This is a genomic window from Haladaptatus ordinarius (genome assembly GCF_054177595.1).
This window is the reverse complement of the sequence record NZ_JBPEHH010000032.1, coordinates 1-52,537: the sequence shown is the minus strand read 5'-3', so window position 1 is coordinate 52,537 and position 52,537 is coordinate 1. Positions and strand designations below refer to the sequence as shown.

Here is a 52,537-nt window from a genome sequence, read left to right as displayed (position 1 = left end):
TCGAGCTGTCTTTTCCCACCACCGACCGATCGGTCGAGAGAACGGCCCCGACTACTCCTCAAATCACGTTTGATTCCGTCGATATTCATTTGTAGAACCTCTATATCCCGAAAACGTGGGAGGTAGGAAAGTGCAGCGAGTTTCCGTGGGAAAACAACACCCACGGGACCAGAGGTCGTCGTAAGTTCCGTTACCGAATCGGACACAACGATTACGGCGGGAGAATCACCGTTAGGTATTAATTAGAAGATTGAAAGTTCACACCGATTTAACAGTGTCCTGAGCGAACGTGAAAATCGATGTCCGAGAACAACGACTACGACACGGAGTCAGAAGAGCGACGCTCGTTCATGAAGAAAGGCGCAATTGGGGCGGGTGCGCTCGCGCTGGGTCTGGGCAGTGCCGGTAGCGCATCGGCACAGGAGGCTCGTGAAATCTTGGTGTACACGTACGACTACCACCCGGGCGTGCAGTTCCGCGTCGTCAGCACCCTGGAGCAATCAACGACAGTTCGACTGCTCCAGCGCCCCGGCGGCGGGAACGTCCCCGAGATTTCCCAGCCCGACGACTACAACGCCTACCTCATCCGCTATCAGCTAGGTGGCGGGGACGGTGCCCAGGGTCAGATAACCACGGTCATCTTCGGACGAAACCTGTCGCTGAGTCAGGGTAACACTCGTCGGTTCACCAGTGACGCGACCATCTTCAGCAGCCAACTCAACCTGCTCAGTTCTCGTTTCCAGGGAGGCGGGGGCGACGGTGGCGGAGGCACGACCACGACTACGACGCAGGGAGGACAGGGGAACTCGTCAGCCTAACCGGTTCGCGCTCGAAGCTGTGAACGCTCAGTACGGCTGGCCCGTCTCGTCGATGCCACCGACCGCGGGGCGGTCGATAACTTAGAACGCTAGCAGTGACGGGGTCGTCCGGCGAATCACGCGGCGATGAACGGATGGAAAAATTGGTCAGCAGTCTCCGCGACGTGTCGGAGGTCGTCTTCGTCTCGAACCGAAGTTCGGTTCGAAGCGATTACATCTCTACTGGTTCTCCGTACTCGACTTTCGTCCCCAGTACGTCCAGGAACTGTGACAACCACTCGACGTGGTCGCCCCAGTCTCGCCCGCTCACTAGATTACCGTCCGTGGTCACGCCGTCGTAGTATTCCCCGCCAGCGTCCTCGACGTCGGTCTGGAGCGCGGGATAGGCCGAACAGGTTCGACCGTCGATGACGTCGGCCGCCGCGAGAATCTGTGCGGCGTGACAGATGGCGGCGATGGGTTTGTCCTCGTCTGCGAAGTGGCGGACAGTCTCGATGACCTCGTCGTAGGTTCGAAGATACTCCGGTGCGCGCCCGCCGGGGAGAACGAGGCCGTCGTAGTCTGCGGGGTCGACGTCGTCGAACGACGCCGTGAGCGCGAAGTCGTGTCCACGGCTTTCCATGTACGTCTGGTCTCCGCGGAAGTCGTGTACCGCCGTCTTCACGGTGTCGTCGCTCCCCTTCCCGGGACACACCGCGTCGACTTCGTGGCCGACGGCTTGCAGCGCCTGGAACGGTACCATTATCTCGTAATCCTCGCCGAAGTCACCGACTATCATCAGCAGTTTCTTTCCCGTCATAGCGTAAGGAGTACGACAGAGAGAAGCAAATAGCTGCTGGTGCCACCGGTTTTTGGCAAACCTAAAACTCAAGTAGTGTCCCCGACAACCGCAAACGAGATGCAACGCGAAGCGCGGGACGAGTTCACGTTCGAGGACGTGAGCGTCGTCATGGGGACGTACGACGAGGCGGACGCGGTCGGGTCGGTGCTTTCCGACATCGAACGAGTGACCGACGGCAAGGCGGAGGTCGTCTGCGTCGATGGGTCGTCGGACAGAACTCCCGAAATCGCCGAAGAACACGGCGCTCGCGTCATTCGCCAGCGACCGCAGGGCTACGGTGTCGCAGTGCGGGAAGCCTTGCTCGCCCCGGACCGACCGGTCGTCGTGACCACCGACTGTGACGACACCTATCCGATGGAACAGCTTCCGGAGTTCCTCGACGTGCTGAATCGGGGGTACGACGTGGTGAGTGGCGACCGACTCTACTACGGCGCGGCTGCTATGCCGGAGATGAACCGCTGGGGCAACCGCGCGTTCGCCGCGCTCGCATCCGTGCTCGTGGGCGAGCGGGTCCACGACACGACGACGGGTATGCGAGCGTACCGCCGGGAGGTAGTCAAAGACATCGAGTGGACACAGAACACCGGGCTCTCGGCGGAACTGCTGATACGCCCACTGATGCGGGGCTATCGCGTGCGCGAGATTCCGATTGCGTACGACGAGCGGACCGGCGAGACGAAACTCGACCCCATTACCGGCGGGCGAGAGATAGCGGGGTCGATAGTGAAAGTGGCGACACAGGAGCGCCTGCGTCGACTCGACCCGCGGTACTGACCGTCGAGTTGAGCGATACCCCATCCAGCGTGGTCTTCTCGGGTAGATAGGTTCCCTCTCGCCCGCAGTCCAGCGTCAGCCGACAGAGTCGCGTCTGAGGCGGCCAGAGGACGCGCACCGACCCGTCTTCTGCGAGCACCGATACGTCCTGTCGGTAGGTGAACGTCGACCCGCCGGACTGGAAGACGACGACGGCGAGCGATACGTTCTCCGCACGGTCGATGGCGAAGCTCCGGGTGCGATTCGGCGTCGTGATTCGAACCCCTTCGGACGAGAGTTCCCACGATACGGCGACCGAGTCGTTCGGACGGGGGATATCGAACGTCGCCACCTCACCATCGACTTCCAGTCTGACCGTGGCGCGTGTGGCGTCGTCGGGGATGCCGACGCGGGTTCCGATTTCGACTCGCTTTCCCTCGTGGACGCGAAGCCGCTCCAGTTTCGGCGTCACTCCGGCGTCGGGTGCGGGGGACCAACGCCCGCGATAGGTGTAGCGGTAGAGTCGGCGGTCTTCGTAGGCGTCGACGAGTGCGAAATCCCCCGTCGGGCCGCGATTCTGGGCGTACACCACGTCGCCATCGAATGAGGGCTCGTTCCGGAGGGGTTGGAAGGGATGATTCAACCACCCGCCGTAGGGCGTCGGCAGGAAGACGAGGGCGTTCTCGAAGTCGCGTTCCTCGAAGGGTCGGTATGCCCGCTCGTGTTTCTCCGCCAGCGATGCGTGCTCGTCGAGTGTCGGTCGGAGGGCAGCCTGTTCTGCGACCGCCACGACGGGTGTAGTGACGAGCAACAGCGCGACCACCACCGCACGAACGCGCGTGGATTCGACGCCTGGCGTGTCGAACCGGTCGCGCACGACCGACAGGACACCACTGGCGAGGAGGATAACGCCGCTTGCCGCGAACGCCGAGAGCGGGAGCAGGAGGTCGAAGTGGTAGAACGGGCCGAACTGCGAGATGAAACCGTCGTTCGGGTCGCCGAGTTCCGCGAGGATGTTCAGATTGCCCCAGAAGAAGACGTTGCCCACGACGACCGAGACGAAGAGTCCTGCGAGGATGCCACGGAGTTCGGCGTCGGAGAGCCCCGGCGTCGTCCACTCGGGACGGTCGCGCCACAGGAACCGGGCGAGTCCGAGCCCCGCGAGGAGCGTTCCGAGCGGTGGCGCGACCGTCCACCGCGTCGCGAACGCCCAGAGGAGGTGGGCGTTCGCCCGGAGCGCGAGTGCGGGGGTGTACTGGCGAACGTAGCCCAACAGTTCCCGGTGGCCGAATCCGAGGCCGTCGTGAGGAGCGAACGCCTGGTAGGGGAACAAAAGGGGCGACCCCGTGACGAACCAGTTGTAACCGAGCGTGACGCCGACCCACACGAGTCCGAACGTGGAGACGACAGCGTACCGCGGCGCGACTCGCCGGAACTCGTCGCGCCACAGTTCGAGCACTCCGTGGACGGCGAACGGCACTGCGAACAGGATGGCGGTGTAGGGACGCGAAAAGAACGCGAGCCCGATGGCGTTTCCTGCCAGTACACCCCACGCGAGATTCGACGTTCGGACCGCTCTGACGTACGCGACCGCGAACAGCAGGTTTAGCGTCGTCGTCGGGGCGTAGGAGAGGAAGGTGGCGGACGTGAGGAGAAAGAGCGGTGAGCCGAGGAGGGCGACGCTCGCGAGCAGGCCCGTTCGGTGGTCGAAGGCGTCGCGGGTGAGCGTGTAAACGAGCGCAGCGGTGGCCGTGGCGACGCCGAACAGGGCGAGACGGAACCCGCCCGCGAGTTTCCCGAGCGCGAAGACGGCGGCGGGGACCGGCGCGTATTTCGGATACATCCGGTTCCCGTCGACGACGAAAAACCATGGTCGGAAGGCGTCCGGAAATGCGGTATGTATCGTCACCTGCCTGTCGAGCAACATCGCGGCCTGCTGGAGGTACACGCCTTCGTCGTGGTTCACCGAGAGATACGGAAAGTACTGCGTCGAGAGCCAGAAGACGACACCGCCCGCGAAGAGCGAGAACGCGGCGGGGACGAGCCACCGTCGCAGACCGGACGGTCTGAGACGTCGCCAGTCGAACTGGGGCCGCCGCGGGTTCATCAGTCGGCTTCGGGCGCGCGGGCGTGGGTTTCGCGCTGTTCACGGGGGAACCACGCTAGGTCGTGGTCTGCGGCGAGTTCCACGTCGACGGGGGATTCGAGGGAAATCTGTCGCGAGTGGTTGTGCATACACTGGAGGACGTCGGCACCCCCGTGTTCGTCGGCGTCGTTCAGTTCGACGCGGTAGAGGACGGTCGGACCGAGGTAGCGCCGGTAGGTCACGTGACCGTCGGCGGTGCCGTTTTTCGCCGGCACGGCGTCCAGGTCGTCCGGGCGGACGAGCACGTCGATTCGGGTCTTGTCGTACTGGGGGGCCAGTCCGTGAATCTGGTCGCGGGGGATGGAGCCGATTCCCGTGACTACCTCGTCGCCGTTGACGTACCCCGAGAGGAATCCGGCGTGTCCGAGGAACGAGGCGACGAAGCGCGATTCAGGGTGCTGGAACACCTGTTCCGGGCGTCCGACCTGTTCGAGTTGCCCGCCGTTCATCACGGCGACGCGGTCGCTGATGGACATCGCTTCTTCCTGGTCGTGCGTGACGGAGATGGCGGTGACTCCCGCCGCTTTCAGTATCCGCCTGACTTCCTCGCGCATCTCGACGCGCAGGTCGACGTCGAGGTTCGAGAACGGTTCGTCCAGCAGGAGTATCTCCGGTTCGGGTGCGAGCGAACGCGCGAGTGCGACGCGCTGTTGCTGGCCACCCGAAAGCTCGTCCGGATAGCTGTCGCGTTGTCGCTCCAGGTCCACGAGTTCGAACATCGCATCGACCCGGCGTTCGCGTTCCTCGTCGGACAGGTCGTTCAGGCCGAACGCGACGTTCTCCTCCGCGGTCATGTGCGGGAACAGCGCGAACTCCTGGAAGACGACGCCGATACCGCGCTGTTCGGGCGAGACGAACGAGCCGTCTCCGGCGACCGTCTCGTCGTTCAAGCGAACCTCACCACCGTCCGGGCGTTCTAGCCCCGCGATGAGACGCAAGGTGGTGGTCTTCCCGCACCCGGACGGGCCGAGCATGGTCAGGATTTCGCCCTCCCGCACCGACAGCGAGAGGTCGTCGATGACCCGCGGCCCATCGCCGTAGCGCTTGACGACCGAATCCAGTTCGAGCACCGTTTCGTTCGACCGTCGGGTTTCGTTCTGTACATCCGCACGACCGTGGAATGTTTGGCTATTTGACATCGTATCCCTCCCGTGAAAGTATGAGGAGCATCGAGAATCCGGAGACGACCAGCAGGATGAGTGCGGGCACGGCGGCGGCCCCGAAGTGACCCTGCGCCTGCGCGCTCCAGATGAACGTCGAGAGCGTGTCGAACCCGATTGGACGCAAGAGAAGCGTCGCTGGCAGTTCCTTCATCGTCGTCAGAAACACTAGCGCCGCCCCGCCGAGCAGTCCCGGCGCGATGAGCGGGAGCGTGACGGCCCGAAACGCGCCGATGGAGGTTCGGCCCAGCGTCCGGGCCGCCTCCGGCAGTTGTGGGTTCACCGTCAGGAACGACGCCCGCGTCGACCCCACCGACTGTGGCAAAAAGCGGACGACGTAGGCGAAGATGAGCGGCGGCAGGTGCTGGTACAGCGGTGACGCGTAGTTCGCACTGAAGTAGACGATGGCGAGACCCATCACGACGCCCGGCACCGCGTAGCCGATGTACGACGCTCGCTCGAACAGCGACGAGAGCCGTGACCGGTGGCGGGCCGAGAGGTACGCGACCGGGAGCCCCGAAAGCGTCGTCACCAGCGCAGCCAGTGCCGCGACGTAGACGGAGTTGGCTGCGAACTCCCACTCGAACGAGAGCGTGGTGGCGTACTGCGTGCTCTCGCCGACCAGCCAGAGTCCGAGGATGCCGATTGGAACGGCCAGCGCGAGGCCGACGACGAGGAGACAGAACGCCGTTGCGGGCCACTTCCAGCGTCCGAGTCGTACCACGTCGTCGGTTCTGCCACCCTGTCGACCAGCACTCCGTTCCTCGCCGCGAACTCGCGATTCGACGGCGAGAATGAACACCGTCCCGGTCACGAGGACCAGCGAGAGCAACGACGCGTAATCACGGCCCACGCTCTGTTCGACGTAGATGATGCGGGTGAACACGTCCACCCCCATGATGGCCGGCGTCCCGAAATCCGACAGGGCGTACAGCGCGACGAGCAGACTGCCGGCGGCGGCGGCCGGCTTGATCTGGGGTATCGTCACGCGCTTGAACGCCTCCCACCGGGAGTGGTCGAGCGTTCGCGCGGCGTCGATGAGCGTGGTATCCAGTGACTTGAACGAGGCGCGAGTGGTGATGAACACGTACGGGTAGGTGTAGAGCGTGAGCACCAGGACGGCACCTTTCATACCGTAGATTTCGGGCAGCGATTCGACGCCGAGGGGTGCGAGCAGCTGCTGGAGTTCCCCCCGTGGTCCGAACGCCGAGACGAAGGCGAACGCGCCGATGTAACTCGGAATGACGAGTGGAAGCGACACTGCGACGGTCCAGAACCGCCGGAACGGGAGATTCGTCCGAACCGTGAGATACGCGAGCGGAACCGCGAGGAGAATCGACGCCACCGTGACCCCGACGACGAGGACGGCGCTGTTCGCATAGATTTCGATGGTTCGAGGACTCGTCAGGAGAGAAATCGCACGGTCGAACTCGACTTCGAGCGCCATGCCGACCAGCCAGAGCAGGGGGAACAACACGGCGGTGGCCACCGCACCGCCCAGAAGCGTCAGGCCGAGGGGTAGCTCGTTTCCCCGCTGACTCGCCTGTTCTGACCGGGTTTCCGTTTCCATAGTGTGTTACAGCAGGTTGACCTCGCGCAAGAGATTCAACGTGGGTTCGATGTCCGACAGTTGGCCGAGGTCTAAGTTCTCCGGCGGATTGAGTTCGTCGATGGTCGGGAGCCGACCGAGTGGTTCGACCTCGGGGATGAGTGGATATTCGAACGTTTTCACCGCGAAATACTCCTGTGCTTCTGCAGACAGCAAGTGATGGACGAAGTTCTGTGCGAGTTTCTGGTCGCTCGTCGTGTCGACGACTGTGGCACCGGCCACGTTGAACATCGACCCTGCGTCGCCGTTCGTGAAGGCGGTGTCGATAGACGCGTTCTTATTGCCGGCGATGACGCGCTGGATATAGTAGTGGTTCGTGAAGCCGGCTTTAATCTCGCCACGGGCGACCGCGTCGGCGACGAGAAATTCGTCCGAGTAGGTCTTCTTTATCTGGCTGTTCTTCATCCGCGTGAGCCACTGTTTCGTCTTCTGTCGGCCGTTCAGAATCCGCATCGCGGTTACGAACGCCTGGAACGAACCGTAGGAGGGCGCCCACCCCATCGCGTTGTTGAACTTCGACTGGTCCGGGAACGCGAAGATGTCGTTCGGGACGTCCTTCTTGCCCAAACTGTTCGTGTTGAACGGGATCGTGCGCGCCCGCCCGGAGGTGCCGACCCACTCCCCTTGCGGGTCGCGGAACTGCTTTTTGACCTCGTTCAGCACGTCTTTCGGGAGTTTCGTGGTTCTGCCCGCGTCCGCGAGCAGGCCGAGCGACCCGGCGTTGACGGAGTAAAATACGTCGGCGGGGCTGTTTTTGCCCTCCGTTTTTATCTTCTGGACGAGGTCGGTGGAGTTGCCGTACAGGGGTTTCACATCGAAATCGTCGTAGAGGTTCTCGATGAACGTCACGAGTTCGCCGACGAGCGCCTGTCCGCGTCCCGAGTAGAGCGTCAGCTCGCCCTTCAGGTCGGGAAGCTCTTTCATCGAGGTGCCACCGGGAATCTTCCGGTCGCCGAACGGTGAGCGCCCGGAACCGATCTGTCCCGCCACGTTCGAACCGTCGTCTTTCTTCCCGTCGTTTCCGATGATTCCGAGACACCCTGAAAGCGTCGCGCTACCGACCGCGCTCGCGCCGACGGCGAGGAATCGCCGTCGGTTGTACCCCTCGTCGCCAGCAGAGCCGCGTCGCTGCATACATGGAATTAGGCTAGCCTAAAACGTTTATACCTACCGGTTTTCGGACGGTCAGTCGTCCGCAAAGGCAGGGGTGGCGGTGGGAATCGCTTCGAGCGAGTCGAGACAATCCAGCCAGTCGTGCATGTATTCGCCGACGTAGGTGAAAAACTCGCCGTTTTGGTACGCCGACCAGTCGCCCGCGACGAGTTCGTCGGCCATCGCGGCGAAGACCTCGGCGTAGGAATCGCCAGTCCCGCCGACGTCGTCGACCACCTTCCAGAGGTGTTCGTTCAACTCCAACCCCGCGACTTCGTTCTGGAGGTCGCCGAACGTAGAGCGGGGCGCTTTGTTGTGTTCACAGAGCGGGCCACCCGTGTAGATTTTCGTTCCGAGCACGTCACAGGCGCGTTTCAAGAACACGCCACTCCAGATGTCGTCGAACCGGCCCACGTCCCACGGGTTGTCGTCCATCGGGAGCTGGTAGAACGCCGGAACGACTTCCCGGCGGAACGCGAGATTCATCGAGCAGACCGTGAGGTAGTTGCCGGGTGCGACCACGAAATCGTCGTCGAAGTCCTCCCGCGAGGTGCGCGTCTGGGCCTGTCCCTGCAAGTCACCGTCCATCAGGATTCGAACGGCGTCGAGGTCGGGGACGTTCGTCCAGAGGCCCTGCGACGCCACCACGTTCGAGACGTAGGCCGTCTCGGTCTCGGTCCCTTCGTCCATCGCCGAGTAGGGGTAGCCACGAGGGTACAGGCCGTGTTCGTCGTCGTTCTGGTAGAGGACGTTCACCCACTGCTCGTCGGAGGACACTCGCTCGATTTCGCCCTCGAACTGGAGGTTGCGCAGGTGGCGGCCGAAGAAGTCGAAGTCGGGGTGAGGAAGGGTGTCGTCGTCGATGAAAACGCCGTACTCGAACTCGCCCGCCCAGAGGTAGAGCAGGCCGAAACTCGTCTGGGCGTGGCTGGCTTCGGGAATCAAGTGGCTGTACTCCGGTATCCCGTGCGTATCGAACCACTGCTCTCGGCGCGTTCCGTCGAACACCGCACCCGAGACGCCCTCCGATTCGAGCACCGCTTCCATCTCGTCGGTGTCACAGAAATCCTCCGTGACCAGCACGACGTGCAGTCGGTCCAGGTCGAATCCGTGCTCGCGAGCGTTGTCGAAGTACTCCCGCATGCACTCGTACTCACGAATCGTCGGGACGACGACGCAGATGTCCTCCTCGCTCATCTTCTCTGGTTCCCTGTGGTTTAGGCTGTCCTAAAAGGTTGTCTATCCGTGCCCGTCGTGGGTGACTCCGGAAGCGTCGAACGGGAAATTCCGGCGTATCGAACGCTGCAAGAACGAGCGGGCGAAGTCCGGCGAAGCGACTACGCTATCTCGTAGCCCTTCTCTCGTAGAACATTCGCCACGCGCTCGCGGTGGTCGCCCTGTAGTTCGATCGTCCCCTTGTGTACCGTCCCGCCGGTCGCCATCTTTCGTTTGAGTTCCGACGCGAGTTCTTTCACGTCTATCTCGTGGGGGTCGAACCCCTCGACGATGGTGACGGGCTTGTCGTACCGCCGTTTTTCGGTTCGGATGGTGAGACGCTGTTCGGTTCTCCCCAGGTCTTCGTCAATGCCGAGTTCCTCTGGCAGTCCCGTGATGGAACTAAAGTCGTCTTTTGCCACGGCAGCGGGAACTACACCGTCGAACGACTTGTCCTTTGTCCCATGTCAACACGCCGGTAATCGTCGACGTTCTCTGAGTGCTCACGCGGCGCGACGACGCAAGCGACCGAACGAGACGACGATGACGACGAGACCGACGACGACGGCGAGTGGAGCGGTGAACATGGTCGCCGGCCAGATGTGCGGGTCGAGCAGTTCGGTCGTGGCGACGAACACGATACCGGTGACGAGGATGCCCACGAGGAGCGCGCCGAGCGCGGAGATGACAGTCTGCCATCGCTCGCGCGCGGAGGGCGCATGGGCGACCCGGGTCACGAACCCGTAGACGACGAACGCTCCGATACCACCACCGACGAGGCCGGTACCGACGGCCCACGATTCCGCACCGGGGCCGTCGAGGTCGAGTCCGACGAGGCCGCCCACGACGAGGTACCCGATAGCGCCACCGAACAGCGCGATAGTGGAGGCGGGGAGTGGGCGGCGGGGAGCGTGGGGGCCATTGCGGCCGCCGAGGACGTGTGCGGCCAGTAGCCCGGTTGCGACACCGACCGTGGTGGCGACTGGAACGCCGACGAACGTGACGAGCGCTCTTTCGTCGGGGAAGCGAACCGAGAACGCCCAGCGTGCGCCGAGGTAGACGATGGCGAATCCCAGGACCGCCGCGAGGAGGCCGCCAATAGTCTCTTTTCGTTCCATAACAGGATGAACGAACTCCGGACGGATAAGCGGAATCGCTGGTCACCACCCCGTGAGAACGAACAGTGTCGCTTCGGAGAATCTCAAGTTTCTAAACCCACCACCCCGTTGTCTGTAGTATGAACCGAGTCGCAGTCATCGGGGCGTCGATGACGCAGTTCGGCACGCGCGACGCCTGGATACGCGAACTACTCGCGGAGGCGGGGGAGGCTTGTCTCGACAACGCCGGCGTCTCGCCTCTCGACGTCCAACACCTCTACGTCTCGAACATGGCGAGCGGCGAGTTCGAGGGGCAGACCGGCGTTCCGAACGCACTGGCACACGACCTGGGTACGCTTCCGGCGTACACCCAGCGCGTCGACCAGACGAGCGCCAGCGGCGGTGCCGGAATCTTCGCCGCGTGGCAGTCGGTCGCCTCTGGCGCGAGCGACCTGACCCTGCTCGTCGGCGGCGAGAAGATGACCCACAGGACGACCGCCGAATCGACGGACGTCATCGCCTCGCTCACCCATCCGGAGGAGTACAAACACGGCGTCACGCTTCCGAGTTTCGCGGGGCTGACCGCCCGGCGGTATCTCCACGAGTACGACGCACCGCGCGAGAGTCTGGCGAAGGTGGCCGTGAAGAACCATCAGAACGGCGTGGACAACCCCCACGCCCAGTTCCGAAAGGAGGTCGACCTGGAGACGGTGATGGACTCGCCCATCGTCGCCGACCCACTGCGCCTCTACGATTTCTGTCCCATCACGGACGGGAGCGCGGCGCTCCTGTTCTGCCCGGAATCGGTGGCGAGTGAGTACACCGACGACTACACCGTCGTCTCGGGCATCGCGGGCGCGACGGACACCCACGTCGTCCACCAGCGCGCCGACCCCACGGTGATGGGCGCGGCCTACGAGAGCAGCGAACTCGCCTACCAGATGGCAGAACGCGACCCGGAGGACGTGGACGTGGCCGAACTCCACGACATGTTCACCATCCTCGAGTTCCTCCAGAGCGAGGCGGTCGGCTTCTTCGAGCAGGGTGAGGGCTGGCGAGCGGTCGAGATGGGCGTCACCGACCGCGACGGTGAGTTGCCCATCAACACCTCCGGCGGTCTCAAGTCGAAAGGCCACCCTCTCGGCGCGAGCGGCGTCGCACAGGCGTACGAACTCCACCAGCAGTTGCTCGGCGAGGCCGGGAACCGACAGGTCGATGCGGAGGTCGCACTGGCCTGTAACGTCGGCGGGTTCGGCAACTGCGTCACCACCACCATCATGGAGGTCCCCTGACCATGACGCTCGAAGCACATCGCTGTCCGAACGGCCACGTCACCACGCCCGGACATCCGCGCTGTCCGGAGTGTGCGAAACCGCAAACCGAGACCATCGACCTGACCGACCGCACCGCCGAGGTCGTCACGTGGACGACCAGCACCGCGACACCGCCCGGCGTCCGCCAGCCGAACCATCTCGCCATCGTGGAGTTCTCGGTCGAGAAATCGGGCCGAGACTCGGACGAGTGGGTTCCCGACGATTCGGTCCGGACCATCGGCCAACTGACGACCGGCGACGTCGAAATCGGCGACGAGGTTCGACCGATTCACGTCGAAGAACTACGCGACCCCGAAGCCGGGATTCGGGAGGCGGCGAGCCAGGACTGGGACGGCTATCGGTTCGAACCGGTCTGAGACCGGGTGGGAAAGGGATCGGTGTCGTCCCGAAAGCCTCCAGTCGGTTGTTCCGACGGGTTGGACTTGTCGCGCCGCATTTGGACGGGTTTCGGCGTCCCAGATGTCTTCGAAAGTCCCACCTAAACCGACCGCAACCGCGACGACCGGCCAGCCGCCGAGTGCACACACGTGTCGAGCACGAAATCGCGCCGGCCCGTCCGTTCCTCTTCCCGGCGGATTGAAAGGGCGAGCGGGGTACCCGAAGCACGACCTACCAAGCACCGCAAGGAATGAGTGAAGCGAGCGACTGAGGAGCGCAGCTCGGGCGCGCGAGGGTAGCACGCGAGGGCTTTCGAGGATGCTATTTTCCAGTTCTCGATTTCTCTCGTAGGGAGCAATCGAGACGTTCTAGTAGCAAGTCATCCGGTTTTCCAAAATTATCGCACCACCGAGGGGGAATCTTCCTCACTCGTCGGAATCGTCCGAGCCCTCTTCGCCCTCGTCACCGACTGAACCGTCGCCGTTCGAATCGTCGTCCGAATTCTCGTCTTTCACGCCGAGTTCGTTCCGAATCGAGCGCAGTTCGGCGTCCACGTCCACCTCGGGTTTCTCGTCCTCGTCGACATCGGAACGTCCGTCCCCACTTTCGTCCTCGCCTTTCTCTTCGATGTCTATCCTCGTCGCCGCCTCGCGACCGGCGTCGGCCCGTTCACGACCCGTCGAGACTTCTTCCCGTATGTCCTCGCTGAGTGTGCGCGCGTCTTCGAGCAGTCGTCTGGCGGCCGGTTCTCGCGGCAGTCCACCTTCAGTGAGTGCGTCTTCGACCTCTTCTAACGTGGTTTCGAGACGGTCAAGCGTGGCTCGGCTGACGCGATTCGCGCGGGAACTCAGTTCAGAGCGCGCCTCTCGCGTCGAATCGTACTCCGGGTCGACGAGGCGGATGATTTGCTGGAGGGCTTTCAACGCGCGGACGTTCGCCTCGAGCATCGCGACCAGCGTCGGAATTGCGTGCTCGCCGGTAAACGAGAGCACCTCTCGGGGCGTCGGTGGACGCGGGAGACCGAACGCACCGCGAGGTGGTTCACGGAGTTCGCTCTGGAGGTCGCGCAGCGTCGTCTCCAACGCCTCGATGCGTTCTTCGAGGTCCTCGCGGTCGCCCCGGTCGTCTGACATACCCGAACGTTGGCACCGCAGAACAAAAGCGTTGGTTGCTCAAAAACCTTCCCGCAAGAACACGTCCCGCTTCGGAAACAGGGTTTCGAGACGGTCGCGGGGGTCCGAGGACCCGACGGTGAGGTTCCCGAATCGTTCGCACTCTTCGACCGAGTAGTAGCCCGCAACGAGTTGTGAGAGCGTGTTGACGTCGGTCGTCACGTCCGGGCCGGTGGCAGAGTCGGGAGCGGTGGCGGACTCGACGTCGGCGTCGATTCGGTCACAGCGAACGCTATCTCCGGTGACCAGTTCGAAGGTTCCTTCGTTCCACTCGGCCAGCGGGTCGGAAACCCGGAGGCTGATTCGACCGTCGGCGTCGGGATAGGAGAGTCGTTCGAGTGCGCGTGCGACGTCCACGAGGCGGAACATCGGCCCGGTTCGAACCTCGCAGTCGACCTCTCGTGGGTCGTCCACCACGTCGAGCAAGTCGGTGTTATCGGGTCCGTAGAGGCGCACCGAGTCGACTTGCGAATCGTGATACTGAACGAAGCGGAGGAGATGGCGATAGGCTTCGTCGTCGACGTGTGCGAGCTCCCGAACGCGGAGTTGCTTGTCGTCGCCGTCCTCCTCGATACTGTAGACAATGTATCCACGTAGGTCGCCGACCTGGGATTCGTCGCCTTCGGTCTTCGAGGACGACTGTTCCTCGCCGGCGAACCAACCGTACACGAACGGGTCTTTCTGCCAGCCCTCGAACACGCGGTGGCGCCACCACGCTTTGGTTCGGTCGAGCGTCAGCGCGTACTGTTCGCCGTGAGCGGCCAGAACCGGTTCCAGCAGTTCCCAGTCGTCGGCGTCGAGGCGTCGAAACTCCCCCTTCGGTTCGGTGTCGAGTGCCAGCGCGTCGGTCGTCGACTCGTACTGCGTGTACTTCGTGACCGTCGCCCACCCGTACTTTCTGTAGAACTCGTACGCGAAGGGCCAGAGTGCGGAGAAGACGACGTCGTTCTCGCGGTACTCCACGAGCGATTCCGCGAGCATCTGTTCGACCAGCCCTCGCCTGCGGCTTTCGGGTGGTGATGCGACGGCAGACAGTCCCGCCACGTCGTGCCAGTCGTCCCGAACGCGTGCCGTGAACCAGTGGTGCTTGCAGACACAGAGTAAGTCCTCACCGTCGAAGAGACCGCGCCGGTCACCGAGTTCCGGTTTGTCGTCGTCCTCGTCGTCGTCCGGTTTCGGACCGGCCTCCGGACGAAACGCGTAGCGAAGAAACTGCCGGTACTGCTGTTTTCGTTCCGCAGGAACTGGGCGGTATTCGGGCATACCGGAGCGTAGACTGAAGACCCAAAAATAGATTGTGGACTGGACAGACATATCACATGTCGTTATACGAAATGAACGCTCTATCGTTCGCGACGGCGACGGTCGTGTGACGGCGTCGGGGTGGGCGAGCGGTCGTGGGTGGGGCGTCGTTGCCTCGCGTCACACCGCCCGTCGATACTGCACCGGCCACTCAACGCGGTCTTCGGCACCGAGTGCTTCGGCGGCGTGGAGCGTGAAGTACGGATCCCGGAGATGTTCACGCCCGACGATGGCGAGGTCCGCGCGTCCGTTCCGGACGAGGGCGTCGGCCTGGGCAGGGTCGGTGATGCCACCGACTGCGCCGACCGGGAGGTCCGTCTCGTTTCCGATTCGCTCGGCGTAGGGAACCTGGTAATTGGGGCCGGGGTTCGGAATCCGCTGGTCGGGATGGAGGCCGCCCGCGCTCACGTCCACGAGGTCGACGCCGGTGTCGACGAGGTGTTCGCTCAAGCGGACGGAATCGTCGACGGTCCAGGACTCACGGTCGGGCAACCAGTCGGTCGCGGAAATCCGGACGAACACAGGTTTGTCGTCCGGCCAGACCGACCGAACCGCGTCGGTCACCTCGCGGACGATGCGAGTTCGGTTCTCGAAACTGCCTCCGTATTCGTCGTCACGGTGGTTAGTGACCGGCGAGAGAAACTCGTGGAGGAGATAGCCGTGGGCGGCGTGAACCTCTGCGATTTCGAACCCGGCGTCGAGCGCACGTCGGGACGCGCTGGCGAACGCGTCTACGACGGTCGCGATGTCGTCGCGGGTCATCTCTCGGATTTCCGGCGGGGTGGCGTCGTACGGCCACGAGTTTGCACTCGGGGCGACCGTCTCCCATCCACCCTCGTCCGGTCGTAACGGGTCGCTCCCGTCCCACGGTCGAGTTTTACTTGCCTTTCGACCCGCGTGAGCGAGTTGAATCGCCGGGAGTGCTCCCTGCTCGTCGATGAACTCCGCGACGAGAGCGAGGGCACTCGCATGGTCGTCGCTCCAGATTCCGAGGTCGTTCGGCGAGATTCGACCGCGGGGTTCGACCGCAGTGGCTTCCGTCATCACGATTCCCGCCCCACCGACGGCACGACTGCCGAGATGGACGCGGTGCCAGGGGGTTGCGAGTCCGTCGTCGTCACAGGAGTACTGGCACATCGGAGACACCATAACGCGGTTTCGTGCTGTACTTTCGCCGAGTTCGAGCGAACTGAACAGGTCGTCGGTCATCGGTGGTGAATACACACCTCCCTGTGAAGACTCCTGGAAACACTGCCGTATTTGCCGACTTTTTGATCTGAAAACTCAAAAACTTATAACTAGTAGTGTATAACGATTAAATAATGGTCTGTAGGGGAGAAACCAGTGCTCACACGGCCGAACCGGCGGCGGTGTTCACGCGAACGCTGGCCGGACTCAAACGACGAGGGAGTGGACTGTTGCTGGTCGGAGCGGACCCTACGCTGACGCAAGCTTGCGACCGATTCCTCGGTGAGTCCGAAACTGACCCACGATATCGGCTGTTCGTCCGGACGGATGACAACTGCACGCACTCGGACGCCGCTGCTTCGGGACGGGTAAAGTGTATCGAGCGAGCGACACGGACTCGAAGCACTGCGGCCAGCACACAACCTACGGCCGCGAAGTCGACACCCCCGGTGGACACGACGGTGCTCACGAAGCCGAGTCTCTCCGCACTCGGCATCGCTATCTCCGATGCGATAGCGGAGTTCGAGGGAGAGAGCGGTGGCCTACAGCCGGGCGAACTCCGCGTCTGTTTCGATTCGCTTACGCCGCTGTTCGAAGAGCACACTCGCGAATCGGTGTTCCGGTTCCTACACATTCTGACCGCCCGCGTTCGGAACGTCAACGGGATGGCTCACTTCCACCTCCCCGCGGAGATGGAGTCGGCTCTCGTCACCGACCTCGCGCCCATTTTCGACGCCATCGTCGAAGTCCGCACCGCGGGCGGCCACGCCGAACAGCGGTGGAAACTCGTCCAGCAGGACGTGACGACCGATTGGTTGTCGCTCTGAAAGCAGTGTTCTCGGGTACGCTACTCGGCCAGTAGCCACTGGTGACGAGTACAATCGGGAGACGATTCGAAGGCCGTCCGTCGGCGCGAATCGGGGAAACGATGAGGACCGATTCTCGTACGCCATCTGCCCGTAAAAAGCCGGCCAGTATATCAATACGTCTTCGGTGAGAACCGTCGGCCAACACGGGGGAGAATCGAACCGGGAAAAGAGGACCGAACCGGGAACGTCCCGAGCGAGAACATCGTTGGCTGTGCGAACTACAGCGCACGCCGAAGAGTCGGGCAGGCGATGCCGAGCGCGGGATGGTTTCCCACGCGACGCGGAGTCGAACCTGAGAGACTACCACGCGAAGAAAATTACCACACGTGGATGGGTAGCGTTCCGCACCGAACAGATAAAAGCAAAGATGCGGCATTAATCCGAATGTGAGTAAATAATTTACCTGCCGAGAACCAAGGGACAAGTATGACACAGAAACGCCTCCACCGACGGGACCGATTCTACATCGACGGCGAATGGCTCGAGGCCGACGACGTGCTTGAAGTCAGCGACCTCGCGGAGGACGGTATCTTCGCGGAAATCGCCGCAACGGACGCAGAACACGCGGACCGAGCACTCGCCGCCGCACAGCGCGCACAGACGGAGATGCGCGAAACCACCATCCCACAGCGCGCCGAGTGGGTAAAGACCATCGCCGACGGCCTCATCGAACGAAAGGACGAACTGGCGGACGTCATCGTCCGCGAGGCTGGCAAGCCGATTTCCAGTGCGCGCGGCGAAGTCGAGAGCGCCGCCGAACGATTCCGCCGCGCGGCAGAGGAGGCCCACGACCTCCGCGGCGAGTACCGCGAGGGAACGACGAAGGGCCACGAAGGCTGGGAGGCCATCGTCAAACCGGAGCCGATCGGCACCGTACTCGCCATCACGCCGTACAACTACCCCCTCGCGACCACCGCACTGGAGGTCGCGCCCGCACTCGCAGCGGGCAACAGCGTCATCTTGAAGCCAGCCAGCAAGACCCCGGTGAGCGCGGCGATTCTCACCGAGATAATCGCCGAGACCGACGTTCCCGATGGCGCGTTCAACTTCACGCCGGGTCGGGGGAGCGAAATCGGTGACCTCCTCGTGGGAGACGACCGCGTGAACATGATAACCATGACAGGGTCCAGTGCCGCAGGCAAACACGTCGCGCGCAAGAGCGGGATGGTCAACCTCCACATGGAACTCGGTGGCAACGCACCCGCCGTCGTGTTCCCGGACGCCGACCTTTCGGACGTGGCCGGTGCCTGCGCGAAGGGGTCGCTCAAGTACGCGGGACAGCGCTGCTCCGCGGTGAGCCGAGTCGTCGCCCACGAGGACGTTCACGACGAAATCGTTGAGCGACTCGACGCGACGATGGACGCGTGGACCATCGGCGACCTGTTCGACGAGGAGACTCAGATGGGTCCACTCATCAGCGAGAGCCAGGCCGACTGGGTCGAAGAGCTCGTCGAAGACGCCGTCGAGAAGGGTGCCGACGTGGTGCGCGGCGGCGGGCGCGACGGCCAGTTCTTCGAGCCCACGCTCCTGGCGAACGTCCCCCACGACGCCCGAATCGTTCACGAAGAGCAGTTCGGCCCCATCGCGGCGGTGACCACCTTCCGGAACGAGGAGGAAGCCATCGAGATTTCGAACGGCGGCGACCTGGCGCTCGACGCAGCGGTGTTCACGAAAGACTACGACCGCGCACGCCGGATGGCCAACAAACTCGATGCCGGGGCAGTTCGCATCAACGGTGCGCCGAGCCACGGACTCGGAGATATCCCGTTCGGCGGGAACAAAGGCTCCGGAATCGGTCGGCAGGGACTCCACCTCACCATCGAGGAGATGGTCCGGCAGAAGACCATCATCCTCTGAAACAGTCCGTACCGCTGACCGAGTACGTACTCCGGGCCGTTCTCTCTACGCATTCCGGATCGTACTTTCTTCCGGGTAGTTTTTCTCGCGGGAACTCATTGCACTTCTGGAATCTGGCGGCTGCCACCCCTCCGTTCCGCTGTCTTTTCTCCGTTCCGCTGTCTTTCGACACGCCGAACCCCTACATTGCTGCTCGATTCACTTACGAGCAGGCCTGTTGGGCTCGTGCGTGGTAAACTGGAGTGGGAAAGGAAAACGAAGGAGCGTGAAAGGAAAACGTACCGGGTCGTCCATGGGATGGTCACTTCTACGGTACTGTTTCGCACGCCACATACACCGTCGTTCCTCTGTTTTTCACCCGGCCGGTCTCGCTAAGTTCCGGTGTCGTCCACTCGTACCGGTGTTCTCTTCGCTCCGTACCGGTCCATTGAGCTCTATAGTCGTTGGGTTCGAGTGTCGGGCGGCGTTTCTTCTGTTTCCGGTGTCGATGGTCGTTTATAATGACCCCCACCCCTCCGTTCCTCTGTCTGCGCGTTCACGGGAAGGGTAACGATTCGCGACCCGAATCGACGAGTCGCCAGCAGTGAATGAACCACTGTCTATCTGTAACCGAAAGTGAACGATTCGTCGTCAATCTAGGTTGAATAGACTATTTTACCTAGTTTGCGGATACTGTTTCGAAGAAGTCAACTTCAATCTTTCTCTTACACTATACGCTTCTACTCCACCCTTCCTTTCTCGCCGACACAGCGGAACGGAGGGGTGGGGGTGGTATTTAAATAACCGAGTCAGAAGAAACACTGGAATCAAAGGAACGGCTGGTGAAGGCGTCGAAACGGTCGAGTCGGGGCGACGGTGGCGTTCCCAAGGTAGGTGGTGTGGACGCTGAGCGTCTGACACAGACGATTCTCACGACTCTCACGAATCTCAGGAAACACAGGAACAGGTGGTTCGGAAACGTTATGTCCGTCCTCCGTTTGCGGTGGAGTAATGGCTTCGTTCGAATTCGTCCGCGAACATTCTCCGTACAAAAATCGTGAGGCACTCCTGGACGACTACACGCCCGATACGCTGGTCGGACGAGACTCCGAGTTAGAGGAGTATCACGGTGCACTGCAACCGGCGATCTACGGCGAACAACCGGACAACATCTTTCTCTACGGAAAAGCGGGAGTGGGAAAAACCGCCGCGACACGATTTCTACTCGACAAACTGGAGAACAACGCCGAGGAGTACGACGACCTCGATATCTTCACTGAACTCGTCAACTGCGACGGACTGAACTCCAGTTATCGCGTGGCCAGCCACCTCGTGAACGTCCTCCGTGACCCCGCCAACCGCATCAGCGAAACCGGGTACTCGCGGTCGCAGGTGTACGAACTGATGTGGGACGAACTCGACAGCCACGGCGGCATCATCCTGCTCGTACTGGACGAAATCGACCACCTCAAAGACGACAGTATCCTCTATCAACTTTCGCGTGCGCGCGAAAACGAAAATCTGACGGAGGCCAGAATCGGTCTCATCGGCATCAGCAACGACCTCACGTTCCGCGACGGCCTCTCGCCGAAAGTCCGCTCTTCGCTCTGTGAGCGCTCCATCTCCTTTTCGACCTACGACGCCAACGAACTCCGGGCCGTCCTCGAACAGCGCCGCGAAGTCGCGTTCAAAGTCGACGTGCTCACGGACGACGTCATCCCTCTCTGTGCAGCGTTCGGCGCACAGGAATCCGGCGACGCACGCAAAGCCCTCGACCTGCTCCTCAAGGCGGGCGACCTCGCACGGGAGGAGAACGCCGAGAAGGTCTCGGAGGAACACGTCCGGCGGGGCCGCGACCTCCTCGAACGAGAACAGGTCGCTCGTGGCATCGCCGACCTGAACGACCACGAACGTCTGGTCGTCTACGCGCTCGCCACCCTCGAAGCAGAGAACGAGACGCCCGCTCGGTCACGTGAAATCTACTCTCGGTACAAGGCGCTGTCGGAGGCTGCCCGGCGCGAGGCACTCACCGCTCGATGGCTCCGCGAACACTTAGACGACCTCGCCATGCTCGGTATCCTCTCGGTCTCAGAAATCAACGAAGGCTCGGCGGGCGGGAAGTATCGTGAGTACGCGCTTCAGCAAGACCTCGCGGTCGTCCTAGACGCCTTAGAGGAGACGCTCGAAGCGATGGGCGTCCACACGAGCGTCAAGGGGTACGTCTGATTCGTACCCATCGAGTGGTACGTCTGACTCGTACCCGTCGAGAAACGTCCTGTGCGTCCCGCTGACGGGACGCTGATGCTAGAACTGCGTCTGACTGCCGGTTCACCACGGAAACGTTTGGCTAGACGCCACGGTGAACGAGTTGTGCGGATTACCGCGACGAAACGAATCTCCATCTCCCGTCGTTTGCTCGGCTTCACCGCGAACGATGGTTTCCGTTTATTGGTATTCCCGGAGTGTCATCTGTGGTATGACCGACGACAGTTCGAACGACGGCCAGACACGGCCGCCTACCGAAAGTACGGCAAGCCAGACGCGCAGACGATTCCTCGCGGTCGCAGGTGGTTCGCTCGTCTCCCTCTCGGCGGTTTCGACCGCCCAGCAGACGACCACGACCACGGCGCAGCCGGTACAATCGTTTAGATTCGGCGGACGAGTACAAGCGTGGGAGGCGCGCGCACCGCAGTCTATCAGTGGACAGCAGAACCCGCCACTCGAGTTGCAGACGGGGCAGGTGTACGAGGTGACGTGGGAGAACCTCGACGGACAACCCCACAATTTCCAGTTGCAGGACGAAAACGGGCAAGGTCTCGCGGTGATTTTCCCCGACGTACAGACGAACACCGGAGGAGGAAACCAGACGACTACGACCACGACGACCACCGCCACACAGACAACCGATGGCGGTGAAACCGTGACGCCGCCAGACGATGCCATCCGCGTGACCGAAACCATCTCCCAGCAGGGTGCGACCCAGACGCTGCGATTCGTCGCCACGCAGGACGTGGCGCAGTATATCTGTACAATTCATCCGACGACGATGGTCGGTGACGTGAATCTACAGGGCGGCGGGGGCGGTAACTAAACGGCGGCGGTAGTTGCTGGCGTAAAAAATCCGCGACTGACCTCAACCGAGCAACCGAGGTCGTTTGAAGTACTGCTTGATGCCGTCGGCGGCCCGGTAGGCCAACGCACCAACCGTCCCGGTGGGGTTGTACCCACTGTTGTGGGCGAACGCCGACGCCCCGGGAATGAAGAGATTCTCCGCGTCCCAACACTGGAGATACGAGTTGACGACGGAATCGTTCGAATCCGCCCCCATGATAGCTCCACCGACGTTGTGTGTAGACTGGTACGGACGGATGTCGTAGTTACCGTTCTGACCGATGACCTCCGTACTCGTGCTCATCTTCGTCGGGTTCATCGCCTCGATGATTTCGGCACAGCGTTGTCCTTCGAATCGAGCGAGTTGTCGGTCCTGTTCCGTCCAGTTGAACGTCATCCGGAGCAAGGGGTCTCCCCACTCGTCGGTGTAGGTCGGGTCCAGGTCGAGGTAGTTCGTGCGGTGTGGCAAGACTGCGCCCTGTGCCGCGATGCCGATTGTACTGTTGTGATACTTCAAACTGGCGCGTTTGAACTCCGCCCCCCAGGATTTTTCCACGCCAGGTGGCCGACTGTTGTTCGCAATCGGTCGTTTTCCGGTCTGGGTCGAGTTGATGTTCCCCCCGTGCAGGAAATCCAGGTCGGTGTGGTCGAAGTTGTCTCCGTTCCAGTCGTCTACCGCCGCTCCGAGTGCTCCGGCACCCATGTAGAGGTTCCACTCCTCGTCGTCGAAGTAGCCCGTCGCCCCGCCACCGAAGTTCTGGTAGCAGTAGTTCTTCCCGACGACTCCATCGCCCGTCTCCGGGTCGTATGGTTCGCCGATGTCCGAGAGCAGGAGCATCCGAACGTTCCACAGGGCGTAGGCGGTGAGCGCAACGACCTCTGCGGGTTGTACGTAAACCGTGTTGTCGACGGTGTCGACGTACTTTACCCCGGTTACTCGACCTTCCTGTTCGTCGTAGACCAGTCGGCGCGCGTCACACTGCGTTCGCAGTTCGAAGCTTCCGGTATCCCGTGCGACCGGTAACACGGTCACCGTCGGGTCGGCTTTCGCACCCCACTCACAGCCGAAGCGTTCGCAGTAGCCACAGTACTGGCACGGCCCGCGCGAAACGCCGTCGGGGTTGGTGTACGCTTCGGAGAGATTTGCCGAGGGTGCCATGAAAGGATGGAGACCGACGCTCGCCGACGCTTCCATGAACCGCGCCAGCGAAGGCGAGGTAATCATCGGTTGGGTCGGATACTCCTCGTTTCTCGGTCCTTCGAAGGGGTTTCCTTCGTCCTGGATTTTACCGTTGATGTTGCCCGCTGCGCCGGAAATCCCCGCTGTCTTCTCGAACTCGAGGTAGTATGGTCTGAGTTCCTCGTAAGTGATTCCCCAGTCCTGGAGTTGCATGTCCTCGGGAATCTTCTCCGGCCCGTACCGGTCGAGCGTCTCCGAGCGAATCTGGAAGTCGTAAGGGAGAAATCGCCACGTCTGGCCGTTCCAGTGGACGCCCGCGCCGCCAACGCCCTTTCCGGGGAGAAACGACCCGAGCCTTCGCATCGGTAGCGCCTTCTGATTCGGTTCGTTTCGAAACGTGAGCGTCCCCTTCGAGAGGTCTTGCATCAACTCGTAGCGCAGGGCGTAGCGCAGTTCGTTGTGCATCGTGAGGTAGTCTTCGGGCCCCCGCTCGCCACCGCGCTCGATGCCGACGACCTGTTTTCCGTCCTCCGCGAGCTCCTTGGCGACGATACCGCCGGTCCACCCCACGCCGACACAGACCACGTCTACGGGGTCTAACACTTCAGGCATCCGTGTCTCCCTCCGCGTCTTCGGTTTTTCCGTCCAGTTCGTAGCGTGGGCCGTGATCGTGCTGGTGGACCGCTCCCTGCGACGAAGACGAATCCGACGACCGTACACCGGTTTCGACGCCGAGCGACTCGACGTCGTCTTCGACGCTCCGCGGCGGTATCCGGATGAACCCCTCCCTGCCGATGAGTTGTTTGTAACTTCCGAGTGCACCTGGCGACCCGGGGAATCGCTTCATTCGCCAACCCTGCATCCCGCGATTTCCCCCGTAGGTCGGGTCACAGTAGACGCCCTCCAAAACGTTCGTGTGAAAGAGCGTGAAGAACTCCGACGGTTTGACCGACTGAAACGTCTCGACCTCGTCGTTTTCGAGCGCCGTGAGCACCTTGTCCTGTTGTTCGGTCGAAAGGTCGAGGAAACCACTGCCGTACTGCTCGCCCGTGTACTCCTCTATCCACTCCAGCGCGAACTCGTAGACTTCCTTCGGGACGAGGTTCGACTGCCATCCCTGATTCGGAGTCGCACCTTCGAATCGGTTGACGAATGGTGGTTCCATGTACCAGTTCGCCCCTTCTCCCCAACCGTTGGACAACCCGGCGAGTTGGCGGTCGATGAAGTAAACGACGCCGAGTTCGACCGCGCCCGGACCGAACTCGTCGGACGGAAAGATGCGGGCGGCCATCGCCTGTACCAACCGTGCCTGGTCGATGTCGAACTGGACAAGTGCGTCCTCGTTCACTCCGGCGTCCCCGTCCGCCGTGTCCTGTCGTCGTGTCTCCCCACGAGCGACGTCCGCGGCCTGTCCGGCGAGTAGCATCGCACCCCCTGCGAAACCGGTCTGTTCGAGAAATCCCCGTCGTGAGAAATCGAATCGTGTCTCTGGTTGTTCACCTGACATCGTATCCCGGTGGTTCGACCAGCGGCACCGAATAGTAACTATCGACCGTTATAGATTGTTCACGAAGTATTCCGGCATTCTGCGCAAACCTCTATCGGGTAATGATTCATGTTGGTAGCGAACAACGCGAACGGTCTGGTCGGTTTAACGCACAGACCGAAGTACGCTCAGTAGGATGCAGAAATATCATATGTGTGTCGTGTTAGTAACGCTCGCGACCGTCACTGGCCTAACAGCCGGGGGTGCTCCTGTTCAGGATTCGGCCGCAGTAGAAAGCGACGTTCCAGTCCAGGAGACGAACGACCCAGCGGTCGGTTTCGTTCAGCAACAGAACGGCACACAGGGCGACCAGCAGAACGACACTACCTTCGAACCGGTGCAGATAGAAGGCGAGACGGTCTCGGTCGACGGCGTTTCCTTCCGGGTCGAGCAGGGGTTGTTGACGCTCCGAAACGGGACGCTAACGCTATTCGTAAAGCGCGGGGCGGTGGTCGAAGGAGGAGCGTCGGCAGCAGTGACGAACGCCCGAATCGTGCTCGGTGACGACCTAACTTCCGTAGAGGCACGTCAGATTCGACGGGGTCTGGAACGCGGTACCATCGAGATCTCCCTGCCCGAAAACGTCTCCCATGTCCGAGTCGCACTCGGTCTCGTCTCGGTCGAAGCGGACGGGGTCGTCTTCCGCGACACGAACGTCAGAACGAACGTGGGAGAAATTCGCGTTCCACCGGGTGATGCCGTCGCTGGCCCCCAGGAAGTGCCTTTCGAGGTGTCGAATATCAGCGCCCCCGAGAACGTCTCCGTCGATCAGTCGTTCGAGGTCTCTGTGACAGTCAGAAATCCCGGCAACCGAACCGGAACGGAGGAAGTGCAGTACCGGTTCGGCGGAGTCGTCATTCAACGACAGACGGTGACGCTCGGTCCGGGCGAATCGAAAACGGTGACTTTCCAGGTTAGCTCGGGACAGACTACGGGCGAACCGGGTACCTACGACCACGGCGTGTACGCTTTCGCGAGCAACCAAACGGCACGAATCTCGCTCACCGACGATGAAAACCGGAGTGTTCGACCGTGACGACTGGTCCAACTCTCTGCAAGCGGTGATCCGCTCACCGCTGGTCCACCGCGACTCCCGCATCGTGAGAAACTGGCGTTTCGCCCCCAAAGCTAACAAACAGCCAATCGACCACCCACCATGGACGCGAAGACCGGATTCGTCACGCAGGTCGGCATGGCCTACGAGGATGCGTTCGACGTGGCAAGCGACCTCGATTTCGACTACGTTGAACTGATGATGGACGGGGAGACCGAACGCCAGCGCCTCGACCCGGACGCCGTGCGAGCGCGGGCCGAGGAGTGTGATATCGACCTCGCGGTACACCTCCCGTTCGCGCTCGACATCGGTTCTCCGTTCGAGCACGTCCGAGAGGGAGCTATCAGAGAGTTGCAGGCGGCAATCGAGACGGCGAACGAGTGTGGGGCGACGAAGGGCGTCGTCCACGCCTCCTCGCAAGCGTGGAAACCGGCCTGGGATGCGGACGAACTCGGGTCGAACGTCGTCGAATCGGTGCGAATGCTCGACGAGTTCGCCCGCGAACGTGGGTTCGAAATCTGCGTCGAAAACACTCCCGGCGGGTGGTTTCCCATCCACGACTTCGACCGAGTGTTCGAGGAAACTGACGCCTCGATGACCCTCGATACGGGTCACGCGCGAATCGACGGACTCGACTCGGGGGAGACCGCCTCATTCGTGGCCGACTACGGCGACCGAATCTCACACTTCCACCTGAACGACACGCGTCTGCAGAAAGACGAACACCTCCCGTTCGGAGCAGGAACTATCGACTTCCGGGCGATTCTCGGAGCTTTACCGGACGATTGGGACGGGACGCTCTCGCTCGAGGTGTTCACGCTCGATTACGGCTACATCGAGACCAGCAAGAGATACCTGGACGAACTCTCGTGAGTCGTCTCTGACACTCTCTTCGTCCAGCGTCTCGGGGTTCGCTCTGTGAAAACGGGGTCCGGTTCGGAGCCGCGGTCGAAGTCGTCTAGGACGAGCGACAGCGGTCAGTCCTTGCGCTTGACGACGTCGCCGAGCGTGGTACTGCCGGTCGAACTACCGCCGCTCCACTCTTCGTCGTCGGCTCCCGCACTGCCGGCGGTGAGACTGATTCCGAGCTTTCGTTCGAGTTTCTTCTGGACGCTGTCGCTCGGCAGGACGTCGCCGTGTTCGAGTTTCCTGATGAGACTCGCCTTCTCGTTGAGTTCTTTGGCGAGGTCCTCCTGACTCAGCCCTTCCGACTCGCGCGCGTTGCGGATTCGGTCGTCGTAATCCTGTGTTATCTCCTCCATGTCGTCGAACATATCTTTGCGCCGTTTGCGCGAGGTACCCGACGACTGCGAACTTCCAGAACTGGTACTCGACCCACCCGAGGACGACGAGGTGGAGTATTTCGTGGACGTAGAGGACGACTGTTGCGTTTTGACCTCCGTCCCGAAGTCGACACAGTTGTCACAGACGTCTAACTCCGCGCCTTCGACCTTGATCGTCTTCGGGGAGGCCGTTTCTGCACCGCACATCTCACACTGAACCATGTGTTGACGTTTACCGCCTCGACTGATAAATTGCACGCCGTGTCACGCCAGCGCGCGCCACGAGTAGTAGAACCGCTGGAGCGCCGTCAGGTGGCCGATGACGGCGAACAAGCCGAGCAACAGCGTGACTAAGGAGTAGCCACCAACCGCAGGGACGAATGCGGCGACGCCGCCGACCACGCCGATGAGTGCGAGTCTGTCCGCCCGTCCGAGCAAGCCACCGTAGACGCGGTCCAGGCCGACCGCCTGTGCCTGCGTTCCGAGATAGGAGGTCATCAGCACGCCGGTCACCGCCGCCAGTCCGAGCGCGTACCGGCCGAGACCTGCGGCGAGACCGACGATGAGCACGATGTCGGCGTACCGGTCGAGCACGTGGTCCAGCAGGTCACCCGCCGGCGAATCGGTTCCGAGCTCGCGCGCCAACGCACCGTCGAGCAGGTCGAGCCACCCGTTCAGGAAGACGAGCACTGCGCCGACGAGATACCAGATGGGAGCGTCCGCACCGAGGTAGAACGCCCACCCTGCACCCCCGGCGAGTGCGAACGCGACGACGCTCACGGCGTCCGGCGTCAGTCCGAGGCGGAGCGACGCCGAGACGAACGGGCGAAGGGCGCGATCGGCGACGGGACGAAATTGGTCGAGGGTCATAGGTACTCCAGATAGTCGACAGTTCCAGCAGAAGGCGCGCGCTCTCCCCCGATAACCGCTTCGATATCCGCCGCGACGGCTTCCGGCGTGCGGTTGGTGGTGTCTATCTCGTAGACGGAGTCGGTGCCGTGCTCAGCGACCGCCTCCGAGAGAATCACGTCGAGCGCTTCGCTCTCTGCGTTCTCGTTCGCCTTTGATTCGTCTTCGCCGCGTTCGGTCAGTCGTTCACGTAACTGTTCGGGATGACACCGCAGGACGACGACCCGGTCTGCGTCGAAGCGATGAGCGAGGTGTGAATCGAGGAGGAGGTCGTCGCCCCGGTCGGCTAACCACGCTCGAATCGCGTCGAAGTCGGCGAAGAGACTGTCTCGCTCCTCGTCCGTCCCTTCGTTCAGCCCCTCCTCTCGAATCACGTCGTTCAGGTGGACGACCGTGAGGTCGGACTCGACCAGTTCGGTCGCCGTCGTCTTCCCGGTGCCGGGCGTTCCGGTGACGGCGACTCTCACTCGGCCAACACCTCGTTGAGTTCGCGAACCGCACGCCGCGTCTCGGCTCTCGTCCCACAGGTGATACGCACGCAATCGGGGAGCCCGAAACTCGTACAGTCGCGGAGGATGACGCCGCGCTCTTGCATCGTCGCCGCGACGGTGCTCGCAGCACCGACTTCGGCGAGCACGAAGTTCCCGTAACTCTCCCACGTCGTGGTATCGAGTTCGTCGTGGATGTACTCGCGCGCCCAGCGTGCCGTCTCGACCGACTTCTCGACGTGTTCGTCGTCCGAGAGCGCTGCGAGTCCCCCCCGACACGCGAGTTCGCTCGCGGCGAACGGAGTGTTCACGCGAGCGTACGCGTCGGCCCACTCGTCTGGCACGACGGCGTATCCGAGACGGACGCCAGCCAGTCCGAACGCTTTCGAGAAGGTTCGGAGGACGGCGACGTCGTCACGCGCCGAGAGGAGTTCGATGGCACTCGGCGCGCCGGCGTACTCGCCGTACGCTTCGTCCACGAGCACGAGGGTCTGGTCGTCGGTTTCGTCGGCTATCGTTTCCACCGCATCCAGCGAGAATCGCCCACCCGAGGGGTTGTGCGGACTGGTGAGGTAGACGATTCGCTCCCCGTCGTAGGCTGAGAGCACGGTGTCGGCCGTGAGCGCGAAGCCGTCGTCTTTCGAGAGGTGGTACTCGCGCACCTCGCCGTGGTGGTACCTGGCGCTCATCCCGTAGTAGGCGAAACCGGGATTCGGGACGAGCACCCCGTCGCCGGGGTTGAGCATGGCTCGCGCGAGGTAATCGAGTGCGCCGTCACCGCCGTTCGCCAGCCATATCTGCGCCGGTTCGACGTCCCAGCGGTCGGCGAGGCGGGCGGTGAGGTCGGTGTGTGACGCTTTCGGGTACGAGTTCGCGCTCCCGGCCGCTTTCTGGATGGCGTCGACCGCCGCCGGACTCGGGCCGAAGGGGTTCTCGTTCGACGCGAGTTTCACGAGGTCGTCGGGGTCGATTCCGAGTTCCCGAGCGACCTCTTCGATGCCTCGTCCGGCCTGATAGGCCACGTGCGAGGAGAGGTCTCGTGGTTCCATGTCGGGAGGGAGTGACCGACCGCTCTTAAGCGTGGCCACCCGGGCCAGCACAATTAAGCGACCCCGTGTCGTCAGCCTGACGAGGGTTGACCAATGACACACCATCGACACGACCGGTCACGTCGTCAGCACGACCAGTCACGTCGCGGCGACGACCACGAACCGCAGATACAACGGTACGGCGGGCCGCGACGAAGCGAGCAGGACCCGCGCGGTGGGGAACGGCGACACCAACAGCGAGAACGTCAAAAACGACAGCGTCGATACGGACGCCAGCGAGAGCAGAGCCAGCAGGTCAGCCAACAGCAGGTCAGCCAACAGCAGGCAGGACAACAGCAGGTCGGCCAAGGGGAATCACAGCGACGAAGAGACGAACAGCGCTCACAGCGTCGCTACGGTCAACAACGACGTAACCGACAGCAGGGCAGCAGCCAGACCGAACTCCAGCAGTTCGAACGACAGCAGGGCCGACGACGACAGCGTCAGGAGCAAATGAGACAACAGCGTTCGAGACAACACCAGTCCCGCCAGTCACTCTCGCCCGAGTCCGGGAGCGGGAGCGAGCGGTATGGAACGCAGCGACACCAGCAGCGAAGCAGATGACCAATCGGCTTGATTTTTCAGCCCCAGTGCTCAAGCAACAGACCGACGTACCTCAGCGTGATGGTTCGTAAACCGAGCGACGAACGGAGGAAACCGTGACACGAATCGGCTACACGCTGTCGAGCGAGGAGCACGGACCGAACGAACTCGTCGAGTACGCCGCCCGCGCCGAAGCGGTCGGCTTCGAGTTCGCGTCCATCTCCGACCACTTCCATCCGTGGGTCAGCCAGCAGGGGAACGCACCGTTCGTCTGGTCGACGCTCGGCGGCGTGGCCCAGGCGACCGACGACCTGCCCGTCGGCGTCGGCGTGAACTGCCCCATCATGCGAATCCACCCGGTCAACGTCGCCCACGCCGCCGCCACTGCCGCGACGATGTTCGAGGGTGAGTTCTATCTCGGCGTCGGTACGGGCGAACGCCTGAACGAACACGTGACGGGCGAACACTGGCCCGAGCACTCGATTCGTCTCGAAATGTTAGAAGAGGCCATCGAGATAATCAGAAAGCTGTGGCAGGGCGGACAGCAGAGCTACTACGGCGACCACTTCACCGTCGAGAACGCTCGGCTGTACACCCTGCCGGAAGAGCCACCACCGATCGTCGTCTCGGCCTACGGCGAGCGCGCCGCGCAGGCTGCCGCGGAACTCGGCGACGGATTCTGGAGCGTCGGCCCGCAGGACGTGGTGGAGACGTTCGACGAGGCCGGCGGTGAGGGACCGCGATTCAGCCAGATGACCGTCTGTTACGCCGACGACGAGGAGGAAGCCATCGACACGGCCTACGAGTGGTGGCCGAATACCGGACTCGCGGGTGAACTCAACTCGCAACTGCCGACGCCGACCCACTTCGAACAGGCCTGCGAGATGGTCTCCCGGGAGGACATCGCCGAGGGGAGCATCGTCACCGACCCCGACCCGGAGACGCACGTCGAAAACCTCCAGCAGTTCGTCGACGCGGGCTACGACCACGTCTACGTCCACCAGGTCGGCCCGGACCAGGAGTCGTTTTTCGACTTCTACGAGAACGAGGTGTTGCCGCGGTTCGAGTGAAACCGGAAAGCGTCTACCGCAGACATGAATCACCGTCCAGCGACAGTATCGTTTTCGTCGATTCGTCGTGAACGTGATTCCACAGCGTTTAAACGCCCTTCCCGCACCCATCGACGTATGAAAGCGACCGCGAAGGCCCATCCGATTCAGGGGCTCGTCAAGTACCACGGGATGCGCGACACGGAACGGCGATTCCCCTACCACGACAGTATCAGCGTCTGTACGGCCCCGAGCCACACCAAGACGACCGTCGAGTTCAACGAGTCGCTGGACAGCGACGTGTTCGTCGTGGACGGCGAGGAGCTGTCGGACCACGCGGCAGACCGCGTCGAAACGGTGGTTTCGCGCGTACGAGAACTCGCAGAGACGGACGCGCGCGTTCGCCTCGAAAGCGAGAACAGCTTCCCCTCGAACGTCGGTCTCGGCTCCTCCTCGTCGGGCTTCGCGGCGGCGGCGATGGCCTGCGTGAAAGCCGCTGGGCTCGACCTCTCGCGTCCCGAGATTTCGACCATCGCGCGCCTCGGTTCCTCTTCTGCAGCGCGCGCGGTGACCGGGGGATTCTCCGACCTGCACACCGGGTTGAACGACCAGGACTGTCGCTCTGAACGACTCGAATCGCCCATCGAGGACGACGTTCGAATCGTCGCCGGACTCGTTCCGGCGTACAAAGAGACCGAGGAGGCCCACCGCGAGGCCGCCGACAGCCACATGTTCGAGGCACGACTCGCGCACATCCACGACCAGCTCGTGGAGATGCGCGACGCACTCCGTGCCGGGGATTTCGACCGCATCTTCGAGACCGCAGAACACGACTCGCTCTCGCTGGCGGCGACGACGATGACCGGCCCCGCCGGATGGGTGTACTGGAAACCCGAGACGCTCGAAATCTTCGACGCGGTTCGCCGACTCCGCGAGAAAGAAGACGTTCCCGTCTACTTCTCGACCGACACCGGCGCGAGTGTGTACGTCAACACGACCACCGAACACGTAGAGTACGTCGAAGAAGTCGTCGCCGAGTGCGGTGTCGAGACGATGAGCTGGAAGGTCGGCGGCCCCGCCGAAATACTCCCCGAGACCGACGCCCTGTTCTAGCGGGGAACACGTCTTTACTATTCGACTCCCTTCGTTCTCTCATGCAAATCGCTGTCCTCGGCGCGGGCTACGCCGGTCTCACTCTCGCCCGAAAACTCGAACGCACACTCCCGGACGAGGCGAATCTCGTCGTGGTAGAGCAGACGGCCGACCATCTCGTCCAGCACGAACTCCACCGCGTCGTCCGCAGACCGTCGCTCGCCGACGACATCGTGATTCCGCTCGAAGACGTCCTCGACTGCGAGATTCGCACGTCACGCGTCGAGTCGGTCGCGCCGAAAGAGAGGCGAGTCGTCCTCGATGACGGCGAACTGGAGTACGATTACGCCGCCGTCTGTCTGGGGGCCGAAACCGCCTTCTATGACCTTCCTGGCGTCGAGGAACACACGACTCCACTGAAACGACTCGACCACGCCCGCGAGATTCGGGACGACTTTCTGGCGAACAAGGGCGGCCGGGTCGTGGTCGGCGGTGCGGGACTGTCCGGCGTCCAAATTTCGGGCGAACTTGCCGCGTTCGCCCGCGAAGAAGCGATGGACGCGGAGATACTGCTGCTGGAGCAGTGTGCCGACGTCGCTCCGACGTTTCCGACGAACTTCCAGCAGGCAGTTCGGAGCGCACTCGAAGCCCGGAGCGTCGACGTTCGAACCGGGACCACGGTCGAGCGTGCCGACGAGGACGAAATCAGCCTCGCCGACGGGGACACGCTCTCCTACGACCAGTTCGTCTGGACGGGTGGGATTCGCGGCCCCGACCCGTTAGGTGGTGTGCGCTCCAGCGTCGACAGTACGCTCCGTCTCGGTGACGGAACTTTCGTCGTCGGCGACGCCGCACAGGTCGTCGATGGGAACGGTGAACGGGTTCCGGCGAGTGCCCAATCCGCGGTGCGCGAGGCGCGTAGTGTCGCCACGAACATCACGCGACTGGTCGAAGGAGCCGACGACGTGTTCGACCCGCGACTGGAGCAGTTCACCTTCGACTCGCCGGGGTGGCTCGTTTCGGTCGGTGATGGCGCGGTGGCACAACTCGGTCCGACGGTGGTGACCGGCACCGCCGCCAAGGCGCTGAAAACGACCGTCGGCGCGGGGTATCTCTCCTCGGTCGGTGCCGTTCGGAACGCAGTCGATTTGATCGGAGAAGAGTTCGGGTAGCACCAGTCCGGTCAGATGCCGGGGATGCCGAGCATCTTGGACGTGAGCACGTTGATGGTCACCAGAACGTAGGTGATGGCGACCACCGAGAGCCAGGCGATGAGGCCGATGCCGATAGCGTTGCCCCACCCGCCGGGGTAGCGCCAGTTGATGACCCATATCCACGCGACCAGGACAATGAGCCAGCCTAACAACCACCCAAGGAATATCGAGACGATTCCACCGACCAGCGACCCGACGATAGCCGTGATGAGTGCGTAACCATAGTCGTCGGTTCCCGTGACGACGCGCGCACCGATGTAGATGCCGAGCGCACCGATGAGCAGGCTCACGAGGAACCCGACGACCGAGCCGATGAGATACACCATACGTAACAGTGTACGGCGAACCTGTTTTTATATGAACCGCTTGCGCTCCGGAGACTGCCATCACCACAACACTTTTACTGTCCCATTCCAGCACCAGTTTTAAGATACTGGCCCCACCTTGGGCATGCATGGCACGCGCGAGCAAATTTGACACGGTTCTGATGGGTGCAGTTGGAGTCGGAACTGCGGCGATAATCGGTAGACGGGCGCTCGAATATTATCGAGACCAGAAACGTCGTTCGGGCACACATATCATCTGTACTGACTGTGGCGAAGCGATGCCAATCGACGACGTCCTCGACCCGGTCGAAACCTGCGCCTGTGCGACGAACAACGTACGGATGGACTGACCAGTAACTGCGTGCCAGCGTTCACACCGGAACAAAATCGAGTCGGGGAGTCAGATGTCGCTGAACGACCCGCGAAGTCCCCGCTCGGCGACTCCGATGAGGAGCAAAGCGAAGAGTGCCACGACGAGCCAACGCCCCGTCTGGGAACTGACCACGTCAGCGAACAGTCCCAACAGGTCGAAACCGACGGCTTGGCCGAGCGCGAACAACAACAACACGAAGCCAACGAACGCAAGTCCGGACAGCAATCCGGTCTTTGCGAGCCAATCTGACATGCTCGTCTCCTCACGACCACGTCTCGTCTGCTCTCGCGACTGATTCGCACTGCCCTGCTTAGCAGTTTCTCGTGACGGTTGCTGACTGCTGCCGTTGCGGTCGTCTCCGCCGTTCTGTGGTTGGGGCATAGTATCGTCCCCGGTAGAAGGATACCGGGCGACGACTATAGTTAAGCGGCCGATAAACGAACCGTTACACACCGTTCCACGAGAGCATTATCGGGGTACTGAAGCCACTTCTGCGTCGTGGACACGTCGACTTCGAAACGAGCGATTACTCGAAAGCAGACGGCGGATTCATCGGTTTTGGTTCGGGGGTCGACATCCGTTTTCCACGCCGGTCCTCTCCTCTACGGACTCGGCGTATCGCTCTAGCTCACCCGCGACCTCACGTGCCTGCGTAGGCGACAGCGACACCGTCTCGGCGTGGGCGGGCAGATTGTCCAGTTCGGTGTTGTCCAGTTCCAGTTGTACGAGCACTTCCTCGGGCGAATCCACCCCCTTCGGCGTGGTGACGTTCAGAATCGCCACCGCCGATTCGGTCCAGCCGTGTCCCTCCGCGACGGCGTCGACGAGGTCGAGCGTGGTGTAGGCGGTGACAGAGAGCAGGCGGTCTGCCATCTCAGTCATCACCCGAAACCGCGTCGTCGGGACTGTTTGAGGCAGGACTGGCTTCCATCCCGTCATCCTCGGCGTAGGGGTACCACGTCTTCTTCGTGTTGTGCATGTACGGGTCGTCGTAGGAGGTCTCTTCGGGTTCGACGAACTCGGCCAGCGTCTCGTCGTCACGGCCTTGGACGAACTCGCGGAACGTCTCTCGCTCGACGGCGTCACCGTCTCGCTCACGCACCTCGCGCTGGTCTGCGAACGCCGCGACGAGATTCCGTATCGCGCCGGGCACCTCGTCCGCTGGGATGCGTTCTCGAACCCACGACGCAAAGCGTGGGTTCTCGCCGAGGCCACCGCCCAGGCCGACGTCGAGGGCTTCGACCGGTTCGCCGTCCTTGCGCGTTTTCATCCCCCGCAGACTGATGTCGGCGATTTGCGGTTGGGCGCAGGAGGCGGTACAGCCGGAGAGGTGAATGTGGAAGTTCTCGACGTCGTCGGGGAGTTCGACGTTCTCCCGTAGCCATCGAGAGAGACGCACCTGCCGGTTTTTCGTCTCGACGATGGAGAGCGAACAGAACTCGGTTCCGGTGCAGGCGATGGACCCGCGCTGGAAGGGATGGGGGTCCGGGCTGTACCGGTCGAGCAGTGGTTCGTCGACCAGCGCGTCTACGTTTTCCTCCGGCACGTCGGTCAGGACGACGTTCTGGCGCTGCGTAAGGCGGGCTTCGCCGGAGCCGTATCTATCGGCGATGTCCGCCAGTTCTATCAGGTCCTCGGCGCCGATGCGCCCGACGAGGACGTTCAGCCCGACGTAGTAGTTTCCGTCGGGCTGTTCGTGAACGCCGACGTGGTCGGCGTGACCGTGGTCGTCGGAGACGCCGGCGTTGTACGAATACTCCTCGCGGAGGTCTTCGCCCGCCGTCTTCAGTTCGAAATCGACGTACTCCTCCTGTAGCACGTCGCGAACCTTCTCCGGCCCCCACTCGTCCACGAGGAACTTGATTCGGGCGCGGCGGCGATTCTCGCGGTTGCCGTAGTCGCGGAACAGCCCCGAAAGCCCGCCCAGGATGGGGGTCACCTCCTCCGGTTCGGCGAACACGTCGACGTTGCGGGCGAATCGCGGTTCGCGTCCGGCCAGCCCACCGCCGACGCGAACGTTGAACCCGCGGACGCTCTCCCCGTCGATTTCCTTCTCGGCGGGTTCGATGCCTACGTCGTTTATGTCGCCCTGTCCGCAGCCTTCGCGACAGCCCGTGACCGACACTTTCCACTTTCGCGGGAGGTTCGCGTAGTCGGAGTTCCCTTTCAGGTTCTCCTGGAGGTCTTCGACCACCGGAAGTGCGTTCACGAACTCTCGTCGGTCTTTGCCGGCGACCGGACAGCCGACGATGTTGCGCCACGAGTCGCCACAGGCTTGCATCGTGGAGAGTCCGGCGTCCTCCAGTCGGTCCCAGATTTCGGGGACGTCTTCGACGTTTATCCAGTGAAGCTGGACCGCCTGCCGCGTCGTCACGTCGGCGAACCCGTTGCCGAACTCGGGGTTCGCCGCAGGCCCCGTCGCGTAGTCGCGTGCGATCTCCCCGATGACCCGAAGTTGGCCCGGTTCGAGCACGCCGCTCGGCGGCCCGATTCGCATCATGAAGTAGCTCTCTTGACCGTCGCGCTGGTGGTACAGCCCCCACCATTTGAATCGCTCGAACCACGCGTCGTGTTCGTCGTCCGGGATGGCGTCCCAGCCCTCCTCGGCGAATCGACGGATGTGTTCTCGTATCTCGCTTCCGTACACCTCATCTTTCCACTTCTCTACGTCGGTCGGCATGGCGACCACTACAGAGACCACTCGTAAACCCTCGCTTGCCGCGTCAAGGCCCGCCGGGGGTCGGGAACGACGGCAAAGATTTCGGGAATCTGATTCACCGAAACCGACACCCGTTACACAGCTCGTCTCGGTCGGTGAACCGTCTCGACCGCGACAGGTCGAAACTCGTCGGCGACGCGTCCGACCCGGAGCCAGCCAGTCGTCCCGCGTTCACCGCAATCGATGCACTGGCCAGCGACGCGGGTGTCGACCCACCGGCCGTCGACGCCGATTTCGACGAACACTTCGACGAGGAAAAACGCGATTTCGCAGTCACAAACGTCGTGGTCGGCAAGTTTCCAGACGCTACTGACGCCGACGGTTCTGGTGTCATTTACGTTCACCCACGCACCCTCGTCCGCAGTTCGAATCGCGGTCGTCATGGCAGCATCTCGGGGTCCACGACCCCTCAACGCGATGGCAGGCACAAGCTCCGCCGCATCGCACGACGCGTCACGACCGAGGAAACGTCACTCAGTGCGCTTTCTGTTCGCGCTCGGGGCGGTGTCCCCCTCTGCCGGTCGTCGGAGAAACCCCCGAATCTTACCGAGACGTCGGAGCATCGGCCGGAATTACACGAAGACGCACCGTTTAGGAGTCGCCCGGTAAAGCGGGAGGTGATGATACGAATCGACGCCGACGAACGCAGGTATCTCGACGGCGAGTTCGTCGTCGAGCCGGCGAATCGAGAGGTGACGACGAGTGGCTGAAACGGAAAGCGACCACCTGGACGACGTGCCGGACGGAAGTGGCTGCACCGAAATCTGGGAGCACCTCTCGGAGCACCGAGAGGACGACCATCGAGAAGAATGACCGCGGCACTCGTGGTGGTGGGACACGGTTCGCATCTCGACGCCCGGTCGGCACGCCCGCTCTACGACCACGCGGACGAGATTCGCTCCCGTGGCATCTTCACGGCAGTTCACGAAGCGTTCTGGAAAGAAGAGCCCTCGCCGCGAGAAGTACTCAGAACCGTCGAGAGCGACGAGGTGTACGTCGTCCCGCTGTTCACCAGCGAGGGATATTTCACGGAACAGGTGATACCACGCGAACTCCGCCTCGCAGCCGACAGGTCCCTCGACGTGGAGAAGTCGGTGACCTACACCGACCCCGTCGGAACGCACGACGCGATGACCGACGTCGTCATCCGTCGCGCAGAACACGTCACGACCGACCCCGAAGTCGGGCCGGGAGTCGGTCTCGCTATCGTCGGACACGGGACGGAACGCGACGAGAACAGCGCGCGGGCGACGCGAGCACACGCCGACCGCATCCGCGACGCCGACCGATTCGACGAAGTCCGAGCGCTGTTCATGGACGAAGCGCCACGAATCGACGCCCTCACGACCTGCTTCGAGAGCGACGAAATCGTCGTCGTCCCGCTGTTCGTCGCAGACGGTTATCACACCCAGACGGGCATTCCGGCGGACATCGGCCTGACCGACGATGCGAGCGCGGGGTACGACGTGCCTGCAGACGTCGACGGGAAGACGGTCTGGTACTCGGGTGCGGTGGGTACGGAACCGCTGGTCGCCGACGTGATTGTCGAACGCGCGACGGACGCCGGAGCGGACGTCGAGCGACGTGCGCGAGGACAAACGGCGAACGCACGTCCGGCGTCCCGATCTTCGAGAGTGGACGCGCTCGTCAAGACAGCGACCGAGGGCGTCGATTTCGACGGGCTTCGAGTCGAGCACGACGAGAACGAGGGATTCTCGTTCGAAACGCCGCAGACGACCCGCGAGGACCTGACCGAGTCGGCGTTTCGCGCAGTCGCCCGCGAACACCCTCGGTACGTCTCGAACTGGCACTACTGGAATCGCGTCGTCGCCGGTCACGGTACCCACCGACGTGCGTTCTTGCGCTGGTTGGAACGCGCGAACCGCCCCGTCCCGGAACGCTACGACGCGCTCGCCGAAACCGGAACCGCCGCCGGAACCGAATCCCGTCCTGGGATCTCTCGGACGTGGGGACAACTGACAATCGGCGTCTCACTCTCCGCAGACGGCGACGAATCCGACCGACGATACGAGGTGCGCCACGTCGACGACCGCGACGTGAATCGCGCGACACTCACGACCTACGACCACCCGACCGCGATACGCGACCTGTCGCGGTTCACCGACGATGGGACGTACCGACCGCTGAAAACCAGTCCGACGCTTCCGAGGGGATGGTCGTTCACCACGTCGGAGGGCGACGACCTGTACCGGGTAGTCGAACACGTCTACCCCGCGACGGTCGCCAACTGGTACCGAGAGCGCGAGGGGGCCCTCGACGTGACCCACTTCAACGAGGCGTCAGACCGGCAGACCGGCATCTACGCCGACGTCGGAGAACTCGGCCGAGACGTGCTGGGCCACGCCGTCGAGCGTCGTTGTGTCGATTCACAGTGTCTCAAACGCCGCGCGTGGGACGCGAGCGAGGACGACGAAATCGACGTGCCACGAGGTGACGGCGAGTTCCCGTGCCGTGAGCCGTGTTCGCTGTTCGTCGCGGGTGCCCGCGAGCGTCTGGAAGTAGAACGAGCGGACGTATCGAGGCGTGGAGACGCCGACGACGCCGACCGTCCCGTGCGGTTCGCAGGTGAGCGGTGAATCGATGTATACTGGAACAGTCTATCTGGTCGGTGCAGGGCCAGGCGACCCGGCCTTGCTGACGGTAAAGGCACGCAAACTACTGGACGAGGCGGACGTCGTCCTGTGCGACAGGCTTGCCGACGACAGAATCGTCGACTCCTGTTCAGAGACGGTCGAGATACTCTCCGTCGGGAAGCGACCCGGCCCGAACGGCGAGCGCACCACACAGGAGGAAATCAACCGAGCGATGGTTCACAAAGCCCGAGAGGGAAAGGACGTCGTTCGACTGAAAGGCGGCGACCCGACGGTCTTCGGTCGCGGCGGCGAGGAAGCAGAGCACCTCGCCGCCGCGGGAATCGACTTCGAAATCGTTCCCGGTATCACGAGCGCAATCGCCGCGCCGGGCGTCGCCGGCATACCAGTCACCCACCGCGAACACGCGTCCAGCGTGACCGTCGTCACGGGTCACGAAGACCCCACGAAACCCAAGAGCGCCCTCGACTGGGACGCGCTGGCGGCGACCGTGAGAGCGGGTGGAACGCTCGTCGTGCTGATGGGCGTCGGTCGACTTCCCGACAACGTGGCCGCCTTGCGCGCTGGCGGCGTTCCAGAGGAGACGCCGGTCGCCATGGTCGAGCGCGCGACCCGTGAGGCAGAGTTCACCGTCACGGGAACGCTCGAAACCATCGTGGAGCGCCGCGACGAGGTGGGCATCGAACCACCAGCCGTGACCATCGTCGGTGACGTGGTCTCCGTCCGCGACCGTGTCGCCGAATTTTTACACGGTGTACCCTCGGTCGATTTCCCTCTCGGGAGCAAGCGAGCAGTCTCCGAGCGAGGTGTCGAGTGATGGGCCTTCGAGAACTGATGTCGCAGGTCGGTTCCGGCCCGAAGTCGGCAGCAGACATGAGCTACGACCAGGCGTACGAGGCGTTCGCTCGAGTCCTCGCGGGCGAGGCCGACCCGACGACGCTCGGTGGGTTCTGGGTGGCGAACCGCTGGAAGCGCAACACGCCTGAGGAGCTGGCTGGCTTCCTCGACGCGATGCGCGACGGGTCGGTCGAGGCGGTCCGTCCCGACGCCGACCCGGTCGACTGCGGTGCGAACTACGACGGCAAGCGCGAGACGGCGCTTCTCGGCGTGGCTGCGGGGGTGGTCGCAGCCGCCTCGGGAACACCGGTCGTCGTCCACAGTGGCGACCGCGTGCCGGTTACGGAGGGGTGTGCGTATCGTCACGTCCTGGCTGAACTCGACGTGGCGACCGACCTCGACCCCGAAGCGAGCGCGGCGATGGTCGACTCGGTCGGTTTCGGCTTCTACGACCAGTCGCGGTTCAACCCGAACGTCGCCGCCCTCTCGGACCAGCGGGCTGCGGTCGGCGTTCGGACGTTCGTGAACACGGTCGAAACGCTGGCGAACCCCGCCGACGCGGGGGTTCATCTCGGGAGTTTCTACCACCTCTCGTTCGCGAAGCGAATCGTCGATACGTTGCGAGCGAGTCGAACGTCGAACGCCGAGCGAACGATTCTGTTCCAGGGATTGGAGGGTTACGACGACGTCAGACCGGGGTACACCAAGGTCGCCGAGTGGAACGAGTCCGGCGGGTTGACTAATTACGAAATCGAGACGAAATCCTACGGGATGGCCGTCGAGCGCGAGGACCTCGAAGTCGGTGACGTGTCCGCCGACTCCGCCCGCATAACCGAGTCGGTGTTGTCCGGCGAGCGCGAGGACGGCCTCGCCGACGCAGTGGCGCTCAACGCCGCGTTCCGAATCTACGCGGGTGGTGACGCCGCATCCGTAGACGAGGGACTGGCTGTCGCCCGAAAGACGATCGACGACGGCGACGCCACCGACACGCTCGACGCGTTGCGGAGGTTCGCGCCGTGACGAACGCTCCACCCGTCGAGGAGAAACCGTACAAGATAATCTTCGAAGGTGCGCGGTGTTTCGGCGCTGGGAAGTGTGCCGAGGTTGCCGACAACTGGGCGATGGACCTGTCGACTGGACTCGGAACGCCGACGACGTACTTCCTCTCCGACGACGACCTCCCCGAGAACGTCCACGCTGCGGCGGTCTGCCCCGCGAAGAAAGACGCGGGCGTCATTCACCTCGTCGACCGCCGGACGGGCGAGGAACTCGCGCCGAACCCCGACGGTGACGGGACGCTCAGTCTCGGGTGAGCGAGAAACCGACGGCGGCTTCCACTGTGGCGCTCGCTTCCCGTCGACCATCCCGTCCGGTCGCAACCGCGTTCCAGACGGCGTCCGACTCGACGACACCTCGAATCGCTCTGTGACGGTCTTCGGCCGAAATTTCCTCGTCTCGCAGCTCTTCCCGGATATCGGCAGTTAGTTCGGCCATCGCGTCCGCGCCATCAAGCAAGGGTTCGATTCGCTGGCGCAGATGTTTGCTCAGGGCCGGACTTCGGCCGCCGGTTGCGACCGCAGCGACGACGTCGCCGTCTCGTACCGTCGCGGGAACGACGACGCTTCCGAACTCGCGTTCACCGTGTCGGTCGGCGCGGTTGACCAGGACACCGCGTTCGCGGGCCTCGGTCTCGATTGCGTCGTTGAGGGCAGTATCGTCGGTCGCAACGACGACGAGCACGGGCGCGGCGCGGTCGAACCAGGTCGAAACGTCGTCCACGTGGAGGTATGCCTCGACCAGTTCCACGTCGACGTTTCGGTCGGCGAACTCCCGGCCGACGACGGCGACGACGGCCGCCTCCTGTGCGAAGTAGCGAGCCTTCCGGAGGCCCACTCTCCCCCCGCCGAAGACGAGTACCGTTTCGTCCGTGAAATCGTAGAACAGGGGCAACATTCGGTCGAGAGGTCGGGGGCGAGCGGCATGAAGGACGTGGTCTGGGACACTCGCAGGTCACAGTCCGAGTATCTCCCGTGCCTGTGTGGGTGTGGCGACCTCTCGCCCGAGTTCCTCGGCGATTCGCATGACGCGTGCGACGAGTTGCGCGCTGCTCTCTGCGAGTTCGCCCCGGTGGTAGTAGACGTTGTCTTCCAGACCGACGCGAACGTGCCCGCCGAACAGGATGCCCATCGTCGCGAACGGGAGTTGGTGTCTGCCGAATCCGAGCGTGTTGAACAGGACACCGTCGGGAAGCCCGTCGATAGCGTTGAGGAAATTCCGGGGATGCGGTCGCGTGAGCGTTCCCGGCCCGAAGATGAGCGTCGCGTACACCGGGTCGGCGAGGTCGCGACGGTCGAGGAGTCCGTACACCTCGTTGCGGTGACCGTCGTTGAACACCTCCAGTTCCGGTTTGATGCCGCGGTCTGCCATCTCGTCGTAGAGGTCGTCGACCATCGCTCGCGTGTTCTCGCTCGTGAGGTGGTCGTATCGGTTCAGTGGCCCCATGTCCAGTGACGCCATCTCCGGCGGCGGGTCGGTTCGCAGTGGGAGATGGCGGTCTTCGACCGGTGCGGCAGTCCCGCCCGTCGAGTGCTGGACGATGACGTCGTCGGCGTGCGCTCTGACTGCGTCGTCTATCGCCTGGAACCGCTCGGTTGCAAACGAACGCTCACCGTTGGGCTCGCGAGCGTGCAAGTGGACGATAGCAGCGCCAGCGTCCTCCGCTGCGGCTGCGGCTCGCCCGATTTCCTCGGGCGTCTCCGGCAGGTTGGGGTTGGCCTCTTTGCCGTGAACACCACCGGTCAGTGCCGCCGTGACGACGACCGGCTCGCCTGCCAGATACGCTCCGTAGCTCATTCGTCGTCCCCCGAGACGTGCTGGCGGAATATCTCGCAGTGGTGCTCGTGGCTCAGTTCGTACCGGTCGTTGCAGACGTCGGCGCGCATCGGCTGGACGAACTCGTCGACGACGGTACAGTACGCCCGTGGCTCGGCGAACGTTACCCCGTCATTTTCGTCGCTGTATTCGAGGTACGGACACACCATGTCTCGATACAATGGTAACGACTGGCATAACGATTAGTTACCATCCTCGACAGGTGGTTTCCCCGGATCGTCCGGCTCACTCTCGCTCTGATTGTCCGACGGTGACGTCGTCACCGTCCCTCGAATCACTCTCCTTCGAACAGTTCGTTCACCGTCTCGATTTCCGACTCGGTGAGTCCGTAGAGTCTGAAAACAATTTCGTCGATGACCTCGTCGGTCTTACGTCGCTGTGTGGCCAGTTCGTTCGCCGTCTCGGCAGTTTCGACGTATCGAGTCAGGCCCGATTCGACGTCTGCGAGTGCCGGAAGCGTGAGTTCGTTCAATCTATCGACGAGGGATTTGTTCTTCGTTGCCGTAGAGCGGAAGTTGGCGAACCTTTCGTTTCCTTCGTTCACAGCGTACTCGACGAACGTCTTCACGAGTGCTTCGAGCGGTTCGTCCAGCCCAGTGAACCGGAACGCCGGCTTGAGGCCAGTCTCGGTGTATCCCCAGCTGTCGGTCTCGAACTCGCCTTCGTCTTCGGGTTTGTACCGTGCGCTCGCTTCGACGACGAGCGTCCCTCCTCGGTCCGTTACGTCGACGCGTCCGACTCGAAGTTTCTCCCGAGTGGTCGCCGTCTCACCGAGGACCGACTCGCCGACACCCGGCGCTGGCTGGTATCCGTCCATCTCGCCGAGGGCGACACCGTCGTCGTAGCTGCCGAGATACTCCGGCAGGTGCAGGTCGAGCGCCGACCGTCGTTCTCGAAATTCTCGCATCCGTTCTGCGAGGGTTCCTAACAGGTCGTGGACGACGGCACCTTTGGCAGCGAGGTCGTCTCCGTGCGCTTGCAGCCAGGGGATGCTATCGATCTCTCCTCGTCTGTAGCGTTCGTACTGGTGTTCGACGCGGTTCACGACGTCTGGTTCCGGTTCGTCGGTGGAGACGTCGTAGACGGGAAACCGTTCCAGCACACTACCGTAGTACTCGTAATAGCCGTCTCGCTTGAGCTTCGCAGTGTTCTTGTGGTAGAACTCGCCGAGTTTCGAATCGAGGATGGCGAGGACGTACGCCATCGAAGTCGGTGCGCTCTCCCGTGCGAACACCGCTCTGATGTCCCCGCCATCGTTGAACCGTTGGTCGGTGTCGATGGCGAACTTATTGCTCGTGGACATGAACGGAGTCAGAATCCGTGGTTCGGAACGACTGAACAGTTCCTCGTTTCGGGGGTTGCTGATCTGCCACCAGTTTGCGCCGCGTTGTTCGATGTCGTATCGATTGGCGAGTTCGTCGCGGTACTGCTCTAAGTACGCTTTCGCGTTCGGATACTCGTCGATGTCGTCGACTTCCGTCCAGAGGACGTATTCGCCGAGGTCTTCGATGAGATACCGACGAACGTTCTTCGTCTTGGCGAGCGGTCGCAGTAACGACGGTTCGATATCGTACTCGTCGACCGTCTCTTCGTCGACGACGAGTCCCTCGTTGAATCCGGTTTGCATCGACTGGACGACGTCGTAGTGCGTTCCGAGTTCCCAGCCGATGGCCTCCATTTTCCGTTTGATCCGTGACGTCGTCTCGTCTATCAGGTTCCAGGGGCGTTCGGACAGCGTCCCGACGTCGAGGTCGACGGTCGAGAACGTATCCGGGTCCTCGCCGGGGAGGGCGTCTCTGACCCGGTCCGTCCCCACGTTGTCGTCGCTCAGTTTCACGACGGTTACGTCGTACTCTTCGGGTTCTTCGTCCCGAGTACAGAAGACGATATCAGCGAGGACGTCGATCCCGGGGAACGCCTGGAAATTGCCGAAATCCACGACTTTGTCCATCCTACCGTTTTCGAGCAGGTATTCCCGAAGTCCGTCGGCGTAGCGAGCCTGTGTGAAATACCGAGCGACGATGAGTCCGACCCTCCCACCGTCACGTGACAGTTCGAGGCCGAGTTGCATGAAGTAATAGAGGATGTCGCTGTTTCCCGCGTAGGTTTCGGAGAACGCGTCAGAAAGGTACCCCCGTTGGTTTGCTGGTATCTGCGATACGTTGACGTACGGGGGGTTTCCGATGACCGCATCGAAACCACCGTCCGACCGTTCGTCGCCCGACTCGTCGTAGAACACTTCGGGGTACTCCAGTTTCCAGTGGAAGAAGTATTCGTCCGCCGCTAGGCGTTGGGCAGCCTCGAACCACTGGCTGCTCGCAAGTGACTCCCACTCCGAATCGTCTTCCAGCGCGAGGGCCAACCGTTCGTAGACATCGGTCGGGACGCAATCCAGTCCGAACGATGCCGCAGTGTACACGTTCGCCATCGCGTCCAGTCGCCGTCGTAATTCGTCGCGCTCGAACTCGTCGTACCTCGCTTCTATCTGTTCGACGTCGGCGAGTTCCTGATTCTCGGTGGCGATGAAGTCCTGGTAGGTGCACATCGATTGCTCGATGGTTCCCTTCCGGGCGTTACCGAAGTCGGCTACCGTCGCGTTCGTGCCCTCACCACCGCCCGCCGTGTCCAGTTCCTCGATTTCCGCAACGTCGCATCCGACCAGTGAGTTGCCCGTCTTCAGGTGGTGGTCGAGGAACGCCAGCGGTCGTTCGTCGGCGAGCGTCCGGAGCCAAAGCGACACCTTCGCCAGTTCGACCGCGAGTGGGTTCACGTCGACACCGTAGAGACAGCGCTGGGCGACCTGCCGTCTGGCCCAGTTGACGTCGTGGTCCGAATCGACCGTCTCGATACCCTGCTGTTTCGCCTGCCGCTCCTGTGCATCGATTATCTGTCGGGCGAGATAGTCGACCGCGTTGGTCAGGAAGTGACCACTTCCCATCGCGGAGTCGAGCACCTTCAGGTCGAACACCCGCCGGGCGAACTCGTCTGCGAATCCGCGGTTCGCACCGAACGAGCTCTGGCCGACCAGTTCTTCCCGGATATCCTCTACGAGGGGGGCGAGCGAGTTCTCGACGATGTACTCGACGACGTACTCTGGGGTGTAGTACGAACCGGTCGTCTTTCGCTCGCCGGAGTCCGTGGTCAGATACACCTCGTCTCCTTCGACGACGGTCTCGTCGTCTTCGTTTGCGACCACGTATTCCCCATCTTCGAGCGCCAGCGGTTCGTCGGCCACGTCGAGGCGGTACTCGAGAAGGCCCTCGTAGATGCTCCCCAGGTGGCGAACGTCCAGCGAGGAGTAATCGACGAAGACCGTTCCACCGCCGTTCGTGTCCTCGCTGCGCGTCAGGAGTTCGATGACCCTCGCGACGGCCGCGTCCCCTGCTTCGTACTCGGCGAGAAAGCGTGTCTCACGGCTGTCGTCGTCGTCCGGGTCGGTCCGAAACAGGCCGCCATCGTACGCCGGAACGGAGAGGTCTTCTTCGGGAATGCCGCTGGACTCGCTCCCCCGGTCGACGAGCGCGAACAGTTCGGCGAGCCGTGACCACAGGTCGTTTTGCGATCCGTGGTACTTCGAGTCGTCGCTGTCGAGTTCCTGGGCTACCTCCCGTTTGAGCGAGTCCAGACTGTAGGTGTTCTCGTATATCTCGTTGGAAGTGTCGAGCAGGTTTCGTCCTTCGCTCTCGGCGTACAGCACGAAGATGAGCCGATACAGGTAGACGAGCGAACTGTCGTGGACGAGACTGAGTCGAGCGTCCTCGAAGTCGGCGGTGGAATCCGTGACGAGGTCTTTCTCGACTAGCGTGTCACGACTCAGGTCGTTGTCGGCGTAGTCCAGAAATCCTTGCGAGAGGACCTCGATAGCCTCGTAGATGTTGTCTTGCAGGTTCTGGCCCAACTCCTGTGCGAAGACGTTGCTCTCGCGGTAAACGTCGTCGAGAAAACAATCACCGCCGGAATCCGGGACGAACGCCTCGTGCCGGAAGAAGAGATAGAAGTACTTGAAATCCGCCAAACCACCGTCCTCCAGCATCGTCGGCAGGTCGATTTCGTAGTAGGAGTCGAGCCGATGACTCGTCTGCCCGTAGTAGAGCCGCCACTGCTTTCCGTTCGTCAGGACCGCCCACTGTGCGGGCGTCTCCTGCAGGTAGACGTGAATCCGATAGCTAGGATTTTCGAAATCGCGGTTCCGTTCGCCGCGAGTGTCGAGCGGGCGGCCCCATCGCTTCGCGTCCGCGACTGCTACGGCATCGTCGTAGAAATCGCCCCCATCACGTCGTTCGCACGCGTCTCGCGCAGCAGTCGTGGATTCGAAGAACCCGTAGTCGGGTAGTCGGTCGTTCCGCCCTCCCTTCTCTCTGGCTTCGAAGGGAATGCCCAGCGTTCGAAACAGCGGCCGGATGAACTTCGCTTCGAGCCGAGACTCGTTTCGTTTCGCCGCGGTGTCCTTCTCTCGGGACCACAGTTCACGTATCCGGTCGTACGCCTCCCGAAGCGACGTGTTGTCGACGTCGTCCCAGGCCTCCGTCTCTGGAAGGCGCTCTTCGACGTAGTAGTTCGAGAACAGGTCTCGGTTCGTACGGTATGTGGATGTGGTCTGCATGGACTAGGTCGGTGTAACGGTGATTGATTGCATGGCATCCTCGCTGTCGATAGGCCCGTGTCCATCCCCGCTCACCCCGGCGAAGTCGCGCTCGCTACCGTCTCCGCTGGTGTCGGTGAAAGACGTTCTTTCCGCACTGAAGACGGGGAACCCGTTCGGACCCTTCTGCATTCGTCCGATTCGTTCTCGGGCTATCGGTCGTTACGTGCGAAATATCAACATTCACCTATAGTCTTTTCTCAGACTCGCCGAGGAAGCTTTCGAAAACCATCTGAAAACGTTACCCCAGACGAGGGACGACCCCGTAACGTATGCTAGTGACCCGATGCCGTCTGCGAGATGCAGACCGCCGTAGAACGTGATGGGTGCTGCAGGATTTGAACCAAAGGAAGAGAACTTGAAAACAAGTTTCAGAACCTCTTCCACGACTCGCGCTCACCTCCGTTCGCGCTCACCCGCGACAACTGCGTGGGCCAAGCGGCCACCGACACCACGTGGAACTAAGGGCCGGCCGAAACAGCAGCTGAAGGTAACCCGTCGCCACGGGACTGGCTGTCAGCATCGTCCACCCGGTTTGCGAGGCAACAATGCAGACAACAAACCTCGAACCGATAACGCCAGAAGACGCACTGGACCTGTACCTGGACGAAAAACAAACCGAACTCTCGACGGCCACCCTCTACAGTCACTCATCGCGGCTCGGCCACTTCCTGCGCTGGTGTGACGAGCAGGACATCGACAACCTGAACACGCTCACTGGGCGTGACCTGCACCGCTACAAACTCTGGCGACGCAACGAAGGCGACCTGCGCCCGGCCACCGTCAAAACCCAGATGGACACGCTCCGCGTGTTCATCCGCTGGTGTGGACTCGTGGACGCCGTCACGCCCGACCTCTCGACGAAAGTCCAATCACCGAGTCTCGCCCCCGGCGACAACGCTCGCGACGTACTGCTCGACACCGAGCAGGCCAACGCGGTGCTTGCCTACTTGGAAAAGTACGAGTACGCGTCCCTGCCGCACGTGACGCTCACGCTGTTGTGGCATACGATGATGCGGCGGGGGGCGGCACGAGCGCTCGACGTGGCCGATTATGACCCTAACGAACAACTGCTTGCGGTCACGCACCGGCCGGAGACGGGGACGCCAATAAAGAACGGCCAGGAAGGGGAGCGACTGGTCGCACTCAACGGCTGGGTGTGCCAACTGCTGGACGACTGGGTCGCCGACCGACGCCCCGACGTAGCCGATGACCACGGACGCGAGCCACTGTTGGCGACGGCACATGGCCGGATACATTTCACAACCATTCAGGGCTACGTGTACGATTACACCCGCCCCTGTGTCTACACTGACGAGTGTCCGCACGACCGGACGCCGGACACCTGTGAAGCAGCGCGGCGAGCGACGGCATACGAGTGTCCGAGCAGTGTTTCACCACACGCGGTTCGGCGAGGCGCGATTACGCACTGGTTACAGCGGGACGTGCCCCCACGGGTAGTGAGCGACCGAGCGAACGTCACACAGACGGTTATCGACGAACATTACGACCGGCGCACGGAGCGTGAGAAGATGGAGCAGCGACGCGGGTTCCTTGACGATATATAACAGGAATTGGTAATTCGATTTCTTTATTTAGAACGGTGTCTGAAACTGAGTCGCTTGATTCGGGAAGTGGTGTACTTTCGCAATAGATTTGTCAGGACGAGGGTGTCTTGTTTGAATATAACTACTGTGAAACGTCTCTACAACCAGTGTGATGAGTGGCTGAGGAACCTCTCTCGTGGACAGTATACAGTCTTCTTAGGGGTGTCGGGGAGTGTCGGCGTTCTCGTTGCTGGTCTACTGGTGAATCAAGAACTCTTCATCGTTCAGGCACTCACGATGGTTCTCGTCATGTTTGGCCTGGAGTGCGCGTTTGGGCTACACCAGAAGACCGAAGAGTGACTGAGATGACTACTTACCGCGTGTTTCACAGGAACCTCTGAATACGGATATACGACTTGTCGGCGTCTGGGTCGTTGGTATCAGTCGCTGTTCGTTCAGTTAGGTCGTCGGTATTCAAGGGCCAAAGAGTTGCGGAATCAGAATTTACTCAGCCCGTGCGTCGGTCGATTATCAGCCGCCGAACCGGGGCATACGCCCGAAAACGCGGCCCGCCCTTGCGTGACGGCGTTGTCTTGTACAACCAGACATACGTTTCATCGTCTTCGGGTCGTTTTTCAAAGCCGAATTTTCGGTCGGCACGTCCCCACACTTCGACATGTGGGTGCGCATCGGAACCGTTGACTTGCACGTCTGAATAGACGGTTTTCACCGTCCTGTTGCGTGGGTCGTCGGTTTCACCATACCACACGACGATGAAGTCGCCTTTCTGTAAGGCGTCAACCATGTTGTTGACGTTCATGCGCTATCACCGCGATAGCGGATTTGCACGTCTAAGTCACCGCCGTCGATGGCGAGACAGACGAGCGCGCCGTCGAAGTCAATCTCCGCCCGCTCACCGGGTGAGACAAGCACCGTCTGAATGTCGCTGGGCTGTCCGTCATACCACACCTGTTGTGTGGCCTGCACGGTTACTTGCACCTGCGTCGTCGCGCGCGTGCCGTCACACACCACTGTGCTGGCGGGACGCCGACGGTGACCGCAGTCGGTGTTCGTGTCCGACGATGGCGGCGTGCCGCGTTCGAACGACCCGGACACGTCCTGACCGTTCCAGTAGACACGCGCCGTGCCGTCCTGTTTGCCCGTGCCCGACAGGTTCGCGTACGTCACCTCGCCGGAGATGGCGTACACGTCCGCACCCCCGTTCGTTGCCCCATGCACGAGACAGCCGTTCACGTCGTCTTCGCCGTCAACCGTCACGGCCCCCGCTGGAACCGTGCCGTACGGGTCGGACGACAATTTCCGCACCCCGCCCGTGACCTGAAACTGATAGAACGTTTCCGAGCCATACGGGGCGGTGATTGTCAGTACCGATTCGCCGGATTGGACGCCGCGTCCGCGTCCGACGAATCCCTGTACACCAGCGAGCGCCGCAAGGCTTCCGAGAGCTTTCATGATTGTTCGTCGGTTCAATTTAATCACCCCCGAAGGGGAATTGTCCCGCCAAAACCGCTGGCGGGGTACGTCGAAAAATGTTCGATTAGGGTCGCCACTACGCTTCGGGCTTGCGGAATTCGACAACCGACGCGTTCCAGTCGTTCCCAGACGAATCCAATCGCCCACGGACACGCCGTCGAAAATATCGTATTGAGCGCGCGTCATCTCAGGGTTGTACTCCCAGTCGGAATACTCCATTAGCGACCACCCTCCTCGCCGTCTTCGTCCTCCCAGTCGATGCGCGCGTCAATGTAGGTCATCGTGTGCTGATAGACCGACGCGGAACGAAACCATCCCGACACGAATGGTCGATTCCCGTTCCATCGACGCGGAAAAGCAACGCTTATTGGTGATGGTTTTGCGGTTGAGTGTCCCATTATTTTCCCCTGCTGCGTGCGTGTTCCGCGATGTCACCACTGAGAACGCACGGATGAAAGAGCACGAAGATGACAATAACAAACCAGGATTGTTCAGTCGGGCGAGTACCGGTTTTGGCCAATACGAGGGGATAGGCTGGCCCTACCGCCATGAACACGAGCCGAGGCGACCCGTCTTACCGGGTTTCTTGACGAGCGCTACGACCGACGCACAGAGTGTGAGAAGACGGAGCAGCGACCGCAGTTTCGTGAGGAGGTATATCCTCGGGGAGGCGTTCCTCACCAGAGATGGATGTGGAGAAACGAACCCATCAGTCGGGACTCAGCGGCCGCAACTAACCAGAGGATTCGAACCCATTGAGTTCCCGATGTGCTTCGAGGAACAGCGAATGAGGCACAGCTTCTTCGCTGATAGGTAGCGTTATTGAATCACCGTCCAACTGCTTGAATTCGTGGTATCCTTCACGGTCGGGAGCATCCTTCACTAAAATCTCGTACTCGTCACCGACCGCGAGCCGTTCAGTATCGAAGGCCCAGTGATGCAATTTACAGAGTGCGAGGCCGTTCCGAATGTCATCTGCACCGCCCCCACGCTTCGGATAGATGTGTGCCGCTTCGACTTCCGCGGTTCCAGATGGTGTTTCACGACTGCTTCCACAAATCGCGCACGTCTGAGAATAGGCTTCCTTGACGAGCTCAGCAAAGGCATGGTCGCGTGCGCGACGACGGCTTTCGGTGAACTCCGTTGTCTCCTCGGTTAAACGGGGTTCCGAGTCGAGTATCGCTTCCAGTTCTGTTCGTGCACGCTGCACTTCGTCAGCTGCTCTCGTTATACGGTACGTTCCCCTATCATCGAGGAACTCGACTTCTCCACTGTGCGCAGCTCTCGAAGGAGTTGTCGTATCTTGGCCCTTACGTGGTTGTTTTCCGGGAATTGAACCGAGAGGCGTCGTTCAGAGAAGTCATAGATGCTGTGGAGAGTGACGATGGTTTCGTCATTTTCATCTCGATACCGGTCGAGTTCCATCCGCATCGCATCCAGCCAATTCGTGTCGTCACCCGATTCTGCTTCGGAATCAGAGTTCCCTGGCGGTGTGGGCATACTAACATCGAACTGTTCTAACATCATCAACTTGGCTGTATTGTGATTATCGGTACTTCCCGAGCGTCGCTTCGTGAGCTGTGCTGAGTCACGGATGACCAGAGTGAACGCTGGTGTAGTAGCTGAGTGAAGGAGAACTAGAGTCCACAGATGGAGAGAACCGAACCG

The 52,537-nt window shown here is 62.1% G+C and carries 51 protein-coding genes and 2 pseudogenes; 21 read left to right on the top strand and 32 right to left on the bottom strand.

Annotation, left to right across the window (positions count from 1 at the left end; translation table 11 throughout):
• Positions 1-299 precede the first annotated feature (299 nt).
• Entirely contained in the window at positions 300-818 is a 519-nt protein-coding gene (locus ACR3FF_RS13455) for a twin-arginine translocation signal domain-containing protein (RefSeq protein WP_458188587.1), read from the top strand.
• Between the two features lie 211 nt (positions 819-1,029).
• On the opposite strand, the gene ACR3FF_RS13450 is transcribed toward ACR3FF_RS13455, so the two are convergent.
• The gene (locus ACR3FF_RS13450; RefSeq protein ID WP_458188586.1) at positions 1,030-1,617 is read right to left on the bottom strand and encodes a DJ-1/PfpI family protein; all 588 of its coding nucleotides are present in this window, start codon (positions 1,615-1,617) and stop codon (positions 1,030-1,032) included.
• A 99-nt stretch (positions 1,618-1,716) separates the two neighbouring features.
• Here ACR3FF_RS13450 and ACR3FF_RS13445 point away from each other — a divergent pair, with 99 nt between their 5' ends.
• Positions 1,717-2,433 carry a dolichyl-phosphate hexose transferase gene (locus tag ACR3FF_RS13445; RefSeq protein ID WP_458188585.1) on the top strand — a complete coding sequence of 239 codons (717 nt, stop codon included), beginning with the start codon at positions 1,717-1,719 and terminating at the stop codon, positions 2,431-2,433.
• Here the strand turns inward: ACR3FF_RS13445 and ACR3FF_RS13440 are convergent.
• The 7 genes from ACR3FF_RS13440 to ACR3FF_RS13410 all read right to left on the bottom strand — a co-directional run bounded on the left by ACR3FF_RS13440 (position 2,351) and on the right by ACR3FF_RS13410 (position 10,812).
• Positions 2,351-4,519 carry an ArnT family glycosyltransferase gene (locus ACR3FF_RS13440; RefSeq protein ID WP_458188584.1) on the bottom strand — a complete coding sequence of 723 codons (2,169 nt, stop codon included), beginning with the start codon at positions 4,517-4,519 and terminating at the stop codon, positions 2,351-2,353. The genes ACR3FF_RS13445 and ACR3FF_RS13440 overlap by 83 nt on opposite strands.
• On the bottom strand, positions 4,519-5,697 hold the full coding sequence (locus ACR3FF_RS13435) for an ABC transporter ATP-binding protein (protein ID WP_458188583.1): 1,179 nt from the start codon (positions 5,695-5,697) through the stop codon (positions 4,519-4,521). The genes ACR3FF_RS13440 and ACR3FF_RS13435 overlap by 1 nt, the downstream gene beginning before the upstream one ends.
• Positions 5,687-7,288: an ABC transporter permease gene (locus ACR3FF_RS13430; protein WP_458188582.1), complete on the bottom strand. Its 1,602-nt coding sequence runs from the start codon at positions 7,286-7,288 to the stop codon at positions 5,687-5,689. Before ACR3FF_RS13430 ends, ACR3FF_RS13435 begins: the two co-directional genes overlap by 11 nt.
• Positions 7,289-7,294: 6 nt before the next feature.
• The gene (locus tag ACR3FF_RS13425) at positions 7,295-8,461 is read right to left on the bottom strand and encodes an extracellular solute-binding protein (protein ID WP_458188581.1); all 1,167 of its coding nucleotides are present in this window, start codon (positions 8,459-8,461) and stop codon (positions 7,295-7,297) included.
• A gap of 51 nt (positions 8,462-8,512) precedes the next feature.
• The gene (locus ACR3FF_RS13420) at positions 8,513-9,676 is read right to left on the bottom strand and encodes an alpha-1 4-glucan-protein synthase (RefSeq protein ID WP_458188579.1); all 1,164 of its coding nucleotides are present in this window, start codon (positions 9,674-9,676) and stop codon (positions 8,513-8,515) included.
• A gap of 140 nt (positions 9,677-9,816) precedes the next feature.
• Positions 9,817-10,116 carry a stress response translation initiation inhibitor YciH gene (gene yciH / locus ACR3FF_RS13415; protein WP_458188578.1) on the bottom strand — a complete coding sequence of 100 codons (300 nt, stop codon included), beginning with the start codon at positions 10,114-10,116 and terminating at the stop codon, positions 9,817-9,819.
• Between the two features lie 81 nt (positions 10,117-10,197).
• Positions 10,198-10,812, bottom strand: coding sequence for a DUF8147 domain-containing protein (locus ACR3FF_RS13410; protein ID WP_458188577.1), 615 nt, complete (start codon positions 10,810-10,812; stop codon positions 10,198-10,200).
• 119 nt (positions 10,813-10,931) lie between these two features.
• Between ACR3FF_RS13410 and ACR3FF_RS13405 the strand changes: the two genes are divergently transcribed.
• Both ACR3FF_RS13405 and ACR3FF_RS13400 read left to right on the top strand, forming a co-directional pair.
• Positions 10,932-12,083, top strand: a complete 1,152-nt coding sequence (locus tag ACR3FF_RS13405; protein ID WP_458188576.1) for a thiolase family protein — start codon at positions 10,932-10,934, stop codon at positions 12,081-12,083.
• A gap of 2 nt (positions 12,084-12,085) precedes the next feature.
• Entirely contained in the window at positions 12,086-12,481 is a 396-nt protein-coding gene (locus tag ACR3FF_RS13400; RefSeq protein ID WP_458188575.1) for a Zn-ribbon domain-containing OB-fold protein, read from the top strand.
• Positions 12,482-12,928: 447 nt separating this feature from the next.
• On the opposite strand, the gene ACR3FF_RS13395 is transcribed toward ACR3FF_RS13400, so the two are convergent.
• The 3 genes from ACR3FF_RS13395 to ACR3FF_RS13385 all read right to left on the bottom strand — a co-directional run bounded on the left by ACR3FF_RS13395 (position 12,929) and on the right by ACR3FF_RS13385 (position 16,186).
• Positions 12,929-13,636 (bottom strand): DUF7547 family protein, encoded by a 708-nt coding sequence (locus ACR3FF_RS13395; RefSeq protein ID WP_458188574.1) that lies wholly within the window; start codon positions 13,634-13,636, stop codon positions 12,929-12,931.
• A 39-nt stretch (positions 13,637-13,675) separates the two neighbouring features.
• Entirely contained in the window at positions 13,676-14,938 is a 1,263-nt protein-coding gene (locus ACR3FF_RS13390) for a GNAT family N-acetyltransferase (RefSeq protein WP_458188573.1), read from the bottom strand.
• A gap of 159 nt (positions 14,939-15,097) precedes the next feature.
• Complete coding sequence (locus ACR3FF_RS13385; RefSeq protein WP_458188572.1) at positions 15,098-16,186, bottom strand: NADH:flavin oxidoreductase/NADH oxidase; 1,089 nt, start codon at positions 16,184-16,186, stop codon at positions 15,098-15,100.
• Between the two features lie 113 nt (positions 16,187-16,299).
• Here ACR3FF_RS13385 and ACR3FF_RS13380 point away from each other — a divergent pair, with 113 nt between their 5' ends.
• The 4 genes from ACR3FF_RS13380 to ACR3FF_RS13365 all read left to right on the top strand — a co-directional run bounded on the left by ACR3FF_RS13380 (position 16,300) and on the right by ACR3FF_RS13365 (position 21,961).
• Positions 16,300-16,992, top strand: a complete 693-nt coding sequence (locus ACR3FF_RS13380; protein ID WP_458188571.1) for a DUF7504 family protein — start codon at positions 16,300-16,302, stop codon at positions 16,990-16,992.
• Positions 16,993-17,460: 468 nt separating this feature from the next.
• Positions 17,461-18,891, top strand: a complete 1,431-nt coding sequence (locus ACR3FF_RS13375; RefSeq protein WP_458188570.1) for an aldehyde dehydrogenase family protein — start codon at positions 17,461-17,463, stop codon at positions 18,889-18,891.
• Positions 18,892-19,881: 990 nt separating this feature from the next.
• Positions 19,882-21,096, top strand: a complete 1,215-nt coding sequence (locus tag ACR3FF_RS13370) for a Cdc6/Cdc18 family protein (protein ID WP_458188569.1) — start codon at positions 19,882-19,884, stop codon at positions 21,094-21,096.
• Between the two features lie 250 nt (positions 21,097-21,346).
• Positions 21,347-21,961, top strand: a complete 615-nt coding sequence (locus tag ACR3FF_RS13365) for a plastocyanin/azurin family copper-binding protein (protein ID WP_458188568.1) — start codon at positions 21,347-21,349, stop codon at positions 21,959-21,961.
• A gap of 42 nt (positions 21,962-22,003) precedes the next feature.
• Here ACR3FF_RS13365 and ACR3FF_RS13360 read toward each other — a convergent pair whose 3' ends face one another.
• Both ACR3FF_RS13360 and ACR3FF_RS13355 read right to left on the bottom strand, forming a co-directional pair.
• On the bottom strand, positions 22,004-23,773 hold the full coding sequence (locus ACR3FF_RS13360; RefSeq protein WP_458188567.1) for a GMC family oxidoreductase: 1,770 nt from the start codon (positions 23,771-23,773) through the stop codon (positions 22,004-22,006).
• Entirely contained in the window at positions 23,766-24,668 is a 903-nt protein-coding gene (locus tag ACR3FF_RS13355; protein ID WP_458188566.1) for a gluconate 2-dehydrogenase subunit 3 family protein, read from the bottom strand. The genes ACR3FF_RS13360 and ACR3FF_RS13355 overlap by 8 nt, the downstream gene beginning before the upstream one ends.
• 190 nt (positions 24,669-24,858) lie before the next feature.
• Here ACR3FF_RS13355 and ACR3FF_RS13350 point away from each other — a divergent pair, with 190 nt between their 5' ends.
• Both ACR3FF_RS13350 and ACR3FF_RS13345 read left to right on the top strand, forming a co-directional pair.
• Complete coding sequence (locus ACR3FF_RS13350; protein ID WP_458188565.1) at positions 24,859-25,743, top strand: CARDB domain-containing protein; 885 nt, start codon at positions 24,859-24,861, stop codon at positions 25,741-25,743.
• Between the two features lie 120 nt (positions 25,744-25,863).
• Positions 25,864-26,634, top strand: a complete 771-nt coding sequence (locus tag ACR3FF_RS13345; RefSeq protein WP_458188564.1) for a sugar phosphate isomerase/epimerase family protein — start codon at positions 25,864-25,866, stop codon at positions 26,632-26,634.
• 104 nt (positions 26,635-26,738) lie between these two features.
• Here ACR3FF_RS13345 and ACR3FF_RS13340 read toward each other — a convergent pair whose 3' ends face one another.
• The 4 genes from ACR3FF_RS13340 to hisC are packed head-to-tail and all read right to left on the bottom strand — an operon-like array spanning position 26,739 to position 29,490.
• On the bottom strand, positions 26,739-27,266 hold the full coding sequence (locus tag ACR3FF_RS13340; RefSeq protein ID WP_458188563.1) for a multiprotein bridging factor aMBF1: 528 nt from the start codon (positions 27,264-27,266) through the stop codon (positions 26,739-26,741).
• A gap of 42 nt (positions 27,267-27,308) precedes the next feature.
• The gene (locus ACR3FF_RS13335; RefSeq protein WP_458188562.1) at positions 27,309-27,914 is read right to left on the bottom strand and encodes a CDP-alcohol phosphatidyltransferase family protein; all 606 of its coding nucleotides are present in this window, start codon (positions 27,912-27,914) and stop codon (positions 27,309-27,311) included.
• Complete coding sequence (locus ACR3FF_RS13330) at positions 27,911-28,420, bottom strand: adenylate kinase family protein (protein ID WP_458188561.1); 510 nt, start codon at positions 28,418-28,420, stop codon at positions 27,911-27,913. The genes ACR3FF_RS13335 and ACR3FF_RS13330 overlap by 4 nt, the downstream gene beginning before the upstream one ends.
• Entirely contained in the window at positions 28,417-29,490 is a 1,074-nt protein-coding gene (gene hisC / locus ACR3FF_RS13325; RefSeq protein ID WP_458188560.1) for a histidinol-phosphate transaminase, read from the bottom strand. The genes ACR3FF_RS13330 and hisC overlap by 4 nt, the downstream gene beginning before the upstream one ends.
• A 93-nt stretch (positions 29,491-29,583) precedes the next feature.
• Here hisC and ACR3FF_RS13320 point away from each other — a divergent pair, with 93 nt between their 5' ends.
• The 4 genes from ACR3FF_RS13320 to ACR3FF_RS13305 all read left to right on the top strand — a co-directional run bounded on the left by ACR3FF_RS13320 (position 29,584) and on the right by ACR3FF_RS13305 (position 33,385).
• The gene (locus tag ACR3FF_RS13320) at positions 29,584-30,093 is read left to right on the top strand and encodes a hypothetical protein (RefSeq protein WP_458188559.1); all 510 of its coding nucleotides are present in this window, start codon (positions 29,584-29,586) and stop codon (positions 30,091-30,093) included.
• Between the two features lie 95 nt (positions 30,094-30,188).
• Positions 30,189-31,142 (top strand): TIGR03557 family F420-dependent LLM class oxidoreductase, encoded by a 954-nt coding sequence (locus ACR3FF_RS13315; protein ID WP_458188558.1) that lies wholly within the window; start codon positions 30,189-30,191, stop codon positions 31,140-31,142.
• 117 nt (positions 31,143-31,259) lie between these two features.
• Complete coding sequence (mvaD, locus tag ACR3FF_RS13310; protein ID WP_458188557.1) at positions 31,260-32,234, top strand: phosphomevalonate decarboxylase MvaD; 975 nt, start codon at positions 31,260-31,262, stop codon at positions 32,232-32,234.
• 41 nt (positions 32,235-32,275) lie between these two features.
• The gene (locus tag ACR3FF_RS13305) at positions 32,276-33,385 is read left to right on the top strand and encodes an NAD(P)/FAD-dependent oxidoreductase (protein ID WP_458188556.1); all 1,110 of its coding nucleotides are present in this window, start codon (positions 32,276-32,278) and stop codon (positions 33,383-33,385) included.
• Between the two features lie 11 nt (positions 33,386-33,396).
• Here ACR3FF_RS13305 and ACR3FF_RS13300 read toward each other — a convergent pair whose 3' ends face one another.
• Positions 33,397-33,753: a hypothetical protein gene (locus tag ACR3FF_RS13300; protein ID WP_458188555.1), complete on the bottom strand. Its 357-nt coding sequence runs from the start codon at positions 33,751-33,753 to the stop codon at positions 33,397-33,399.
• Positions 33,754-33,881: 128 nt separating this feature from the next.
• On the opposite strand from ACR3FF_RS13300, the gene ACR3FF_RS13295 reads away from it, so the two are divergent.
• Positions 33,882-34,103: a hypothetical protein gene (locus ACR3FF_RS13295; protein ID WP_458188554.1), complete on the top strand. Its 222-nt coding sequence runs from the start codon at positions 33,882-33,884 to the stop codon at positions 34,101-34,103.
• A 50-nt stretch (positions 34,104-34,153) separates the two neighbouring features.
• Here ACR3FF_RS13295 and ACR3FF_RS13290 read toward each other — a convergent pair whose 3' ends face one another.
• The 4 genes from ACR3FF_RS13290 to ACR3FF_RS13275 all read right to left on the bottom strand — a co-directional run bounded on the left by ACR3FF_RS13290 (position 34,154) and on the right by ACR3FF_RS13275 (position 37,228).
• Complete coding sequence (locus ACR3FF_RS13290; RefSeq protein WP_458188553.1) at positions 34,154-34,507, bottom strand: hypothetical protein; 354 nt, start codon at positions 34,505-34,507, stop codon at positions 34,154-34,156.
• Positions 34,508-34,675: 168 nt separating this feature from the next.
• Positions 34,676-34,999, bottom strand: coding sequence for a DUF6360 family protein (locus tag ACR3FF_RS13285; protein WP_458188589.1), 324 nt, complete (start codon positions 34,997-34,999; stop codon positions 34,676-34,678).
• Between the two features lies 1 nt (position 35,000).
• Entirely contained in the window at positions 35,001-36,806 is a 1,806-nt protein-coding gene (locus ACR3FF_RS13280; protein ID WP_458188552.1) for a nitrite/sulfite reductase, read from the bottom strand.
• A 113-nt stretch (positions 36,807-36,919) separates the two neighbouring features.
• Complete coding sequence (locus tag ACR3FF_RS13275) at positions 36,920-37,228, bottom strand: DUF8134 family protein (RefSeq protein WP_458188551.1); 309 nt, start codon at positions 37,226-37,228, stop codon at positions 36,920-36,922.
• A gap of 426 nt (positions 37,229-37,654) precedes the next feature.
• Here ACR3FF_RS13275 and ACR3FF_RS13270 point away from each other — a divergent pair.
• The 5 genes and pseudogenes from ACR3FF_RS13270 to ACR3FF_RS13250 form a co-directional block, all read left to right on the top strand.
• A pseudogene (locus ACR3FF_RS13270) lies at positions 37,655-38,464 on the top strand (CbiX/SirB N-terminal domain-containing protein); the annotation flags it as partial.
• A gap of 15 nt (positions 38,465-38,479) precedes the next feature.
• Positions 38,480-39,442, top strand: coding sequence for a DR2241 family protein (locus ACR3FF_RS13265; RefSeq protein ID WP_458188588.1), 963 nt, complete (start codon positions 38,480-38,482; stop codon positions 39,440-39,442).
• Between the two features lie 4 nt (positions 39,443-39,446).
• Positions 39,447-40,274 (top strand): uroporphyrinogen-III C-methyltransferase, encoded by an 828-nt coding sequence (gene cobA, locus ACR3FF_RS13260; protein WP_458188550.1) that lies wholly within the window; start codon positions 39,447-39,449, stop codon positions 40,272-40,274.
• The gene (locus ACR3FF_RS13255) at positions 40,274-41,314 is read left to right on the top strand and encodes an anthranilate phosphoribosyltransferase (RefSeq protein WP_458188549.1); all 1,041 of its coding nucleotides are present in this window, start codon (positions 40,274-40,276) and stop codon (positions 41,312-41,314) included. Before cobA ends, ACR3FF_RS13255 begins: the two co-directional genes overlap by 1 nt.
• On the top strand, positions 41,311-41,607 hold the full coding sequence (locus ACR3FF_RS13250; RefSeq protein ID WP_458188548.1) for a ferredoxin: 297 nt from the start codon (positions 41,311-41,313) through the stop codon (positions 41,605-41,607). The genes ACR3FF_RS13255 and ACR3FF_RS13250 overlap by 4 nt, the downstream gene beginning before the upstream one ends.
• Here ACR3FF_RS13250 and ACR3FF_RS13245 read toward each other — a convergent pair.
• The 6 genes from ACR3FF_RS13245 to ACR3FF_RS13220 all read right to left on the bottom strand — a co-directional run bounded on the left by ACR3FF_RS13245 (position 41,594) and on the right by ACR3FF_RS13220 (position 48,215).
• The gene (locus ACR3FF_RS13245; RefSeq protein WP_458188547.1) at positions 41,594-42,247 is read right to left on the bottom strand and encodes a precorrin-2 dehydrogenase/sirohydrochlorin ferrochelatase family protein; all 654 of its coding nucleotides are present in this window, start codon (positions 42,245-42,247) and stop codon (positions 41,594-41,596) included. The two genes, ACR3FF_RS13250 and ACR3FF_RS13245, sit on opposite strands and share 14 nt — an antisense overlap.
• Positions 42,248-42,304: 57 nt before the next feature.
• Positions 42,305-43,147, bottom strand: a complete 843-nt coding sequence (locus ACR3FF_RS13240; protein WP_458188546.1) for a beta-keto acid cleavage family enzyme — start codon at positions 43,145-43,147, stop codon at positions 42,305-42,307.
• Positions 43,144-43,335 carry a hypothetical protein gene (locus tag ACR3FF_RS13235; protein WP_458188545.1) on the bottom strand — a complete coding sequence of 64 codons (192 nt, stop codon included), beginning with the start codon at positions 43,333-43,335 and terminating at the stop codon, positions 43,144-43,146. Before ACR3FF_RS13235 ends, ACR3FF_RS13240 begins: the two co-directional genes overlap by 4 nt.
• 125 nt (positions 43,336-43,460) lie before the next feature.
• Complete coding sequence (locus tag ACR3FF_RS13230) at positions 43,461-47,789, bottom strand: Eco57I restriction-modification methylase domain-containing protein (protein ID WP_458188544.1); 4,329 nt, start codon at positions 47,787-47,789, stop codon at positions 43,461-43,463.
• 3 nt (positions 47,790-47,792) lie between these two features.
• Positions 47,793-47,960, bottom strand: coding sequence for a hypothetical protein (locus ACR3FF_RS13225; protein WP_458188543.1), 168 nt, complete (start codon positions 47,958-47,960; stop codon positions 47,793-47,795).
• Between the two features lie 51 nt (positions 47,961-48,011).
• Positions 48,012-48,215, bottom strand: coding sequence for a hypothetical protein (locus ACR3FF_RS13220; protein ID WP_458188542.1), 204 nt, complete (start codon positions 48,213-48,215; stop codon positions 48,012-48,014).
• A gap of 161 nt (positions 48,216-48,376) precedes the next feature.
• Between ACR3FF_RS13220 and ACR3FF_RS13215 the strand changes: the two genes are divergently transcribed.
• On the top strand, positions 48,377-49,396 hold the full coding sequence (locus ACR3FF_RS13215; RefSeq protein WP_458188540.1) for a tyrosine-type recombinase/integrase: 1,020 nt from the start codon (positions 48,377-48,379) through the stop codon (positions 49,394-49,396).
• Positions 49,397-49,883: 487 nt separating this feature from the next.
• Here ACR3FF_RS13215 and ACR3FF_RS13210 read toward each other — a convergent pair whose 3' ends face one another.
• The 4 genes and pseudogenes from ACR3FF_RS13210 to ACR3FF_RS13195 form a co-directional block, all read right to left on the bottom strand.
• Complete coding sequence (locus ACR3FF_RS13210; protein WP_458188539.1) at positions 49,884-50,195, bottom strand: hypothetical protein; 312 nt, start codon at positions 50,193-50,195, stop codon at positions 49,884-49,886.
• Positions 50,192-50,848: a hypothetical protein gene (locus ACR3FF_RS13205; protein ID WP_458188538.1), complete on the bottom strand. Its 657-nt coding sequence runs from the start codon at positions 50,846-50,848 to the stop codon at positions 50,192-50,194. Before ACR3FF_RS13205 ends, ACR3FF_RS13210 begins: the two co-directional genes overlap by 4 nt.
• Positions 50,849-51,602: 754 nt before the next feature.
• The gene (locus ACR3FF_RS13200; protein ID WP_458188537.1) at positions 51,603-52,079 is read right to left on the bottom strand and encodes an HNH endonuclease; all 477 of its coding nucleotides are present in this window, start codon (positions 52,077-52,079) and stop codon (positions 51,603-51,605) included.
• 17 nt (positions 52,080-52,096) lie between these two features.
• Positions 52,097-52,537 (bottom strand): annotated as a pseudogene (locus ACR3FF_RS13195) (hypothetical protein); the annotation flags it as partial.

What these genes read in the sequence shown, in the direction of transcription:
- ACR3FF_RS13295 (WP_458188554.1), top strand. Translation starts at nt 33,882, where the DNA reads ATGGCACGCGCGAGCAAATTTGACACGGTTCTGATGGGTGCAGTTGGA.
- ACR3FF_RS13370 (WP_458188569.1), top strand. Translation starts at nt 19,882, where the DNA reads ATGGCTTCGTTCGAATTCGTCCGCGAACATTCTCCGTACAAAAATCGT.
- ACR3FF_RS13365 (WP_458188568.1), top strand. Translation starts at nt 21,347, where the DNA reads ATGACCGACGACAGTTCGAACGACGGCCAGACACGGCCGCCTACCGAA.
- ACR3FF_RS13435 (WP_458188583.1), bottom strand. Translation starts at nt 5,697, where the DNA reads ATGTCAAATAGCCAAACATTCCACGGTCGTGCGGATGTACAGAACGAA.
- ACR3FF_RS13385 (WP_458188572.1), bottom strand. Translation starts at nt 16,186, where the DNA reads ATGACCGACGACCTGTTCAGTTCGCTCGAACTCGGCGAAAGTACAGCA.
- ACR3FF_RS13215 (WP_458188540.1), top strand. Translation starts at nt 48,377, where the DNA reads ATGCAGACAACAAACCTCGAACCGATAACGCCAGAAGACGCACTGGAC.
- ACR3FF_RS13205 (WP_458188538.1), bottom strand. Translation starts at nt 50,848, where the DNA reads ATGAAAGCTCTCGGAAGCCTTGCGGCGCTCGCTGGTGTACAGGGATTC.
- ACR3FF_RS13305 (WP_458188556.1), top strand. Translation starts at nt 32,276, where the DNA reads ATGCAAATCGCTGTCCTCGGCGCGGGCTACGCCGGTCTCACTCTCGCC.
- ACR3FF_RS13360 (WP_458188567.1), bottom strand. Translation starts at nt 23,773, where the DNA reads ATGCCTGAAGTGTTAGACCCCGTAGACGTGGTCTGTGTCGGCGTGGGG.
- ACR3FF_RS13300 (WP_458188555.1), bottom strand. Translation starts at nt 33,753, where the DNA reads ATGGTGTATCTCATCGGCTCGGTCGTCGGGTTCCTCGTGAGCCTGCTC.
- ACR3FF_RS13350 (WP_458188565.1), top strand. Translation starts at nt 24,859, where the DNA reads ATGTGTGTCGTGTTAGTAACGCTCGCGACCGTCACTGGCCTAACAGCC.
- ACR3FF_RS13275 (WP_458188551.1), bottom strand. Translation starts at nt 37,228, where the DNA reads ATGACGACCGCGATTCGAACTGCGGACGAGGGTGCGTGGGTGAACGTA.
- ACR3FF_RS13235 (WP_458188545.1), bottom strand. Translation starts at nt 43,335, where the DNA reads ATGGTGTGTCCGTACCTCGAATACAGCGACGAAAATGACGGGGTAACG.
- ACR3FF_RS13445 (WP_458188585.1), top strand. Translation starts at nt 1,717, where the DNA reads ATGCAACGCGAAGCGCGGGACGAGTTCACGTTCGAGGACGTGAGCGTC.
- ACR3FF_RS13290 (WP_458188553.1), bottom strand. Translation starts at nt 34,507, where the DNA reads ATGCCCCAACCACAGAACGGCGGAGACGACCGCAACGGCAGCAGTCAG.
- ACR3FF_RS13255 (WP_458188549.1), top strand. Translation starts at nt 40,274, where the DNA reads ATGGGCCTTCGAGAACTGATGTCGCAGGTCGGTTCCGGCCCGAAGTCG.
- ACR3FF_RS13245 (WP_458188547.1), bottom strand. Translation starts at nt 42,247, where the DNA reads ATGTTGCCCCTGTTCTACGATTTCACGGACGAAACGGTACTCGTCTTC.
- ACR3FF_RS13285 (WP_458188589.1), bottom strand. Translation starts at nt 34,999, where the DNA reads ATGGCAGACCGCCTGCTCTCTGTCACCGCCTACACCACGCTCGACCTC.
- ACR3FF_RS13355 (WP_458188566.1), bottom strand. Translation starts at nt 24,668, where the DNA reads ATGTCAGGTGAACAACCAGAGACACGATTCGATTTCTCACGACGGGGA.
- ACR3FF_RS13375 (WP_458188570.1), top strand. Translation starts at nt 17,461, where the DNA reads ATGACACAGAAACGCCTCCACCGACGGGACCGATTCTACATCGACGGC.
- cobA (WP_458188550.1), top strand. Translation starts at nt 39,447, where the DNA reads ATGTATACTGGAACAGTCTATCTGGTCGGTGCAGGGCCAGGCGACCCG.
- ACR3FF_RS13440 (WP_458188584.1), bottom strand. Translation starts at nt 4,519, where the DNA reads ATGAACCCGCGGCGGCCCCAGTTCGACTGGCGACGTCTCAGACCGTCC.
- ACR3FF_RS13320 (WP_458188559.1), top strand. Translation starts at nt 29,584, where the DNA reads ATGACACACCATCGACACGACCGGTCACGTCGTCAGCACGACCAGTCA.
- mvaD (WP_458188557.1), top strand. Translation starts at nt 31,260, where the DNA reads ATGAAAGCGACCGCGAAGGCCCATCCGATTCAGGGGCTCGTCAAGTAC.
- ACR3FF_RS13395 (WP_458188574.1), bottom strand. Translation starts at nt 13,636, where the DNA reads ATGTCAGACGACCGGGGCGACCGCGAGGACCTCGAAGAACGCATCGAG.
- ACR3FF_RS13450 (WP_458188586.1), bottom strand. Translation starts at nt 1,617, where the DNA reads ATGACGGGAAAGAAACTGCTGATGATAGTCGGTGACTTCGGCGAGGAT.
- ACR3FF_RS13410 (WP_458188577.1), bottom strand. Translation starts at nt 10,812, where the DNA reads ATGGAACGAAAAGAGACTATTGGCGGCCTCCTCGCGGCGGTCCTGGGA.
- ACR3FF_RS13230 (WP_458188544.1), bottom strand. Translation starts at nt 47,789, where the DNA reads ATGCAGACCACATCCACATACCGTACGAACCGAGACCTGTTCTCGAAC.
- ACR3FF_RS13240 (WP_458188546.1), bottom strand. Translation starts at nt 43,147, where the DNA reads ATGAGCTACGGAGCGTATCTGGCAGGCGAGCCGGTCGTCGTCACGGCG.
- ACR3FF_RS13400 (WP_458188575.1), top strand. Translation starts at nt 12,086, where the DNA reads ATGACGCTCGAAGCACATCGCTGTCCGAACGGCCACGTCACCACGCCC.
- hisC (WP_458188560.1), bottom strand. Translation starts at nt 29,490, where the DNA reads ATGGAACCACGAGACCTCTCCTCGCACGTGGCCTATCAGGCCGGACGA.
- ACR3FF_RS13380 (WP_458188571.1), top strand. Translation starts at nt 16,300, where the DNA reads ATGGTCTGTAGGGGAGAAACCAGTGCTCACACGGCCGAACCGGCGGCG.
- ACR3FF_RS13210 (WP_458188539.1), bottom strand. Translation starts at nt 50,195, where the DNA reads ATGAACGTCAACAACATGGTTGACGCCTTACAGAAAGGCGACTTCATC.
- ACR3FF_RS13405 (WP_458188576.1), top strand. Translation starts at nt 10,932, where the DNA reads ATGAACCGAGTCGCAGTCATCGGGGCGTCGATGACGCAGTTCGGCACG.
- ACR3FF_RS13430 (WP_458188582.1), bottom strand. Translation starts at nt 7,288, where the DNA reads ATGGAAACGGAAACCCGGTCAGAACAGGCGAGTCAGCGGGGAAACGAG.
- ACR3FF_RS13390 (WP_458188573.1), bottom strand. Translation starts at nt 14,938, where the DNA reads ATGCCCGAATACCGCCCAGTTCCTGCGGAACGAAAACAGCAGTACCGG.
- ACR3FF_RS13335 (WP_458188562.1), bottom strand. Translation starts at nt 27,914, where the DNA reads ATGACCCTCGACCAATTTCGTCCCGTCGCCGATCGCGCCCTTCGCCCG.
- ACR3FF_RS13280 (WP_458188552.1), bottom strand. Translation starts at nt 36,806, where the DNA reads ATGCCGACCGACGTAGAGAAGTGGAAAGATGAGGTGTACGGAAGCGAG.
- ACR3FF_RS13340 (WP_458188563.1), bottom strand. Translation starts at nt 27,266, where the DNA reads ATGGTTCAGTGTGAGATGTGCGGTGCAGAAACGGCCTCCCCGAAGACG.
- ACR3FF_RS13425 (WP_458188581.1), bottom strand. Translation starts at nt 8,461, where the DNA reads ATGCAGCGACGCGGCTCTGCTGGCGACGAGGGGTACAACCGACGGCGA.
- ACR3FF_RS13345 (WP_458188564.1), top strand. Translation starts at nt 25,864, where the DNA reads ATGGACGCGAAGACCGGATTCGTCACGCAGGTCGGCATGGCCTACGAG.
- ACR3FF_RS13455 (WP_458188587.1), top strand. Translation starts at nt 300, where the DNA reads ATGTCCGAGAACAACGACTACGACACGGAGTCAGAAGAGCGACGCTCG.
- ACR3FF_RS13420 (WP_458188579.1), bottom strand. Translation starts at nt 9,676, where the DNA reads ATGAGCGAGGAGGACATCTGCGTCGTCGTCCCGACGATTCGTGAGTAC.
- ACR3FF_RS13225 (WP_458188543.1), bottom strand. Translation starts at nt 47,960, where the DNA reads ATGCAGAAGGGTCCGAACGGGTTCCCCGTCTTCAGTGCGGAAAGAACG.